The organism is Campylobacter sp. BCW_6871 (assembly GCF_001762325.1).
Taxonomy (GTDB): domain Bacteria; phylum Campylobacterota; class Campylobacteria; order Campylobacterales; family Campylobacteraceae; genus Campylobacter_D; species Campylobacter_D jejuni.
This window is the reverse complement of sequence record NZ_MJWQ01000048.1, coordinates 1-51,299: the sequence shown is the minus strand read 5'-3', so window position 1 is coordinate 51,299 and position 51,299 is coordinate 1. Positions and strand designations below refer to the sequence as shown.

Below are 51,299 nucleotides of genomic sequence, written 5' to 3'. Positions count from 1 at the left end.
TAAATCACTCATAAAATCAATTTCACACCAATTGCCATCAATTTCCACTGCTTTTGCATTATTGTATTTTTCAATTAAAACCTGCAAAAAACTTGTCATATACATATTTTCAAAATTTTTATTATCATATAAAATATCTCGGTCGAGCATTTCATAAAAAGCAATAACTTCAGAAAGAAATTGATAAGAAAATTTAAAAAGTCCTATATATTGAGCTTCTATCTCATCATAGACATTAGCTTTTTTTCCAAGTTCTATAATATAACCATTTGCCATCTTTAATGTTTCAGCATCTTCTAAAGGATTTGCAAAGCGTTTGCTCCAAAGCTTACGCCAAGACTTATCAACCACTATAGCAAGTTCTTCTTTGGCATTTATAAGCTTTTGCACGCAATCTTGAAAATAAACAATATCCGCATAAGAAATAATCAAATCTTGTTTTTCTTCGATGCATTTTAACATAAAATCTTTAGCGCAAAAAAAAGTATGAACCATATTGGTTTTATCATATTTTGAATTAATAAAAAAATGCTCAATATCATATTTATTAAGATAATTTTTTAGCACATCGTTTAAATATCCACCCACAACAGCTATTTCGTTTATACCTGCTGATTTTAAAGCTTCGATTTCATAATCTATTATTTTTTTATTTTTATACTCAACCATACACTTTGGTTGATCTTTTGTTAAAGGCATCAGCCTTGATCCAAAACCTGCTGCTAAGATAATTGCATTCATATTATTCCTTGATTAAACTAAACCACTCTTTTAAAATTTGAATATTATTAAGTCCATTTTCTCTTTCAATATGCCACATTATACCAAAAATATTTTCATATTTATGTTTAAAAGCTTCTATAGTATTATCTTTTGCTAAGCAAAGTTCTACAAGATCTTCACCTAATTTTTCAATAGCAAAATTATGAAAAGAATTGCTTATAAATTTTTCTTTTGAGAAAAATATTTTATGTTTGCCTATATGATTTTCACAAGGACTTATATGGCTGTTAAAATAATGAGCTATCATCTGAGCTCCTCTGCAAATTCCTAAAAGTGGTATTTTTTCTTTTAAACAAATTTCTATAACTTGCTTTTCGTATAAATCTCTCTTTTTAGATAAAACATTAGGACTATAAAAGCTTAAATCATTGCCACCGCTTAATATCACAGCTTTTACTAGATGTTTATAATGAGAAAAATCTATTTCATAGCTAAGAGGAAGAGGAGTAAAATTTTTAAATAAATCTTTATTAAATAATTTTCCCCAATCCAAAGCCAAACATTCTCTTTCTTCATGATAACTTTCGTTGCAAATAAGTCTTTGAGTAATACCTATAAACAAAATATTTGCTCACTTTCACATTCTATATTTATTTTTTTAGCTTTTAAATATTTTTCAAAATTTTCTTCTCCAACTCCTATAACAGCAGGCATTCCAAGTTCTGAGGCACGAATGGCCATATGTGAATTAGCACCCCCATAACATGTAATAAGTCCTGCTATATTTTTTGTAAATAAATAATCATATCCAGGATCTGCTGCATAAATTAAAACAATCTTTCCTTCTAAATCTTTATCATTTTCCTTCGCCGTAAATGCAGTAATGCTCTTTTGTGTAATAAAATTTGGAATAATACTATGATTATAAAAAGAAAAAATTTCATCGGCATTGCAAAGCAAAGAAGGAAGTTTTATAGCTTGTGTAAGTTCATATTCTTTTTTATTGCGATTAATTTCTTCTACAAACTGCTCTTTTGGATTTATAGAATAAAGACTAGAATAAAGATTTAAAATGCTTTTTATATCAAGATGAGCCAAATCTTCTTTTTCAATGCCATAATATTTGCCTAATTCTTCTATATAAACTATAGCTTTAGAAAGCAATCTAGTGAATTCAAATTTAACGAGCTCTCTACCCTCGATAGCCTGCTTTAAAAAATCAAAAAATTCACAAGCATTAATCTCTAATCCATGCTCTCTAAGTAAAGCATTTAAAGCTTTTGTCTTTTCTTTTGAAAAAACAAAAACTTTATCTTGTAAATAAACTTTACTATCTTTTTGATCCACATCAAAATAAAGTTCAAAATCTTCATCATATCTTGGAGATAAAATATTATAAGTTCCTGCTCTTAAGTGTCCAAAATCTTTCAAAAATTGATCTTTGTTGTGAAAATTAAGATGGTTTGTTTGTTTGCTTAAATTTTTACTCACTGTATTGAGTGAATTTAAAAAATCATCTTTTTCCTCTTTGGTTATAAAATCAATCTCAACTAAAGAATTTAAAAGTTGCATTGCTACAAATGCAGCCCTAGCCACCCCCGCAAAAGGCAAGGTTCCATAACGCTTGCATTCCTCAATAAGCCAATAAATTTTATCAATTAAAGAAAAATTAGAATTAATAATGCCATCATATCTTTCTTTTAGCTTGTATGCTTTTTGTATATCTTTTAAATAAAGCCCTGATCTAGAATTAATAATCTTATTTGTAAGTTCTAATAATGAAAATTCTAATCTTTTGATTTCATTTTCATTAAAACCATGATTTAAAAGTTCTTCTAATTTTTTAGAACTATTAAAATCATAGCAAGAATAAACAATATTAAATTCAATCTTATCGTGCAATTCATGATTTTTATTAAGCTTATCTAAGTAAAAATTGACAAGTTTTTGTGCGATATTTTCATCTAATTTTTTTGGTATAAAAGAATTAAAAGATAATCTTACATCCACATAAGGAATGCCTAAAAAAGAATGAATTAAAGGATGGGATCTTAAATCTCTATAGCCATAATTATCTCTTTGATACGCCCAGATATTATCCGTAATGATTTCTTTATATAAACTAAAAGCTAAACGCTTAGGCCTTAACCCTATGATTTCAGCTGGATTCCAATCAGGCATTATCCCAAAAATAGCTTTATCTCCCAAAACTCTAGATCTTGATTCTTTTAAAGACTCAAAACGTTTATAAAATCTATATAAAGCTTCTTTTGGTAAAGAATGAAATAAATTATTTTTTTCATGCATAACCAAAGGACGCACTTGCAAGCAAAAAAGTTCTTCCTTATCATCTTGAATAGCAAATGCAAATTCAACATCTAAAAAACAACAGTCATATAAAACTTCTAATTCTTTTATAAGTTCTATAATTTTTTGAAGTCTAATATCTTTAAATTCTAAATAATCTCTGTAATGATAGTAAGTTTTTGCACTCTTACTACTTCCATCTGTAATAGAGCTATTTGAACCATTTTCATCATATTGAAGACAAAAATAAGGGGAAAAATTATCCTTATCAACACTAAAACCAACTCCACAAAGAGTAATGTTTTCAAGCATAGGTTGAACTAAAATTTCATCGCTTTTTGATGGCATAGAATTGGCAACTTCATATAAAGCTTTTAATAACTCATCTTTAGAATCAGCTTTAATATTTGCCAAAGAAAGAAAAGCACCTGCATTGGAGTTTTTCATACTATCTTCACTTAAAGAAGAACTTCTTATAATGAGTCTATTAGCCTTTAAAGTTTGAATATTCCGTAAAACTTTATCTTCATTTGATATTAATTTTTCAAGCGAAGTTAAAACCAAAGGTAGAACTTTTGCTTTTTTTAATTTTGTTTGTAAATTTTTTAAATTTTGTGCTTTGGTTTTAAAATTTAACTCCGCCATATTTTTCCTTAGTTTTATATTTTTTTAGCACTCCAACAACGAGTGGTATATTTTATGCTAAATTCCTTAGGAAGTCTTTGTGAAATTTTATCACTAATTTTATTAAAAAGTTCATTTCCTTCATCAGTCTCCAAATCCCAATAAGGATTTTTAACACTTTTCCATGCATTAATATAATTTTCAATGCTTTGATGAAAATAAAAATCCTCTTCAATATAAACAATATTATCAAAAAGATCCTTTCGACTCTCTATAATTGGTCTTTGATCTTCTCTTCTTGTTCCCCTTGTATAATTTGGTACAAATTCTACAATAGTATCTTCAGCTATTTTTTGCACAGGATCGTTTAAATCCCTGTGATTCCACATACAAGAAAAATATCCCTCTGATTTTAATAAGCGATGTGCTTCCTCTAAGGCTTCATTTCTATCCATTACATTAAAACTGCTACCAAAAGTCACCCAATCAAATTCACTATTTTGGAGTGTTGAGTTTAAGCCTGTTGCTCTAACCCAGTCAATCTTCTCACCTTTAGTTCTTTCTATCCCGATCTCACGCATCGCATCATTTGGTTCTACAGATACTACCTTACATCCTCTTTCTAAAAGCATAATGCTTAAATTTCCAGTTCCTGCACCGATATCAGCCACTTTGATATCTTTTTTTCCAATAAGACTAATTAGCATATCTATAGTTTTTGGAGCATAATTTGGTCTATAGCTATAAAATTTAGCATGCTTGGTATAATCCCACACTTGTTCTACTAGTTTTTGCATTTTATTTCCTTTTTTCATTTTGACAAGCTTAATGAAAAAAAAGGAGGTATTTTATATGCTTTTCTAGCTGTCCATGCTCTTATTTTATAAGGAATCTCTATACTTTGCATATGAGAAATTTTAGCTTCTATCATCTCTAAAATTTCCTGCCATCTTTTTTCACCTGCTTGTGCTTGTATATCATTTACAGAATGCCAAGCTCCAAGATAACGCTCTTTATCCCAAAACTCTTTATAGTCACACTCCATAAAAAAGCAGTCTATGAAATCTCCTGTTGAAACAAGAATTTCTTCCCATTTTTTAACATTTTGTACCCCACTGCTTACACGAGCAAGCTCTGGAACAATATGTTTAATCTCCTTTTCGATCTCATCAAAAACCGAACCCTCTACAATGTGGCGAGGATTCCAAATCGCAGTGAAATACCCCCCCTGTCAATATACGATTAAATTCTGGGAGAGATTTTTTAGGATCTGTCCAATGAAAAGAACTAGCCATGATGACCCAATCAGCTTGATTATTGCTCATGCAGGTTTCTTCACCACTTCCTTTGTGCCAAGAAATATTTGATAAATTTTGTGTAAATTTTTGCCCTTCTTTACGCATATTATCATTTGGCTCCACAGCACTAATTTGGCATCCAAACATTTCTCCCAGCATCTTAGTAAGTTTTCCAGTTCCAGCTCCTACTTCAACAATATTTAAATCTTTTAAATTTTTATTTTTATCATTGATACAAGATACAAGTTTTTCAAGTAAAAATGGACTATAAGCAGGTCTATTATGATAATGCTTTGCAACCTCTGTAAAATCTCCTTGTTTCATATTGATTCCTTTCTCTAAATTAAAACATAATTATATCTTTTTTTATTAATTTACAAATCTTTTGTCGGCGGAAAAATAAAATTTCCATTTGGAAAAATAAAACTTCCATAAAAGTGGAAATTTTATTTTTCTACAAACCTTAAACTTAAAATATAACTTTATTAAAATAAAACTAACAAAAAATTCGTTTATGATGTTCATCTTCTTTAACAATGGTTTTCATATCCAAATAATGCTTTACTATATATTTTGGAATGTTAAAGTCGTAATCAGAGTGTGGCTTTAAATCAAAACGATTAAAAGGTTTGTAATTTTTATAATATTCCCTACTGTTAAAAAATCTAGGTTCTACTATGTCAAAACTTGATGTGTCTCCATAAAAATTTGGTGGATAATACATATCTATACTTTCATCATCTTTTAAAAAATAAGTATTATATAAAGCTTCACTCAACTCATCACCCCTATGCATTATTTGCATAGGAAAATAGCTTCCTTCTGGTATTTCATTTAAAAAGAAGTTGATATAGTAGCGATAAGCCTTTAAGCTTAATTTGCTTTTTATTTGAACGGGGTCCGAAAATTCGTGCAAATATCTCTTCCTAGATCGTATATATTTTTTAAAATATTCAGGAAGTTCACTTTGTCATTTTAAATATTTGAATATTTGCTCATAAACCTCTTTTAACAATCCAATATCATCACAATCTTTAACTGTATATGCCAATTTTTTTCATACTTGTTAAGCTTTAAAAAATCATTCCAAGTTACTGGAAAACATTTGTATAAAAATTCTTTTCTAGCAATCTCTTCATAATTAATTTGGCTAGTTTGAATTAATCCAGCTGTACAAGTTAATTCAACCTCAACATCTTTATTCTCTGGAGTTTTTATGGTAAAAATTTCGCGTGAGATTATTTGAAATTTATTAAGTTCCAAGTCCTTATTTTGCTCTTTTTCTTTTTTAAAATTTTCATCAATTTTCTGCATTTTTTACCTATGCTCTTCGTTGATTTTTTGCATTTCCTGCTTATATTCATTCCAAATTTCTTTTAGCGGCTTATTTGGTGTTCCTTTTATTTTTCTATATAAATAATTACATAAAAGATTATTAATATTAGCAACACAATATTCACTTTAATTCCTTTAAATTATATAATAAAACGCAAAACTTTGCCTTGTATAATCAGCTCAACTTGCGAGTCTTTTAAGTCCAAACTATAGCTTTTATAATCCTTATTTACACTAATAATATCTAAAACTTTACTTATTGGATCTAATTGCAAAAGTTTAACCATTAATTGGTTATCAAAATTTAAAATATACAATCCATCTCCTTGATACTTATGCGTTTCTTCAAAAACAACCCAGCTATCAGGTAAAAGCATTGGAACCATAGAATAACCATCAACTTTAATAGCTTTCACATTTTTAGGCGTTGTTTTAAAAAAGGCTTTACTAAGCTCAAGCATTTCACCTGTTTCATATCCTTCGAGCCCAATTAACTCATTGTCACCACTGGTAGAAGCGGAAACATTAAGTTTTGGTATTGAATAAAAATTAGCATCTCGCTGCAAGTTGTTAAAAAATATCAAAGGTAAATTTATGCTTTCTTATAATGATTGTGAGCTTATAAGAAAGCTTTATAAAGATTTTAATTTTAAGGAGTTGAAAGTAAGGTATTCTTTAAATAATAATGTTTTAAAAAGAAAAGAAAGCAAAGAGCTTTTGATTATGAATTTTTAAAAGCTAAGAGAGTAAAAATACTCTCTTTAATATTTAATTTTGTAAAAATATGGTAAAGTACCTTTAAAATTAAAAGTAATTTAAGGATTTATTATAGAAAACAATTACACCAATTCTGATATTATTACTATTGCAAGTTCTTATCTAACTTATGGAAGTTTAATTGTTGCTATTGCTACTTTCTTAACAGCTGTTATTACCATAGGGCTTACTATATATTATAACCGTGATAAACAAAGATTAATAAAAGAAACAACTGATGTATTTTTGAATAAAATTATAGAAGATGAGAAATTACGCAATGATTTTATAAATAAAATTCTAAAAAATAGTGAATTTATGGAAGAATTTGAAAGAATGGTCGATTTACATATAAATGATAAAATATCTATATTGACAGATATTGATCAAGAAAAATCACAAATAGGAGGTTTGGAATGACTTATAAAGAAATAAAAGATAAAACCCCTTATGAAATTTTAGATTTATTGGAAATGAAAGAACCACCATTCAATCCGTTTGAAATTGCTCAAAAATTAGGTATAAATGTAGTTAAAGATCTTGACCTTGATAAAATTGACACTGAAGGTCAAATTAGTGTAGATGAAAAAGGTGAACCTATTATTTGGATAAATCCGCTTAAAAATGAAAATAGACAGCGTTTTACATTGGCACATGAATTAGGGCATTTAGCTAATGATATTTTACCTAGCATAGAAAATCCTATTATTGATAGCTATGAAACCCTTTATAGAAGCAATACATATGGTGGAATAGAAACTAGAGCCAATCAATTTGCGGCAAGACTACTTATGCCTCTTCGACAAATAGAAGATTTTATAGCAGAATGCAGAAAAACAACACCTGATTTAAAGGCAGCAGAAGCAATATTACTTATTGCTTCAAAATTCGAAGTTTCAAAACAAGCTGTTTTTCACAGACTTAAAAATGTAGGTCTGATAAAACAAGATTATATATATCCTTTTTAGAGCAAAGAGGCTAAAAATTCTAAAGCTTCTTTGCTAAAATCTTTATTGCTTTCTTCTAGATACTCTTTATCTAAAATAGCACCGTATTTTAATAAAAGTAAAATCGCTCCAAAATTATTATGAGTTACTGCATAAAACATAGGCTCTTCACCCATGCATTCTTTAGTAACACTCATACCATTTTTAAGATATTCTAAAACAAGTTCATTGTTATAATTGCAAATTGCGTTTATAAATCTTTTGTTAACACCTTGTCTTATGTCTGCTGATACTCTATCCATCTTTATATCCTTTTGTATTGATGAGACAAGATTAGCTTGACTTAGCTTATTGTGTGCTGTTGCATCTTAGAAAGTTCTCCAATTACCACACCAATTAGCAAAAAATCTCCATTTTTATAAAATATATCTTTATACAAAGGATTTAAAGAGTGTAAAATCACTCCATCATCTTGTTTTAAAACTTGTTTTATAAAAAGTCCATCTCTAGTGTTAATCACACAAATGCTTTTATTCTTAAAGGTTTTATTTCTATCTATTACACAAATCTTCCATCTTTTATAAGTGGCTCCATGCTTTCTCCATAGCAGGTGATAAACTCACATTCTTTACTACCAATTGATCTTTGGGAGAGCTTCCGTAAAAGAAATAATTTATACTTATATTTCTTTCTTGTAAAAAATTGAGTATTTGTGGATAAGGAATGGGGTTTCTAAACTTCATTCTTTAGCTATATTTTTTGTTTTTAAATATCTTTTACCTTCACTAGCAAGTATGTCTTTTAATTTTTCGATTACTTCTTGCATTTGCATTTTAAATCCTTTAATTTTAATTTCAAAGAATTTAAACATAAAATTACAAAAAGTAATTAAAATATTTTATTTTGAAAAGTTGATTTTTTAAGTTAAAATTATAAGTTTATAAATAAAAATATACTTAATTTTGCATTAGAAATCAAAGTGAAAAAATAAGACTTTGATTTTACAAAGCAACTTTAAAAATTTGACTAAATAAAAAATTTAATATATAATTCTAATGAAATTTAATTACATATTAAAGGGATTTTAATGAAAATATTAAAAAATAAATACTTTATTATATTTCTATGTATAATTGGGTTTTTGATAGCAGTGTATTTATGTTTTGTATTTATTAGTGATTTAGAAAGCAGAATTAAAGCTATTATATCTATTGTTTCTGCTTATGTGGTTTCAGGCTCATTGGTGCTAAATGCTTATTCTATTTTTGAAAAAACAAGAGCAGATAAATTTAATTTAACAATGCAGTTATTATCCAAATGGGATGAAAAACATTTTATAGAGGCAAGAGATTATACAAGAGAGCAACAAAATATAAAATACGAAAAAGGAGATGAAGAAATATTAAAAAAATTAAAGATAAAAACAATCCAGAATTAGAAAGATCAATTATAATGATGATGAATTATTTTGAAATACTTCAAACTTTTTTTGAAAACAATAAGATAGATGAAAATATTATAATGGAACATTTTGCATATATGATAAAAAACATCATAGGGAGATATGATTGTTATTTAAATAGCGATGATTTCAAAAAAAATAATCCCTTGGGACTCAAAAAACTTATGGCATTGAAAAATAGATGCGATATCTATATACAAAAACATAATTCATATTAATTAAAAAATAATATAGTTATATTTACAAGTCTAAAACTAAATATATATAAAAGTTAATATATTTCTCTTTTAAAAAACATTATAATTGGCAAAAGTTATCATCAAAGTTAAAAAATAAAATCAAAAATAAAAATAATTTTTAAATAAATTAAAGTAATCTTAGTCTATTATAAGCTTACAAAAACCAACTAAATGTTTAGGTTTTATATGTAACTATTCTCCAAACCTTAAAGCTATAGATAGTTACATACTATTTTTATATAAAAAGTGGTTAAAGTATGATTATATAGTGTTTTATAGGGATAGTTACATGGTTAAAAAACATAAGAATACTTTAAGTAAAAATGCAACTATCTTATAGGGTTAAAAACATTTTTGGGATATAAAATTAAAATCAAAACTCGTGTTTATCTGCCTTTTAAACAGCATTTAATCACTTTTTTTGGGACAAAACGGATATTTTGGGATATTTGGGATTTTTTACACTTTAAATTAGGAAAGATAAAAAGTTATTTTTATGAGCTTTAAAATCCTATTATTTGGTGGTTTTGCTAAAATTATTTAGGGATAGTTACATGTTCTTTTTAAAATACCCCTTACATCTTTTCCCTGAATATTGTCATCTAACTCTTGACGCATTTTTCAAATTCTTTATAGTATGTCCAAGAGTTAATTATATTGGGAAATTTTTGCTTTAAATGATTTAGATCATTTTCAAAAATATTAAAAAAAGTGTGAATAAGTGATTTATTTTTTATAAAATAATCTATTACATCTTTTTCTTTCATCATTTTTGATTCTGTTTCATCTATGGTTATTTTAATTTGATATAAAAAATCATACAAATAATGTTTAATTGTTGAAAATAAAAGATTGTTTTGTTCTAATTGCTTAAAATCATTTTTATCAATATATACACCCATATCATTACATAGGTCGTTTTTTATAATTTCTTGTATTATGTCTATTTTTTCATGATTGATATGTTTTCTGTCTAAAATTATGGGAATGCTAGAAGTTCTATCAATATTGAAATTTTTATTATTTTTAGGAGTATTAAGATAAAAGGTGTTATTAATATCTTTAGAATTTGCATAAAGTGTAATAGGAAAAAGATAGCGAATATAACCTCTAAATTCTTTAATTTTAAATAAATCTAATTTATCTTTATGGGGGGGGGTAAAATTAAAATTTATAGCAAGTAAATTCATGGTATCGAAGGCCTTTGATTGGCGGATTTCTTCCATATCAAGATAGTATACATTGTCTTTGTTAAAATATTTTAATAAATAAGAGATGATAAAAACTCCTTGTTGTAGTTCATTTATATCGATTTTAATTTTATGATTTTGATGAGTAAGATAGTTGATGTAATAACGCCAATCATAAGTTAGATTAAATTCAGGGGGATAGTTTCTTAAAACTTTACTCCAATCTCTTCCCCAGTTATGCTTTAAAAGTCCTATTGGATCTCGAACTCCGCAAATAATCTTAGAATTAAAATCTAATAAAGATAGATATTTATCAAAATAAGGTAGATTAATTTCTGATATATTAATAGCATATTGAGCAATTGTATTATCATTTAGACACATGTAATTAATACAATATCTCTCTTTGCTATCAGGTGGTAAAACCCAGGAGGCAAAACAAGTTACATCGCAACATTGATTAAGGTATCTTAAAAATGCTGCTGCTCCAACGCCATGTGGAGAAATATAGATAAATTTATAGTGTTTAGGTAGGGGTAAATTTAAATCCCAAACTAATTCTGCGCAATGTCGACTAGAATCTATTTCTATAAAATTAGGATTGATTAAAGGTGGATAAGGATGTTTTGTTGATAAATATCTATCCCTAAATTCGTTAGAATTGAGCCAAGTGCAAATTGTTTCAATATTTTTCAAAACAAAGGTAAAAAAATTTTCATTATTCGAATTTTTTAAAGCTTGTAAAAGAATTTGAGCTAGGGTTGGAGTTAGGTTATTTTTTATATAGAGTAAAAGATTTTGCATATAACCTCTTTTAATTGTATTTAATTTATATATAATTCATAAATATTTAAATGTCATGAAATTTAAATATATTATCAAAAATAAACTTTAATTAAAGCAATAAAAAGTTAAAATTTGATATTAAAATTTTTCAAAGAGTGAAGTTATGGAGTATAAAAGATTTAAAACCAGACAAATCAAAGTAGGAAATGTTTTAATAGGCGGTGATGCACCCATTTCAGTTCAATCTATGCTTTTTACTAAAACAAGAGATATAGAAGGTTCTTTAGAACAAATCAATCGTCTTTATTTTGCAGGAGCAAACATAGTGCGTTTGGCGTGCTTGGATATGGCTGATGCAAGGGCTTTAAAAGAGATTAAAGCTAAAAGTCCTCTACCTTTAATCGTAGATATTCATTTTAATCATAATTTGGCTGTATATTGTGCTGAATTTATCGATGGCGTGCGTATAAATCCTGGCAATATAGGCTCTAAAGAAAATATTAAAGAAGTGGTAAAAGCATGTAAAGAACGGGGTATCCCTATACGCATCGGTGTAAATCACGGCTCCATAGAAAAACAATTTAGTGATAAATTTGGTTATGGTGTCGATGCCATGCTAGAAAGTGCGATGTATAATATCAAGCTTTTAGAGGATTTAGACTTTTTTGATATTAAAATTTCCATGAAGACTTCAGATGCTCAAAAAACTATAGAAGCTTATGAGAGATTAAGACCGCTTTGTGATTATCCTTTTCACTTAGGGGTAACTGAAGCAGGAACTAAATTTCATAGCACTGTAAAAAGTTCTATAGCTTTAGGAAATTTACTTCTTAAAGGTATAGGCGATACTATGCGTGTTTCTATGACGGGTGAGCTTGAAGAAGAAATTCGTGTAGCGAGAGCAATTTTGCAAGATAGCGGAGTACAAAAAAGCGGAGTAAATATTATTTCATGTCCAACTTGCGGTAGGATTCAAAGTGATTTGTTAAGTGCGATTAAAATCGTAGAGGAAAAAACCAAGCATATAAAAGAACCTTTAAACATCAGTGTCATGGGTTGTGTGGTAAATGCTTTAGGTGAAGCTAAGGGCGCTGATGTGGCTATAGCCTTTGGGAAAAATCAAGGACTTGTCATAAGACATGGTGAAGTTGTAGCTAAATTAAAAGAAAGTGAACTTGTAGATAGATTTTTAGCTGAAGTTGAAGATGAGGTTAAAAGTAGGGCTGTAAAAGAATAAAAGCCTAAAAGCAAGGTTTAACCTTGCTTTTAGAATGGCCATATCGCTTCTATAACTTTACTACCCCAAGGTTTTCTTGTGCTTCTATCCACTTCTCCTTCTGTTTTATATAGAATTTTAGCATCTGCTATATATTTACTATCTATAGTATTGTCTTGACCGATGTCATAAGGACGAATAACACCGCTTAATTGTATGATTTGCTTCTCTCCGTTGATTAAAAGCTCTCTTGAACCTTCGATAAAATAATTACCATTTGATAAAATTTTAATTACACGTGTTGAAATTGTAGTATTGAAACTTTCATTTCTGCTTTGTGAGCCTGTTCCTGTGTAGTTGTTTGAACTATTGGTTTGAAAGCCTATATTAGAATAAGCATTGACTTTATTAAGAGCATTAGCTACCACTCCTGAACTTCCTGTTAAAGCACCTCCGCCTAAATTTGAGGTATTAGTTCTACTTGTTGCTTTATTAGCTTGTGTGCTTTGAGTGGTACTTTCTTGTATAACAACTGTAACTAAATCATTTACATTCATAGCTTTTTTATCTGAAAATAAAGGATTATCCCCTTTGCCAAAAAGCGATCCTGGTGCACTTTCTACATTATTGCTTTGTTTTGGTGCAAGTTCTTCTACATAAGCAGGTGGTTTCATTGAAATTTGTGGATCAACCGTTGCAGAACAACCAAAAAATGCAAACGGTAACACATAAAATAAAACTTTTTTCATTTTCGTCCTTTAAAATATAAATTTTTTATTTTTCTTTTGTTAAAATTAGAAAAAGCAAAGAGTGTTCCACATTTATAAATTTAAGGAGAAAATGATGGCAAATCTTTATTTGATGAGATCTAGAAGTGATGAGTTAAATACTATTATTAGTACAAATTTGCTTAAAAATTATAGCAAAATTTACAAAAATATCGCAATTTATTGCCCTGTAATATACATACATCGCGTCCCTGTTTTGCAAGGTTGGTTGGAAGAATTTAATATCAATCAAACCGTAAAAAGCGCTTATGGTTTTACCTTTAGAGAGGCAATGGAGGAATTTAGCAAAGATCCTCATAATTTTTTTAATGTTATTTTAGAAGAATATGAAGAGTTAAAACGCAAATACGATTTTGTGCTTGTAAATAGCTTTTGCGAATTTGGAATACTTGATGGATTTGATCTTAGTATAAAATTGGCTAAAAATCTTAATACCCCTATCGCTGCTATTATTAACGATGAAGATAAACTTATAGCTCAAAAATATTTCGATCATGCCCTAGATGGTCGTAATTATGTTTTGATTAATGAAAAATTTAATTTTGAAGAAGTGCAAAAGCTTGAAGAGTATGATTTTATAACTCCGCATCGTTTTAAATATGAATTGATTAAACAAAGCGTAAAAAATAAAAAAACTGTTGTTTTGCCAGAAAGTAATGATGAGAGAATTTTAAAAGCTGCTGAAATTTTATTAAAAAGTAAAGTTGTTGATCTTATTTTATTGGGTGATGAGGAAAAAATCAAACAAGATGCTGCTAGATTAAGTCTTGATTTAAGTACTATACAAATTATGAATCCGCTCAATTCAGAATATAATCAAGAATTTACTTCCATTCTTTACGAGGCAAGAAAATCTAAAGGAATGAGTTTAGAAGAGGCTAAGATGCTAGTTCAGGATAAAACTTATTTTGGAACTTTGCTTATACATACTGGAAAAGCTGATGCTATGGTTAGTGGAGCATCAACTACTACAGCTGAAACGATTCGCCCTGCATTGCAGCTTATTAAAACCAAAGAAGGTATTAGTTCTGTTTCGGGAATTTTCTTTATGGGGCTTGAAGATCAAGTTTTAGCTTTTGCGGATTGTGCTGTAAATCCAAGTCCAACTGCTGAACAGCTTGCAACTAGTGCTTATGTAAGTGCTATGACTGCTAAGTCTTTTGGACTTGAACCAAAAATAGCTTTGCTTTCTTATTCTAGTGGTGATAGCGGTAAAGGAGAAAGCGTAGATCTTGTAAAAGAAGCATTAAAGATTGCTAAAGAAAAATACCCTGAGTTAAATATAGATGGTCCTATGCAGTTTGATTGTGCTTATGACCTAAAGACTGCAGCAAAGAAAATGCCAAATTCTAAGATAGCAGGCCATGTAAATGTATATATTTTTCCTGATCTTAATGCAGCAAATATTTGTTACAAAGCAGTTCAAAGAACCGCTAATGCTTTAGCAATCGGTCCTATTTTACAAGGTCTTAAAAAACCTGTTAATGATTTAAGTCGCGGATGTTTGGTGGATGATATTGTAGATACTGTTATTTTAAGTGCTATACAAGCTCAATAGAAAGGAATAATAAATGAAAATTTTAGTTTTAAATTCAGGTTCTTCATCGATTAAATTTAAATTTTTTGATAATAAAATCGTTAAAGCGAGTGGTTTAGTAGAGAAAATCGGAGAGCAAAATTCAAAAGTTATATTAAAAAATGTTTTAAATAATGAAAGTTTTGAAAGAGAATTAACGATAAATAATCACGAAGAAGGGCTTAGTATAGTCAATGAGCTTTTTAAAGAATCAGGAATTTTAGCGGATTTAAATGCTCTTGATGGCTGTGGTCATCGTATAGTTCATGGGGGAATAAATTTAAGTGAGCATTGTTTAGTAGATGACTATGTTCTTAAAGAAATAGATAGGGTTAGTATTTTTGCTCCTTTACATAATCCTGCCCATTTAGCAGGTATAAAAACAATGATTAAAGCTGCACCTAGTGTTGCAAATGTGGCTATTTTTGATACAGCTTTTCATCGTACTATGCCTGATTTTGCTTATATGTATGCTTTGCCTTATGATTTTTATGATAAGTATAATATTAGAAGATATGGTTTTCATGGGACTTCCCATGCTTATGTTAGTTCTAGAGCGGCAAAATTTCTTCAAAAAGATCAAGATGAATTAAATGTTATCTCTGCTCATCTTGGAAATGGTGCAAGTGTATGTGCTATAGAAAAAGGTAAAAGTGTGGATACTTCTATGGGATTTACTCCGCTTGAAGGACTTATTATGGGAACGCGTTGCGGGGATATAGATCCTGCTATTTTACCTTTTATAAGCCATATTAAAAGTTTAACTATAGAAGAAATAGATACACTGATGAATAAAAAAAGCGGAGTATATGGAATTTGCGGTTATAATGATTTTAGAGATATAGAACGAGAGATAGAACAAGGTAATGATAAAGCACGTTTGGCTCTTGATATGTTTTGCTATCGTCTTGTAAAATATATAGGATCCTACTTTGCTGTGTTGCCAAAAACCGATGCTATTATTTTTACAGGTGGTATAGGAGAAAATGATAGTTTGGTTCGACAAAAAGTATGTGAGAGATTAGCTCATCTTGGTATCGAGTTAAATTTTGAACTTAACAAACAAAGGATTTCGGGCGAAAGAATGATAAATCATGCCAATTCTAAAGTTAAAGTGCTTGTTATTCCTACAGATGAAGAATTAGAAATCGCTAGAATCACAGAAGAATTAATAAGCAATTGAAAGAGGTTTATATTTAGTAAAAATTAATTTTCTTTAGATAAAATTTTAATTAAAAAATAAAGCGTGGATTATGAAAAAATTTAAAGAATTTAGCCTTCGTTTTTTATTTAAAGTATCAGAACAACCTGTTTTAGTGAAGGATTTATTAGAGGCAAATGCACTTTTTAATGACGGTATGCTTGTAGATCCTTCTAAGCTAAATTTTAATTTCAAAATTCTAAATTCTTATATTTATTTTGGTGTTTTTTGTGCTGTGGTTTTGTTGCCATTGCTTTTAATTACTCATTATTTTTTAACAAAACTTGACTTTCATATAAGCATAGTGAGTGCTGTTATGGTTACTGCTTGTGTATTTATAGGATATGATATTTTTAAAGTTTATACTCGCAAAATAATCTCAAAAAAAATAATACAAAAAGCCTGGGCTTTGCATTTCCCTTATTTTGCTTATGAAAAATACTCTATAATGGCAGGTGAAATTTATAGGGAAGCCTTAAAAGAAGAAATTCCAAAAGCAAATTTAGAGCAGTATGTTTTAGATAAGATTATTCATTCTAAATAATCTAAAATTTGATTTTGGAATCGCATATTTTCAAGTCTTCTTTTTAAATCTTTATTTTCTTCGTTTAAAACGCTTTCTTCTGTTCTTAATGTAGCAATTTCTCTACTAAGATAATAAATTTGATTTCTAATATAAATTTGTGGAGCAAATAAAAATAACGCAAAACTAACAAGTAAAGCCGCAAAAAGAAGATGATTGAAATTTAGGTTTCTATCTTCTTTGGTGGCATTAGAGAAGCCTTCTAATAAAACATTTTTTGCCTTTTGAGCATCTTCATCATTTTGTTGTTTTTCTTGGGCTTGATTGGATGGTTTTGGAAGTTCTTGTTTATTTTCTTGTGGTGTTATCTTTTTTTGTAAATTTTCCAAACTTTGTTTAATATCGGGTTGTTTTTTAATATCAGGTCGTTTTTCTATAGTTTGGGAATTTTGTATTTTAGGCTCAGTTTTTTGAATTTTTTCTATAGATTTTATAGATTCTTTTTTTTCTTTTTTATCTTGGATAGGGTTTTGATCATTTTTTGTTTGAATTTTTGGTTTGGTTTGAATATTTTTTATCTTGTTTATTTTTTTTCTTCCAAACGAAAAAATCTTTTTAGTTTTTTTATTTTCTTCTTTTTTTCTTTCTTTCATTTTGGAAAAAATTTTTTTAGCAAGAGATTGCTTTTCTTCTAATTTAACATTGATCAGATCTTCTTTTAAATATATATTTGATTTTTTGGTATGTTTTGACTCATACTCTTCATCGAGTTCTTCTAAGAATTTATTAGGAGTCTTTTTTTTAAAACGACGTCTTAAAATATCATCGCTAGAAATTTCATTTCTTAAGTCATCATCAAGCGGTTTGCCTTGATTTATAGCACGAGAAAATTTCAGCATTTTTTGGCGTATGTTTTGGCGTTCTTTTATAAAATCATCTTCTAGCATTATTTATTGTCCAAATTATTAAAATAAAAAGCCCGCATTTTAGCACAACTAGAGCGAGAATTTTTTAAAAGTTCTTCCTTGCTTGCGCTTATAGCTTTTTTGGTTATTATTTGCCCTAGGCTATGGTTATTTCCACATTCGCAACGCATTATTTTTTCATCACAAATGCAGTTTTTTGACCATTTTTTGAAAAAATTTTTTACTATTCTATCTTCCAAAGAATGAAAACTAATGATTGCTAAAATGCAATTTTTTGGTTTTAAATTTTCTAAATGCCCAAGAAAATCTTTAAGCACTTTAAGTTCTTGATTTACTTCTATTCTAATGGCTTGAAATGCTAAAGTGGCTTTGGAAATTTTTCTATGATTTTGTTTGCCTTTTCCTATGATTTGATAAAGTTCCTTGGCGCTTTTGATTGGATTTTTACTTCTTTCTAGGCAAATTTTTTCAGCAATAAAATGTGCATCGTGCAATTCTCCATAATCTTTAAAAATAGAAGTTAATTGCTCTTTTGTATAAGTATTAATAATCTCATAAGCCGATATTTTGGAGTTTTGATTCATTCTCATATCTAAAAAGTCAGAATTTACACTAAAACCTCTTTCGTTATTATCAAGTTGAAATGAAGAAACTCCAATGTCTGCTAAAATACCTCTTAATTCTTCTTTATGTGAAATTTTTTCTAAAACTTCACTAAAATTACTTTGTATAAAAGTTATCCTATTGTGAAAATCTTTAAGACGTTTTTTAGAAAATTCTAAAGCTTGTTGATCTTGATCGCAAGCAATGATTTCAAGATCAGGATGATTTTTAAGCAAAGCTTCACTGTGTCCGCCAAATCCTAAAGTGCAGTCTAAAAAATAACCTGTTTTAAGATTTTTAAAAATCTCTTGAACTTCATTAAGTAAAACTGGCATATGAGGAATTTCCAAAATCAATCCTAATAAATTTTTATAAACTATAATTATAACTAAATTTCATTGTAAAAATCATAAAATTTAAAGAACAAATATTTTTTGGTAAAAATTTTATAATTAAACTCCACTTAAACACTTCTACGATACAATATCTAGTTTAAATTTAATCAAGGAATGATATGCTTACTTGGATGCAACATCACAAAAAATATCTTGTTGTTACTATATGGGTTAGTACTATAGCTTTTGTTGGCGCCGGCTTTTTAGGTTGGGGTGCTTATGATTTTAATCTCAATAGAAGTTCGAGTGTTGCAACTGTAGGAAATGAAAAGATAGGTTTTAGCGAATTTGATACTAGATATAGACAGATTTTAAGTTATTATAATCAAATTAGCAATGGTGCTTTAACTCCAGAAAATGCTGAGCAACTAGGCATTAAAAATATAGCCTTAAGCTCTCTTGTTGAAGATAAGCTTTTGTTAAATTTTGCTAAAGATTTGGGTATTGGCATAAACGAGAATGAAATTTTACAAAAACTTGCAAATACTAGAGAATTTCAAGATTCTACAGGGGATTTTAACAAAACAATTTATTATGAACTTTTAAATGCCAATAATTTAACTCCAAAAGATTATGAAACACAACTTGCAAATGAAGTAATTACCGATAAACTTAATCAAATTTTTAATATTCCTAGCAAAGATGAGGAATTAAAAATGTTAGCTTCTAGTTATTTTATGCAAGATGCTTTAAGTATTGCAAAAATTGATTATGACAAAAAAAATATTAAGATTAATGAAGAGGATTTAAAAAAGCTTTGGAATGAACATAAAGAAGATTATAAAACTAAAAAAATATATGAAATTTCAACTTATTTTTTGCCAGTTAGCAATGAGAAAATTGACGACAAAGAATTAGAAAAATTTTACAATCAAGATGAAAATAAACTAAAATATAAAGATTTTGCAGGTAAAGTGATGGATTTTCAGTCTGCTAAAAATGAAGTTGCTAAAGATTACGCCTTAATGCAACTAAAGAATGTGGCTAATGCTAAATTTTTAGATTTAAAAAATGGGAAAGATAATTTTCAAAAAGATCAAAATATTAGTGAATCTGATGTTTATTATCCAATTGATCTTTTGAATAAAGCTAAAAATGGAGATGTTTTACGACCAGCACCTTATAATAACGGATATATCATAGTTAAACTAAATAAAGTAGATCCTATAAGAAATAAAACTTTTGAAGAAGCTAGAGAAGAAGTTTTACCTATGTATTTAAGCGAACAAGCTAGAAAAAATTTAGAAGAAAAAGCCAAAAATAGTTTAGTAAATTTTAAAGGCGATGATATAGGCTTTTTAAGTCGAGATAGTTCTCGCGAGAGTGTAAAGCTTAGTGATAAGATATTAAATGATTCTGAATTTGCTTATTTTTTAATGAATGTATTTAATGCTGATCAAAATAGTTCTTATGTGGTCATTAACGACAATAAAGCAATATTATATAAAATAAATAAACAAAAATTAGATATGAACTCCGATAAATTTAAACAATACAAAACTATGCTTGAGCAAAATTTGCAAAATTTAAAAGCAAATGAGCTTAAGCAAGAACTTATTGATGAACTTAAAAAGATATATCCAATAAAAATTTATTATAAAGGGAATTGATTTTGAATATATTAGGAATTGACTTAGGCTCAACCCAGACTTGTGCCATTATTGCTCAAAAAGATGAAGATGGATTAAAAATTATTGGTTTTTCCAAGTCAAAAACCAACGGGGTTAAAAAAGGTGCCATTACCAATATAGAGCTTGCTTCTAAATCTATTGAAGAAGCTGTTAGAAGTGCTGAGATGATGAGCGGAGTTCATTATGATAAGGTTGTGGTGTCTATATCAGGTGCTTATACTAAAAGCGTTGATAGTGTAGGTGTTGTTAATATTCCAAATCATGAAATAGGCATTAAAGAAATCCATCGTGCTGTAAGTACAGCTAAGCATACTGCCAATCTACCAAGTGGTTATGAAATTATCCATGTTTTGCCTTATAATTTTAAGGTTAATGATCTTGAACATGTTGATGATCCTTTGGGAATGAGTGGCAATCGTTTAGAAGTTTCAACCCATATAGTGATTTCACAAGAATCTCATATTAAAAATCTTAAGAAAGCGGTTGAATTAGCTGATTTAAGAGTGGATAATATAGTTCTTTCAGGATATGCTTCAGCTATAGCTTGTTTAGATGATAGCGAAAAGGAATTAGGCGCTGTTTTGATTGATACGGGTGGAGCGATTTGTGATATGGTTGTTCATACTGGAAATTCAATTAGATACAATGATTGTTTGCAAATTGGCTCGATTAATATCACCCAAGATTTATCAATGGCATTGCATACACCTTTAAAAGAAGCAGAAAAAATCAAGCTTAATTATGCAGCTCTTTCGCAACAGCCTAACACCCTTATACAAATTCCTTCAATGGGCGATGAAAGAAAGGTTAATGAAGTTTCTTTGGATATTATTTCAAACGTAATTTATGCAAGAGCGGAAGAAACTTTGATGATTTTGGCAAAAATCTTAAGTGATAATCGTTATGCCAATGCTATAGGTGGTGGAGTTGTTTTAACAGGTGGAATGACTAAGTTAGCAGGTATTGATGAGCTAGCTCCTGCAACATTTGATAATCGCTCAGTTAGACTGGCTACTGCAAGAAAAGATTTGATTACTGGTTTTAGTGAAATTTTTAATGATCCTGAAAATACTTGTGCTATAGGACTTTGTTTATATGGAGCAGGGTATTTTACGCCTTATGAACTTGATTCTAATGAAAAATTAAGATATAAAGGGGAAATTGAAAATTTTAATCGTCAAATTAAACAAGATATTGTTTTGCAAAAAGATGCAGAAAGTGAAATAAAATCTGATTTTTTTGATGAAAATTTGCAAGAAAATGATACAATTGCAATACAAGAACAATTAGATTTTAAAGAGCCAAAAGAAAAAAAACCTAGCGTTTTTTCAAATATCTGGCATAAAATTATGAATCAATTTTAACAAGGAGAAATTTTTATGAGTGAATTTTTAGTAGAAGAAATGCAACATAATAAAGGTGCAAAAATTAAGGTTATAGGCTGCGGTGGCGGTGGCGGTAATATGATCAACCATATGGTTAAAATGGGATTAAATGATCTTGATTTAATTGCAGCAAATACTGATGCACAAGCTATTTCAATTTCATTAGCAAAAACTAAAATTCAACTTGGCGAGAAAAAAACTAAAGGTTTAGGCGCTGGTATGCTTCCTGAAGTAGGCGCAGAAAGTGCTAGAGAAAGTTTTGAAGAAATAAAAGCAAGTCTTAGTCAAAGTGATATTGTATTTATTGCTTCAGGTTTTGGTGGAGGTACTGGAACGGGTGCCACTCCAGTTATTGCACAAGCAGCTAAAGAGATTGGAGCTTTAACTGTTTCTGTTGTAACTATGCCTTTTGCATTCGAAGGAAAACAAAGAAAAAAACTTGCTGAAAGCGGTCTCCTTGAGCTTAAAAAAGAAAGTGATTCTATTCTTGTAATTCAAAATGAAAAATTATTGAGCATTATTGATAAAAAAGCAGGCATTAAAGATGCTTTTAGATTGGTTGATGATATTTTAGCTCGTGCTGTAAAAGGTATGGTGTCTATCTTGCTTGATAATGGAGATATTAATGTTGACTTTGCGGATGTAAGAACCATCATGAGTCATCGCGGACTCGCGCTTATGGGTGTTGGTAGTGCTAGTGGTGAAAATGCTATAGAAGAGGCCCTTTCAAACGCTATAGAATCTCCTTTGCTTGATGGAATGGATATTAAGGGTGCCAAGGGAGTTATTTTACATTTTAAAACAAGTTCTAATTGCTCTTTGTTTGAAATTTCGGCAGCAGCAAATAGTATACAAGAAATTGTTGATGAAAATGCTAAGATTATTTTTGGTTCTACCACAGATGATAGCATGGAAGATAGAGTTGAAGTAACTATTATTGCGACAGGATTTGAAGATAAAGATACAGTAGCTAAAAAATCTACCGAAGAAGCTCAAGCTTCTAGGAAAAATCCTTATTTAAGTCTTAAAAAGGTAAGCGGTGGTTACGATGAAGAGATAATGGCGCAAATTGAAACACCAACTTTCTTGCGTCGTCAAATGGATTAAAATTGATTTTTAAAGCAAGATTGAGTCAAATCTTGCTTTTTGTAGTTTAAATTTCTCTCCTAATAATCTTTCAAATATTTATTTTTCTTTGTTTTTAAAAGTTGGAACACTCTTTGCTTTTATAGCTATAAAATCTTAATTTTATAGGTGAAAATATGCAAAATGGATATTATCAAGCAACTGGTGGAATGGTAACTCAGTTTAATAAACTTGATGTGATTACTAATAATCTTGCCAATATTAATACAAGTGGATACAAAAGAGATGATGTGGTTATTGCAGATTTTAAAAGGATTTTTAAAGAAACTCAGGATGAGTTGCCTATAGAAAATCACACAAGAGATGCGTCTCGTTTTGTAAATACTACAATAGATGGAATCCCGCAAGTTTCTCAAGAATATACGGATTTTAGCCTAGGTTCTTTAAAGGCCACAAACAATCCTTTGGATTTGGCAATGACTAGAGAAGATGCTTTTTATTTGGTTCAAACCAAAGATGGAGAAGTAAGATTAACTAAAGATGGAAATTTTCAACTTGATGATGAGGGTTATTTGGTAAATAAGCAAGGATACAAGGTATTAAGTAGTGATTATTTTAATAATCCTCAGAATGCTGGCATACGCATTCCTAATGGTGCTGTTCAAATTAGCGTTGATAAAAACGGAAGCATTGAGGTTGATGGAGCTCAAAATGCAAGATTATTTGTAGCACAAGTAGATGATATAAGAGCTTTGCAAAAAGATGGGGATAATGTCTATAAAATAGATGATCTAACCCGCATTAGAGATTTGGAAAACTCCAATGCTATTCGCCAAGGTTTTTCTCAGGGATCAAATGTTAATCCAGTTACTGAAATGGTAGGACTGATTGAAGCAAACAGAATGGTAGAAATGTATCAAAAAGTTATGACAGCTCATATGGATGACTTAAATCAAGAAGCTATCAATAAGCTTGCAGCTGTTAAATAATTTAAAATAAAATAAAAAAAAGGATTAAAAATGATGAGATCACTTCATACTGCTGCTACGGGAATGGTAGCGCAGCAAACACAAATTGATGTTACTTCAAATAACATCGCCAATGTTAATACAGCAGGTTTTAAGAAAAGTCGCGCAGAATTTGCTGATCTTATGTATCAAGTTATGAAGTATGCAGGAACTTCAACTTCAGCTACTACTCTTTCTCCTTCGGGTATAGAAGTGGGTGTGGGTGTGCGTCCAACAGCGGTAACTAAAGTTTTTACTGAAGGAAATTTAAAATCAACAAGTACTGATGGTCTTGATATGGCTATTGCAGGTAATGGGTTTTTTCAAATACAACTTCCTGATGGCACTATAGGATATACTAGAAATGGGCAATTTACAAAAGATAATGAAGGCAATATTGTAAATTCAGATGGTTATAGACTTTTACCTGAAATGACAATACCTGAAGGCGCAACAGCAATTAATGTTGCTACAGATGGAACCGTTTCTGTAATGCTACCAGGGGAGCAACAAGAAACTCAAATTGGCCAAGTGGAGCTAGTTCAGTTTATAAATCCAGCGGGTCTTCATTCTATGGGTGATAATCTTTATCTTGAAACAGGAGCAAGTGGTGCACCTGTTGCGGGTATAGCAGGACAAGATGGACTTGGAACAATAAGACATGGATTTATAGAACTTAGTAATGTTCAGCTTGTTGAAGAAATGACAGATCTTATCACAGGACAAAGGGCTTATGAAGCGGGTTCTAAGGCAATTACAACAAGTGATGATATGCTAGGAATTGTAAATCAACTTAAGCGATAGTTGATATAAAATAAATATTTTTAATTCTTTTTTAGTTTAATGGCGTGTTAAACGCCATTAAATTTTTAGCAAGAGTAGCAAGTTTTAAATTCATAAGCAGTTGGACGAGCTTCTACTGGCCAAACTTGTGTTTCAAATTTTAAATGCTGATAGTCATCGATAAAAATATCGCTCATTACAGGTTTTAAATAAGAATTATGTCGGATTAAAGCTTCTAAACTTCCTCTTAGAGTATGTGGTAATTGCTCTATCCCTTTTTCACGTATTTCATCCAAAGTAAGATCAAATAAATTTTCATCCATAGGACCTACAGGAATGGTTTTATTTTTGATTCCATCAAGCCCTGCCATTAAAAGACTAGCAAAAGCTAAATAAGGATTAGCAGTACTATCAGGGAAGCGAATTTCTATACGAGCTGAATTTTTACCTATGCCATAAGGAACGCGACAACTTGCTGATCTGTTTTGACAAGAATAAGTTAAAATACAAGGAGCTTCAAAGCCAGGAACTATTCTTTTGTAAGAGTTGGAACTTGGATTTGTAAAAGCTGCGACACTTCTAGCATTTTTTAAAATTCCACCTATATAATTTATAGCAGTTTGACTAAGTCCACTGTATCCATCTTTATCGTAAAATAAATTTACCCCATCTTTCCATAAGCTCATATGAACATGCATACCATTGCCATTATCTCCGTATAAAGGTTTTGGCATAAAAGTGGCAGTTTTGCCATTTAAATGAGCTACCATTTTTACAACATATTTATAAATTTGAACATTGTCAGCTGCTTCTACAAGCGTGCCAAAATTTACTCCTATTTCAGCTTGTCCTTGTGCAACTTCATGATGATGAACAAAAGTTTTAAGACCTACTTTTTCAAGGGTTTGAACCATTTCAGAACGAATATCTACTAAAGAATCAATTGGCTGAACTGGAAAATATCCACCTTTGTTTCTTGGCCTGTGTCCAGTATTGTAGCTATCGGTAAATTCTCTATCATCATTCCACTCTCCTTCTTCGGTATCAACTTCATACTTAGAACAATGAGTAGTATCAACTATTTTTACACTATCAAAAACAAAGAATTCATTTTCTGGTCCAAAGTAAGCAGTATCAGCTATGCCACTATTTTTAAGGTATTCCATTGCTTTTTTTGCTATGCTTCTTGGACATTTTTCATACATTTGTCCTTTGTAAATATCATACACATCACAAAATACTATGATAGTAGGATCAGCTGTAAAAGGATCTAAAAAAGCACTTTGAGCATCAGGTTTTAAAATCATATCTGATTTTTCTATAGGTTGCCATCCATGGATTGAGCTTCCATCAAATGGAATGCCAGTTTGAAATGTTTCTTCATTGATTGCATGAAGATTATAGGTAATATGATGCCAAGTTCCTATCATATCTGTAAAACGAAAATCAACAAAAAGCACTTCATTTTGTTTGCAAAATTTGAAAAAATCATCTATATTATTAACAAATTTTCCCATATTTTTACTCCTTTATGTAATTAAATTTATAAAATTATATCATAAAATTTTTAATTAAGATTTAATTAATATATTTTTTTTAATAAATTTAAAAATTTAATTTAAAAAGATTAAAAAATAAAAATTTATATTTTTGTTTTAGATAAAATTGATTATAATTTTAAGCAATTATTGAAAATCTAGATTTAAAAAAGGGAAAAAAATGACTCAAGAAGAGCTTGATGCTTTGATGAATGGTGATGTTGATCTTGATTCAGAGACAGAAGCAGAGGTAAAAACCGAAGAATCGAATACCGAAGAAGATGCTTTGATGTTAGAAGATGTCAAAATAGCTGATTACAAACCTAATCCTAGTGTAGTATGGCCACCACCCCCACCAAATCAGGAACATAAAGTTGTACATCAGTTAGATGATGTTACAAAAGATAGCGAGCTTAAAGCAACGGAAATGATGGATAAGCTTGAAAGTATTAATAATTTTTTTGCGGATTCTGAAAGTTTACTCAAAGAAATAAATAAAGCAATAGAAAAAAATATTGATATTTTTTCCAAACTTAATGAAAAATTTCCTAATGTAGAAAGTTTCAGTGAAGCTTTAGAATTAAACAATCAAGCTAAAAAAAGTTCTAGGGAGATTGTCGGAAATCTTCAAAGCGGACAAGATGAAGTGATGATGGCAATGGATGCAATGCAGTATCAAGATATACATCGTCAAAAAATCGAACGTGTTATTAATGTAATGCGTGCTTTAAGCCGTTATATGAGTTCTTTATTTGAAGGTAAAATTGATGATAAAAAACGTGTAAGTTCTGCAGTGCATATTGAAGGTGATAGCACTACTGATGTTGTAAGTAATGATGATATAGAAGCTTTAATTGCAAGTTTAGGGCAAAAATGATCATTCCTGAAATAGTAGCTCCTGCAGGAAATTTCACAAAATTAAAAATTGCTTTAGCTTATGGTGCAGATGCGGTTTATGCGGGTGTGAATAATTTTTCTTTAAGATCACGTACTGCAAGAGAATTTAATTATGAAAGTTTTGAAGAAGCTATTAAATATACCCATGAGCGTGGTAAAAAAATTTATGTCACTTTAAATGGTTTTCATCTAAGCTCTCAAATTGAAGGCTTAAAAAGACATATATTAAAATTACGTGAGATGAAACCCGATGCTTTTATTGTAGCTTCTGTTGGAACTATGCGTCTTGTTAAAGAGCTTGCACCTGAAATTTCTTTACATGTTTCTACTCAGGCGAATATTTTAAATTATTTAGATGCTCAAGTTTATAAGGATATGGGCGCTAAAAGGGTTGTAATTGCGAGAGAATTAGGGCTTAAAGATGCTAAAGCTTTAAAAGAAAATTGCGATATTGAACTTGAAGCCTTTGTGCATGGTTCTATGTGTTTTGCTTATTCTGGGCGTTGTTTAATAAGCTCTGTGCAAAGTGGAAGAATGAGTAATCGTGGATCTTGTGCAAATGATTGCAGATTTAATTATGAGCTTTATGCTAAAAATCCAGAAAATGGTACTTTATTTCGTTTAGAAGAAGATGAAAATGGTACTCATGTTTTTAATTCCAAAGATTTAAATCTTTGTTCTTATATAGAAAAAATCATGCAAGAAAATTGTATCAGTGCTTTTAAGATAGAAGGACGCACCAAAAGCGAATATTATGTTGCGCTTACAACAAGAACTTATAAAATGGCTATACAGGATGTTTTAGAGGGTAAGTTTGAGTCAAACAAGTATGAAAAAGAGATTGCTACGCTTAAGAATCGTGGTTTTACAGATGGCTATCTTGTTTCGCGTCCTTTAGAAAAAACCGACACACAAAATCATAATACAAGCATAGAAGAAGGCTCTCATCAAGTGCATGCTATAAGCGAAGATGGAAGCTTTTTTAAATGCAAAGGAAAAATCGTTTTAAACACGCCTTATGAAATTTTAGCTCCTTTAGGCGATGTGATTCAAACTTGTGACAATGAACTAGGTAAAATTTATCAAAAAGAGGATAAATATTTTATAGAGTTTAAAAAACTCATTGCTAAAAACAATAAAGAATTTAGTGAAATTCATAGCGGTAATGAACATGAAATTCAATTACCAAGTAAAATCAGTGCATTAAGTTTTTTAAGAAAGGAAATATAGATGAATTTTGTTTCTATTTTAATGGGAAGCAAGAGTGATTATGAGACTATGAAAGAGGCTGCTAAAACTTTAGAAAGTTTTGGGGTAAAGTATGAACTTATTATCTCATCAGCTCATCGTAGCCCAAAAAGAACAAAAGAGTATATTACAAATGCTGAAGAAAAAGGTGCGAAAGTTTTTATAGCAGCAGCTGGAATGGCAGCGCATTTGGCTGGAGCTGTTGCAGCTTATACCACAAAACCTGTTTTAGGAGTGCCTATGCCAGGAAGTAATCTTGCAAGTATGGATTCTTTGTTTTCTACGGTGCAAATGCCTAGTGGAATTCCTGTAGGAACTTTAGCTATTGGTAAGGCTGGAGCAATCAATGCTGCTTATTTGGCTATGCAAATTTTAGCTATTTATGATGTTGATTTAGCACAAAAACTTAAAGAAGATCGTCTTGAAAAAGAAAAAAAACTTGTATCTGATTCAAAAGAAGTAGAAGTTTTATTATAAGGGATAAAAATGCAAACCTATCTTGAACTTGAAGAATTTTGTAAACTTGTGCATTTAAATGAAGATGTGGTTAAAGGTATGATGGCTAATGGGGCTTTAAATTTTAAAGAAGAAGAGGGTAAAATTTACATCGAAGCTCATCAAGGTACTTTTAGTGTGGTGCCTAGTGCTGCAAAATCTCAACCTGCAATGGTAAATTCAATGACTTTAGCAGGGGAAAGTTTTGTTGAAAAAACAATAGGAACTATTTTAAATTTACATGAAAAAGTTTTAGATGCTAAAGATGAAACACTTGAAGCATTAAAAAATGAGAATAAATTTTTAAAAGATGCTCTTTATTCTATGCAAGAACTTTATGATGAAGATAGAAAAACTATAGAAACCTTAAACAATGAGTTAAAACATGCGCGTGAAGAGATAGAATTTCTCAAACGTAAATATAAATTAATGTGGAGTAAAACTGCAGAAATTTTTGGAGCTAAGACAGAGCCTGATTTGGAAATGAATAAAAATTTAGAAAAACCTATTGAAAATATGGAACGATAAAGAGAGATACAATGACTTTTTCACAAATGATACTTAATTTACAAAATTATTGGCAAGAGCAAGGTTGTGCGATTATGCAACCTTATGATATGCCAGCAGGTGCAGGAACCTTTCATCCAGCAACTTTTTTAAGAAGTTTAGGAAAAAAACCTTGGGCAGCTGCTTATGTGGCTCCAAGTAGAAGGCCTACTGATGGACGTTATGGTGAAAATCCTAATCGCTTAGGTGCTTATTATCAATTTCAAGTTTTGATTAAACCTAGCCCTGATAATATTCAAGAATTATATCTTAAAAGTCTTGAAAATTTGGGTTTTGATTTAAAAAGTCATGATATTCGTTTTGTTGAAGATAATTGGGAGAGTCCAAGTTTGGGTGCTTGGGGTTTAGGCTGGGAAGTATGGCTTGATGGTATGGAGGTTACTCAATTTACTTATTTTCAGCAAGTTGGCGGTATAGCAGTAGATTTAGTAAGTGCTGAAATTACCTATGGCCTTGAAAGAATAGCCATGTATCTTCAAAATGTTGATAATGTTTATGATATAGTTTGGAGTGAATTTAATGGAGAAAAAATTAAATACGCAGATGTGCATAAGCAAAGTGAATATGAATTTAGTAAATACAATTTTGAAGTAAGTGATGTTAAAATCTTAAATGAGCAGTTTGAAAATTCTTACAAAGAATGTAAAAATATTTTAGAACAAGGACTAGCTTTACCTGCTTATGATTATTGTATGCTTGCTGCACATACTTTTAATCTTTTAGATGCAAGAGGAGCAATTTCTGTAGCACAAAGACAAGATTATATGTTAAAAATTCGTGAGCTTTCAAAAAATTGTGCTGAAATTTATAAGAAAAATTTAAATGAAGCTGAGTGAAATTTATAATTTTTTAGATCAATTAAGTCCCTTTAATATCCAAGAATCATGGGATAATAGTGGAATTTTGCTTGGAGATAGGGATAGTGAAATTTCAACTGTTTATTTAAGTTTAGATATTGATGAAAATATCATTAAAGAAGCGAGTGAAAATTCTTTAATTATCACACACCATCCTTTGATATTTAAAGGTTTAAAAAATTTGTATGATAAGGCTTATCCTAGGGCTTTTATTAAAGAAATGATTTGTAAAAATATTTCTTTAATCAGCATGCATACAAATTACGATTTAAGTCATTTAAATACTTATTTTGCGGAAGAAATTTTAGGTTTTAAAATTTCTTTTAAAGACGAATTTTTGATTTATGTAGAAAATTCTATGTCTTTTGAAGCTTTGTGTGACTGGGTGAAAAAAAAGTTAAATTTACAAATTTTACGTGTAAGTGATTGTGGTAAAAAAGACATTAAGCGTATTGCTATATGTACTGGAAGTGGCGGGGATTTAATTTCTAAAGTAGATGCGGATTGTTTTTTAAGTGGAGATTTTAAATATCATCAAGCTTTAGAGGCGCTTAGTAATCAAATCAGTCTTATTGATTTAGGTCATTTTGAAAGTGAGAGATATTTTTCTCAATGTTTAGCAAAAGACTTGAAAAATTTGCCGCTACAAGTTATAATAACAGTTTCAAAAAATCCATTTCAATATTTTTAAGGAAAATAAATGAATAAATATCTCGAACAATTAGTGCTTTTATCAAAAATAGATCAAGAAATTGATAGTTATGAACCAAAAATAGACAGTATTAATAAGACTTTAAAAGATGCTGAGTTAAAAATAGGAAAAATCAACACAGATTTAGAAAAAATCGATGAAGAAATTAAAGATATAGAAAATCAAAAAGTGCAAAATAATGCTCATATTTCCGAGTTTTCAGCAAAAATTAAAGAGCTTTCTAAAAAAAGTGGTGCAGTAAAAACAGAAAAAGAAGCTAATGCTTTAAAAATTGAAGAAGATATTGCAAAAGAGCAATTAGACGCTGCAAATGATGAAATTGTAAGACTAGATAAAATTTTAGAGAATAAAGAAACTTATAAAAAAGAACTTGAAGAAGAAAAAATCAAACAAGAGCAAAATATTAATGAGATTAGAGTAAGCATTAAATCTGAAATGGAAGTTCTTGAAAAAGATAGAATGAGTGTTTATGATAAAAAAACCAAACTTGTGGGCGAGATGAATCAAAAAGTTTTAAGTTTTTATGAGAAAATTCGCAAATGGGCGAAAAATACTGCTGTAGTTCCTGTTAAAAAACAAGCATGCTATGGATGTTTTATGAAAATTTACGATAAGACTTATCTGTCTATTGTAAAAGGTGAAGAGATTGTAACTTGTCCTCATTGTGGAAGAATTCTTTATAAAGAGCAAGAAGAGCAAAATTGATCTTTTTTTATTATTTTTTAACTTGGACGGCATTTTTATTTTGTGCCGTCTTTATTCTTTTGCTTTCTTTTTTAAAATCCAAATACAAAATTAGTTTAAAATCTCGATTTTTTCTTTATAAAAATTTACATCAAGAAAAAGCTGATGTACATTTTCATGCTTGTTCTTACGGGGAGGTAAGAAGTATTAAAGCTTTGGTTTTGAAATTTGATTCAAGAATAACTACTATTACTCAAACAGGTTTTGAATGTGCAAAAGAATTTTGTAAAAAGGTAAATTATCTTGCTTTTGAAAATTTTTTGCCTTTTTGGTTTAATCCTTGTAAGGTTTTGGTAATTTTTGAAGCAGAATATTGGCTTATGCTTGTTTTTATGGCACGTATTTATAAGGCTAAGATTATTTTGCTTAATGCGAGAATATCTGATAAATCTTATCATTCTTATCAAAAATTTTCTTTTTTTTATAAAAAAATTTTTTCTTATATTGATGAAGTTTTTGCTCAAAGTGAATTAGATAAAGTAAGACTTGAAAGTTTGGGAGCTAAAAATGTTAAAATTTTTAAAAATATTAAGGCAAATTTAGAAATTAAAAATAATAAAATTTATACCAAACCTAAGGAAAAACTTATCATTTTTGCTAGTACTCATAAAGATGAAGAAGAGCTTTTACTTGATCATTTTAAACTAGAAGAAAATGAAAAACTCATTATCGCCCCACGACACCCTGAGCGTTTTAAAGAAGTTGAAAATTTACTTTTAAACAAAGGTTTAGAATTTGAAAAATTTAGTTCTTTAAAAGATGAAAATAAGAAATTTTCTAAAAAAATTTTACTTTTAGATACTTTAGGGGAGCTTGTAAATTTTTATGCAATTTCTGATGTTGTTGTGCTTGGAGGTTCTTTCATAGAAGGTATAGGAGGACATAATCCTATAGAAGTGGCATATTTTGACAATGTATTAATCAGCGGGAAATTTATTCACAATCAAAAGGCTTTGTTTGAAGAAGTAGAAAATGTATATTTTTGTGAAAATTTAAAAGATTTAAATGATAAAATCCATTATTTAAATTTAAAAGCTAAAATTTCCAAAAAAGAAAATTTAGATCTTATCATGCAAACTATACAAAAGGGAATTGATGCAAGAAAAAGCTTATAAACTCTTAGCTTTGCAAGAAAAAATTTCAAATCGTGAAGCTAAAGATTTGATTGATAAGGGTTGTGTTTTTTCACATGGAAAAAAAGTTGTGGTTGCTAGAGCTTTGATGAACGATAAGGCAAGATTTAATGTGATAAAAACCAAAAATCCTCAAATTATTTTTGAAGATGATAAGATTATTGCTATTAATAAACCTTACGCTTATGTGAGTGAAGACTTGGAGAAAAAATTTAATGCCAAGCTTTTAAATCGTTTAGACAAAGAAACAAGCGGTGTGATTTTGCTTTGCAAAGATGAAGATTTTAGAAAGCTTTGTATAGAAGAATTTAAAAAACACAGAGTTTATAAAAGTTATATTGCGGTTTTAGATGGGGTTTTGGCTGAAGAGGTTGAAGTGAATGAGCCTATTTTTACCATAAAAGCAAAATGTGGAGCATTAAGTAAAGTTTCAAAAGATGGTTTAAGTGCCTTAAGTATCATTACTCCTATTATGTTGCAGTCAAAAAAAACCTTAGCAAAAATAGTCATTCAAACAGGTAGAACTCATCAAATCAGAGCGCATGCTAAATTTATAAAACATGGCGTTGTAGGTGATGAAAAATATGCTAAAATTTCAAGCGATAGAATGTATTTACATAGTTATGAAATTAAAATTTTTGATTATTATTTTAAGGCTGAGCTAGATAATAGTTTTGCAAAAGTTGGCTTTGAGATAAAAAATTTAGATTTTTAAAGCCATTTAAGAAAAAATTTTGTATAATGCAAGGTTTAATTAAAAATTTTATAGAAAGGTGATAAAGTGTTTGAGTTAGTTAGCGAATCTTTTAAATCAGCGATTAATAAATTACGTTTTGTTGATGATGAAAAAGCACTTAAGAACGCTTTAGAAACCTTAAAAAAAGCTCTTTTAAAAGCAGATGTTCACCATAAGGTAACTAAAGAGCTTTTGACTTCGATAGAAGAAGATGTAAAGCAAAACGGAATAGGTCAAAAACAATTTTTAAATGCCATTAAAGTAAATTTAGAAAATATTTTAAGTGTCAATAGCAAAAATCAAGGTTTTGTTTTTGCTTCTAAACCCCCAACAGTAGTTCTAATGGCAGGTTTGCAAGGGGGCGGTAAGACTACAAGCACTATCAAACTTGCAAATTATTTAAAATTACGCAATAAAAAAGTTTTAGTTGCAGCTTGTGATTTACAGCGTTTAGCGGCAGTGGAGCAGCTAAGACAACTTTGTGAAGCTAATGAAATTGAAATTTTCTTCATAGAAAATGAAAAAGATCCTATTAGGGTTGCTAAAGAGGCTTTAAAAAAGGCTGAAAGTTCTATGGTGGATGTTTTGCTTGTGGATACTGCTGGGCGTTTGGCTATAGATGAGACTTTGATGAATGAATTAAAAGCAGTTAAGGATGTTTTAAATCCTGATGAGATTTTCTATGTTGCTGATGCAATGAGTGGTCAAGATGGGGTTAAGACTGCGGCTAGTTTTAATGAAGTTTTAGGTATCAGCGGGGTAATTTTATCAAAATTTGATGCAGATACTAAAGGTGGAGTAGCCTTAGGTATAGCAAAACAAATCGGTATTCCTTTAAGATTTATTGGTGTAGGTGAAAAAGTAGCAGATTTAGAAGTTTTTATACCAGATCGCATAGTAAGTCGTATCATGGGCGAGGGTGATTTGGCTACTTTAGCTGAAAAAACTGCTGCAGTGATTGATGAAAAAGAAGCTAAAAAACTCAATCAAAAAATCAAAAAAGGTGAATTTAATTTTAATGATTTTCTTAACCAAATGGAAAGTATTAAAAAATTAGGAAGTATGAAGTCTTTAATCGGTATGATACCAGGGCTTGGCGGAATGGCAAATGCGGTAAAAGATATAGATTTGGATAATTCTAAAGAGATTATACATATTAAGGCAATGATTTCTTCAATGACTCCAAAAGAAAGAGAAAATCCTGATTTGTTAAATAATGCTAGAAAACGTCGTATAGCAGAGGGAGCAGGTCTTTCTCAGGTAGAAGTCAATCGTTTTTTAAAACAATTTAGTAATGCAGCAAAACTTGCAAAAAGATTTTCAGGCAAAAAAGGAATGGAGAATTTGACACAAATGATGAGCCAAGCTAGAAGACAATTTTAAATTTTATTTATAAATACTTTTTATAGTATCTATAAATAAAATTTTTAATTTTTAAGGAGTATAAATGACAGTTATTAGACTTACAAGAATGGGTAGAACTAAAAGACCATTTTATCGTATTGTGGTTACAGACAGTAGAAAACGTCGCGATGGTGGTTGGATAGAAAGTATTGGATATTATAATCCTATGGTAGAACCTGAGGTAATTAAAGTTGATGCAGAGCGTTTAGCTTATTGGAAAAGTGTTGGTGCAAAACTTAGCGATAAAGTTGCTTCTATCACTAGCAAATAATCATGGTAGAGAATTTTCTTAGGGAATACGCAAAATTAATTGCAGATTATCCTGAACAGATTAACACTCAAAAAATTGAATTAAGTGAAAATTTTTTTGAGATTGTTCTTTTTGCACATAAGGTTGATACAGGTAAGCTTATAGGTAAAAATGGAAAAATGATCAATGCTATAAAAACCGTAATCTCTGCTTATAAGAGCAAGGATGCAAGTTCTTATAGGGTAACGGTAAAAGCACTTGAGTGAAAAAGATTTTGTTCAAGTTGCAAAACTTGGTAAAACTGTGGGTCTTAAGGGTTATGTAAAATTGCATAACCTGAGCGACTTTTCTTCTCAATTTAAAAAAGATGCTACCTTTTTTATAAAAAATACCAAAGAAATATTAAAGATTAAGCATTATAATGCAAGCAATTCTACTGTTTTATTTGAGAATTATGAAGATATAGAAAAAGCTAAAGAATTAACCAATCTTATTCTTTTTCAGAGTATCGAGAAAAGCAGACAAACTTGTAAATTAAAAAAAGATGAGTTTTTTTATTTTGATATTTTAGAGTGTGAAGTTTTTGAAGAAGATAAAAGATTAGGTAAAGTTGTTGATATCTTGGAAACTGGAGCTTCTTATTTATTTGAAATTCAAAGTGATGAAAAATGGGTGAATAAAAAATATTCTAAAATATTTTTTATTCCGTATCTAGATAAATTTGTTAAAAATATAGATATAGAAAAACGACAGATTTTTTGCACGCAAGATGCTTTTTTAATTTTAGAAAATTCATGAAATTTAGTTTCGTTTCTTTATTCCCTAATCTTATGGAATTTTACTTTCAGGATTCTATACTTGCAAGAGCAAAAGAAAAAAAACTTTTCAAACTTAATTTTTATAACCCAAGAGATTTTTCTAAAAATTCTTATCATAAAGTCGATGATTATAAAATAGGTGGTGGAGCTGGACTTTTGATGCAAGCTGAACCTATGTATGAGGTGTTAAAAAGTATTCAAGAAAAAAAAGAAAATCCCTATTTTATTTTTTTAAATCCAAGTGGTAAAACTTTTAATCAAAAAGACGCCAAACGCTTAAGTAAAAAAGAACACATAGTTTTTGTATGTGGGCGCTATGAAGGTATAGATGAAAGAGTGCTTGAAATTTTTGGGAATGAAGTTTTTAGCATAGGGGATTTTATTTTAACAGGAGGAGAATTACCTGCGCTTGTAATGTGTGATGCGATTTTAAGAAATGTTAACGGGGTTTTAGGGAATATGGAAAGTTTGGAAGAAGAAAGCTTTGAAAATAATTTACTCGAAGCACCTGCTTTTTCAAAACCTTTTATTTTTGAGAAAAAAAATCAAAAATTTTATACTCCTTCAGAGTTTTTAAAGGGTAATCACGCTAGAATTGCAAGTTTAAAAACTACTTTGGCGTCTTGCAAAACGAAATTTTTTCGTCCAGATTTATTTTTAGAGCATGAACGCAAAAAATAAGGGATTTTTATGAAAAATAAATATATAGAACAATTTGAAGCAAAACAAATTGAAGGTAAAAATGTTCCAGATTTTCGTGCTGGTGATACTTTAAAGCTTGCAATTCGTATCAAAGAAGGAGATAAAACAAGAATCCAAAATTTTGAGGGTATTTGTATTGCTAGAAGAGGTAATGGCGTAAGCGAAACTTTTATCGTACGTAAAATGGGTGCTAATAATGTTGGCGTTGAGAGAATTTTCCCTATTTATAGTGAGAGTTTGGAAAGTATTATTGTTTTGCGTCGTGGTCGTGTACGCCGTGCAAGATTATTCTACTTAAGAGACAGACGCGGTAAAGCAGCACGTATTAAAGAGCTTAAAAAATAATTTATAATTATTTTTTATTATAAGTCTAACAATTAAATAATTATAATTAATTTATAATTTTTATTATTTGATTTTAATTATTAATAATGCTCTTATATAATATTCCTTGTAAATATTATATAAGGAGAGAAAATGTTTTCTATTAAAAAAACTTTATTAATATTAGCAAGCGTGCCAATGTTTTTGAGTGCTACTGAATATCAATTAAGCACTCATGTCTTGGATATTACTTCTGGACAACCCGCTCCTAAAGTAAAAGTTGAGCTTTATAAGTTGGAAGCAAATCAACAGTGGAAAAAAGTAAGTGAAGAATTTACCGAAGAAAATGGTAGAATAGGGGATTTATTACCATATGAAAAAGCTGAAAATAGGGCTTTTGGAATTTATAAGCTTAAATTTTTTACAAAAGACTATTACACATCACACAAAATAAATACTTTTTATCCTTTTGTAGAGGTAAGTTTTGAGCTTTCTAAAGATCAAAAACATTATCATGTTCCAATAACCCTTTCTCCTTTTGGTTATTCAACTTATAGAGGAAGCTGATCAATAAAACGAAAGAAAAAACCATGTGGACTAAGAATTCTTGGAAAAACTATCCCATAAAACAGCAACCTATCTATCCAGATCAAGAGGAAATGAATAGAGTTTTAGCAAGACTTGAGAAACTTCCTCCTTTGGTTTTTGCTGGAGAAGTGAGAAATCTTCAAAAGTCTTTAGCAAGAGTTTGTAAAAAAGAAGCTTTTTTACTTCAAGGTGGAGATTGTGCTGAAAGCTTTGAAAATTTTGGCGCTGTAAATATCCGTGATATGTTTAAAATTTTACTTCAAATGGCTATAGTGCTTACATTTGCCGGTGGATGTCCTGTTGTAAAAATTGGTCGTATTGCAGGGCAGTTTGCCAAGCCAAGAAGTAGTGATTTTGAAGAGTTAAATGGTATAAGTCTTCCTAGTTATCGTGGTGATATTATTAATGGTTTTGAATTTAGCGAACAAGCACGCATTCCTGATCCACGTAGAATGCTTGAAGCTTATTATCAAAGTGCAACAACGCTAAATTTGTTGCGCGGATTTGCTAAGGGTGGTTTAGCAGATTTGCATGAAGTACATCGTTGGAATTTGGGCTTTTTAAAAAAGAGTGAACTCCATAAGCAATATACTAATATCAGTGAAAAAATTTCACAAGCTTTAGCTTTTATGGAAGCTTGTGGGATTAATACAAGTAATACCCCAAGTCTAAGAGAAGTTAGTGTTTATACTTCACATGAAGCTTTACTTTTGCCTTATGAAGAAGCTTTAACTAGAGTGGATAGTTTAAGTGGAGAAATTTACGATTGTTCAGCTCACATGCTTTGGATAGGTGAAAGAACAAGGGCGCTTGATGAAGCCCATGTACATTTTTTAAGAGGAGTAAAAAATCCTTTAGGGGTTAAAATAGGACCTAGTGCAAGTGTTGATGATATCATAGCTTTAGCAAATGTTTTAAATCCAAATAATGAAGAAGGAAGATTAAATATTATTATCCGCATGGGTGCAGATAAAATTATCAATAATTTGCCAAAAATTTTCTCCAAACTTAAAAGTGAAGGTTTAAATTTAGTATACAGCATAGATCCTATGCATGGAAATACAGTAAAAGCAGGTAATTTTAAAACACGTGAGTTTGATAAAATCATGCAAGAAGTGGGATCTTTTTTTGAGATTGCAATAAGCGAAGGGATTTATCCAGGTGGAGTGCATCTTGAAATGACCGGAAAAGATGTAACAGAATGCACAGGTGGTGCAAGCAATGTTACTGCTCAAAGCTTAGAAGATCGTTATGAGACTCAATGCGATCCAAGGCTTAATGCGGATCAAGCATTAGAGCTTGCTTTTTTAATTGCAGATTTAGTAAAAAAGGCTAGAAAATGAAACTTTATGGTATTAAAAATTGTAATTCTGTAAAGAAAGCTATGGATGCTTTAACACAAAAAGGTGTTGTATTTGATTTTATGGATATTAAAAAGATTAATCAAGATATTTTATACACATGGTTAAAACAAAAATCTTTTGAAGATCTTATCAATACTGCTGGATTAACTTCTAAAAAACTTGGTTTAAACAAAGAAAAAGTTAAAAGTTTAAATGAAAAAGAACTTGAGAAAATTGTATTAGAAAATCCAAGCTGTATTAAGCGTCCTATTATCGAGTATGAGCAAAACATATATATTGGCAAGGAATATGAGAAAATATTATGATAGAGTGTTTGATTACACTCTATTTTTTATTAATTGATTAATTTCATTTTGATATGGAAATCTTTCACTTTCGCAATTAATAAGTTGTGTTTTAGAGAAGATAACTTTTCCGTCTACTTCAACGATAAAATCACCTCTGTCGCCAATTTCAAATTCTACTTCAACATCTTTGAAATCGCTTTGTAGTTCTTCTGCAACCCTTGCAGCTTGTGGGCGATAATTTCAAAGATTGCAATAAGCAATTTTTACTTTCATCATTTCATCCTTTGAAAAGTTTATTTTATTTAAGATTAAAATCTTAAATTTTTATTATAGTTTATTTTGGCTGAATTTTTGCCTTTTTTGTAAAATTTAAGTTGAAATTTAGGGTCAATTTCTTTCAAATTCAGCGAGAAAAATTTATAATTTTTATCAAAATTAAAATAAGCCTTAAAAAACTAAAGGAAGAAAATGAGTCAATTTACACACTTGCATTTACATACAGAATATTCTTTGCTTGATGGAGCTAATAAGCTTAAAGAATTAGCTTTGACTTTAAAAGAGCAGGGTGCTACAAGTGTTGCTATGACAGATCATGGAAATATGTTTGGGGCAATTGATTTTTATCAAACAATGAAAGCACAAGGTTTAAAACCTATCATTGGTATGGAAGCGTATTTACATAATCACGATGAATTAGATGATAAAAGTTCTCGTCAGCGTTTTCACCTTTGTTTGTATGCAAAAAATGAGATCGGATATCAAAATTTAATGTATTTAAGTTCTCAAAGTTATATTAAAGGTTTGTATTATTATCCGCGTATCAATAAAAAGCTTTTAGAAAAATATAGCGAAGGTCTTATTTGTTCTTCTGCTTGCTTGCAAGGTGAAGTAAATTGGCACTTAAATACTTATAGTGAAAGAAATGTGCGTTTTGGTGCAAAAGGCTATGAAGCAGCAAAAGAAGCAGCATTATGGTATAAAAAAGTTTTTAAAGATGATTTTTATTTTGAAATCATGCGTCATGGTATAGGTGATCAAAGAATGATAGATGATGATATTATCAGACTTTCTAAAGAATTAAATATAAAAATCATTGCTACAAATGATACGCATTATACTTTTAAAGAAAGAGCGGCTGCCCATGAGGTTTTTATGTGTATAGCTATGGGAAAAAAACTTAATGACCCTGATAGAATGCGTCATAGTGTGCATGAATTTTATGTTAAAAGCCCTGAGCAAATGAGTGAGCTTTTTGCAGATATTCCAGAAGCTATAGAAAATACACAAGAAATCGCGCAAAAATGTAATTTAGAGCTTAATCTTGGCAATCCCACTCCACCGAATTTCAAATTTACAAGAGAATATGCTAAAGATCATAATATTACCTTGCCTGAAGAAACAAAAGAATTTAGCTTTGATAATGATGACATAGTTTTTGAAGAGCTTTGTAAAAAGGGACTTGAAGAGAGATTAAAATTTATCGATGAAAGCAAGCATAAAGAATACAAACAAAGACTTGAGGTAGAAATTAATATCATTAAAAATATGAAATTTTCAGGTTATATGCTTATTGTTCATGATTTTATTAAAGTGGCTAAAGATAAAGGCATTCCAGTAGGTCCTGGAAGAGGATCAGCTGCAGGAAGTTTGGTTTCTTATTGTTTGAGGATTACGGATTTAGATCCTATTCCTTATAGTTTACTTTTTGAGCGTTTTTTAAATCCTGAGCGTGTGAGCATGCCTGATATTGATGTGGATTTTTGTCAAGACAGACGTGCTGAAGTGATTGATTATGTGATTGATAAATATGGAGCAGATAAGGTTGCACAGGTTATTACCTTTGGTAAGCTTTTAGCTAAAGGGGTGATTCGTGATGTGGCTAGAGTTTGTGATATGAGTATTCAAGATGCTGATGAGCTTGCTAAACTTGTGCCTGAAGAGCTTAAAATCACTCTTGATGCTGCTTATGAAAAAGAACCTAAAATCAAAGAATTTATTGATCGTCATCCTAAAGGTCCTGAAGTTTGGGAATATGCAAGAGCTTTAGAAGGATTAAATCGCAATGCGGGTATGCACGCAGCGGGTGTTGTAATTTCTAATGAAAGTTTATGGAAGAAAACTCCGCTTTTTAGACAAAGTAAAAATGATGAAAGACATTTGGTAACGCAGTATTCTAAAGATCATTTAGAAGATGTGGATTTGATAAAATTTGACTTTTTAGGTCTTAAAACCTTAACAGTAATCAATAATGCAATCAAGCTTATTAAAAAGCGTTATAATAAAGACATTATTTGGGAAACTATAGATGTAAATGATAGCAAAGTTTATAAAACCATACAAAGTGGAAATACTTTAGGGATTTTTCAAATCGAATCAGACGGTATGCAAAGCTTAAATGCACGCTTAAAACCAGAGCGTTTTGAAGATATCATTGCGGTTCTTGCGCTTTATCGTCCAGGCCCTATGGAATCAGGAATGCTTGATGATTTTATCGACAGAAAGCATGGTTTAAAAAGTATAGAATATCCTTTTGACAGTTTAGAAAAGGTTTTAGAGCCTACTTATGGGGTTATCGTTTATCAAGAACAGGTTATGCAAATTGTTCAAATTATAGGTGGCTTTTCTTTAGGAGGTGCTGATGTAGTGCGTCGTGCTATGGGTAAAAAAGATCCTGAAAAGATGAAAAAGCTTAAGACTGATTTTGCAGATGGAGCAGAAAAACAAGGATATGATAGAGCAAAAGCTGAGGATTTATGGGAGCTTATCGTAAAATTTGCAGGATATGGTTTTAATAAATCTCACTCTGCGGCTTATGCGTTGATTACTTTTCAAACAGCTTATTTAAAAACTTATTATCCTAGTGAATTTATGGCAGCGCTTTTAACAAGCGAAGAAAACAATGTGGATAAAATTGCTGTTTATATTGATGAGATGAAAAAAATGAATATTAAACTTTTACCTCCATCGATTAACAAAGCGATCCGTGAATTTAGTGCTTTAGAGCAAGATGGCAAGGATGCTATTATATACGGACTTGGGGCTATAAAAAGTGTGGGTATTCCTGCAGTTGAAAATTTACTTGAAGCAAGACAAGATGGAGAATTTAAGGATATTAATGATTTCTTAGGTAAGATAGATCCTACCAAAATAAACCGTAGAACATTAGAAAGTCTTATTAAGGCAGGGGCTTTTGATGAGTTTGGTTTTACTAGAAAAGCTTTGTTTGATAATATGGAAAATCTTAGCGAAGCATCGCGTAAAATGGCTGAAGTAAGAAAAAATGCTGCAAGTTCTCTTTTTGGTGAAGAGGAATTAACTTCAGGTGTTCAAGTAAATTTTACTCCCAAAAATGAAGAATTTGAAGTGATGGAAAAATTAGGATATGAAAAAGAAATTTTAGGAATTTATGTTTCAGGCCATCCTTTAGATCGATTTTATGAACAAATTAATGCCATAGATTATGTTAAAAGTTTAGATTTTGAAAGTTTAAAAAACAATGGAGAAATTTTAAGTATAGGTAAAATTGAAGATTTCAAATCCATGATGAGTAAAAATAATAAGCGTTATGGTAGAATTGAAATTTTGGATTATTATTCTTCGTTTGATGCTACTGTATTTGAAAGCAATGTAGAAGAAATAGAAAACATCATCAAAGATGAAAATTTAAAAAATAATGCCTATGGTTTTGTATTGGGATTTAAAGCTGAGGGAGGGGAGAAGCCTAGCTTTTTTTTAAAAGCAATTAAAGATTTACAAAGTCTTGAAGATGGCGAGATTAAAGCTATAAAAAAAATTGGAGCAAAAAAAGATTTCAAAAATAAAGAAGAAAATCATTTTACCGCAGAACCTAAGGAATTTGAAAAAAATATCATAGAGCTAGATTTGACAAGATTAAATAGAGAATTAATCTATGAAATTCATGAAATTGCTAGAAATGCACATAATCCTAATGAAAAAAATAATAAAAAACTTGTTTTAAAAGTTATTAGCGCGGGATCTTGCTTGCTTTATCATACAGATTTTATTATCTCTGATAGTATAGTAGAGGAAATTTCTAATAAATATGCTTAAGTAAGATTGTTCTTACTTAAGATTTTTAAATAAAATGCTTCCAAGTCTTACTAAGTTGGATCCGCATTTTATAGCAATTTCAAAATCATTACTCATCCCCATAGAGCAAATTTTAGCCCCATGTTTTTGAAGAATTTCATAAATTTTAAATGTAGTTTCAAAGCTTTTGATAATACTTTCTTTATCTTGGCTGTGTGATCCTATGCTCATTACGCCACAAAGATTTAGATTAGAGCATTCTTCTTGTATTTGTAAATATTCTTCTACAGCTTGATTTGGATCTAGACCGCTTTTGCTATTTTCATTTGCACTATTGATTTCTAATAAAGTATTTAATTTATAATCAAGTCTTTTGTCCATAGCTTTAGCTATTTTAATACCATTGCAAGAGTGCCATAATATAGGTTTTTGTTTGATTAAGAGATTAATTTTGTTGCTTTGTAGCATTCCTATAAAATGCCACTTTATGTCTAGTTTTTTTTCATCAAGATTTTCTTTTTTTTGTGCTAGAGCTTGGACTTGATTTTCTCCAAATTCTACTATACCTTGATCAAAAAGCTTTTCAATTATACTTGCATCGACATACTTGCTTGCGGCTACAAGACGAACGTTTTTGGTTTTTTCTAAAATTTGCTCTAAAGTCATTTTGATAAAGAAATAAGCCCTATTTAGGGCTTATATTATTGTAGTAAATTAGCAATTTTGCTTTGAAGCTGCATGTTGGATTGCGCAGCAATAAAAGCAGCAGCATTTTCTTTTAGATAATTGGCATTAAAATCATTAACATTTTTTGCCATATCATTATTTAGTAAATTATTTTCAGCTGCTTTTGAGTTGATGCTATTTTGAACACTTGCATTAATATTTGATGTGATGGCATTGATACCTGAGCCTATTTCACTTCTTAAACTTCCAAGTTGATCCATAAAATTTGTAATACTATCTTGATTATCTATGTTTAATCCACCTGTTGCTAATGGATTTAAATTTGTAGTTTCAGTTCCGCTACCTACTACAAAATTCATAGTTTGAAAGACATTTTTTCCATTATAAGTTGCATTATTAAAAGAATCATTGATGGATTCTTGTATGCGTGTTGCTTCTGTTCTTAGCATTCCTTTTTGAGAATCATTAAGTGCAGCATTGTTCATTTTTACTGAAAGTTCATTAAGTCTATCTGCGCTTTGAGAGATATTGGTAAGGCTAGCATCTGCAATTTGTAAAACCCCTATAGCATCATAAGCATTTGCGACACCTTGATCTATAGTACTTGATTGAGATCTTAAAGAATCAGCAATAGCTAAATTAGCACTATCAACTCCACTTATTGCGCGAACAGCTGCAATATTTTCTAAAGCTTTATCGCTAGCTTTTTGTGCATTATTTAAATAATAATTTTGTTGCATCATAGTTGCTTCAGAGATCATCATGGCCTACTCCTTCTCTTTCAGATTTATTTATATTTTATCATTTTTTTGCTATTTTAAAGCTTAAGAAATATAAAAAAACTTGCATTATCAAGATGATTTTAATCACCACTTCACTTGCATTATGGATACTGATAAATTCTTGAGTTTTTGTAGCGTTTTCTCCTAAGTTTTGGAGTTCAATTATGGTATTAGTAAAATAAAAAACAAATATTAAGCTTAAAATCAAAATAAGCAAACTCAGCATAAATTTTGAAAATTTTATTTGAAATTTTATTTCATCTTTTATAAGAGAATAAATTTCATATAAAAAATTAACCACTGAAACAAAAATCAGTAAATATCCCATTTTAATAAAAATTTGCGTCATCATTAAGCCACTTTGAAAATGGCTCAACACTCCTTCCCCTATAAGATTCTGAGGAAAAAAAATTGTTGGTGCAACAACTATTCCTAGTATGAGTTCAACCCCTATGATGGAGGCAAGTAAAAATAAATTAACAGCTTTCAAAAGTTTCTCCTTTTATTTTTTATCATAACGCATATTTGTAAATTTAGCTATAAAAGCACGATTATAACCTTGTTCATCTTTGAAAAAATCAACAATGAAATTATTTTGATATAAAATTTTTTCCAAAATTTTTTTTTGATCATAGCCAAATTCGCAAGCTAAAAATTTAACTTTTTTATCGAGGGAAAAATGTATGATTTCTTCTAAAATTTCATATCCTTTTTCTCCGCCAAATAAAGCTTCTTTGGGTTCTTTTTGTACCCAAATATCTATAGGATATGAATTTTTAATATAAGGTGGATTTGAAAAAATAAAATCATAATTTTCTTTAATTTGCTTAAAATTACAAAGTTTAAAGTCAATCAAGTGATCGACTTTGTGTAATTTGGCATTCTCTAAAGCTAATTCTAAGGCTTTAGGATTGATATCACAGGCTGTGATTTTTAACCCAAGTTCTTTGGCTAAAACAATGCTTAAAATTCCGCTTCCAAATCCTATTTCTAAAATCTTATTAAAAGTATTTTTTTTGCATAAATTTAAAATTTGAAAAAGTAAAATTTCACTATCATAACGAGGGATTAGAACGCCTTTTTTTATCTTAAATTCTAAGCCCCAAAAATCCACTTTTTCAAATATATATTCAAAAGGTTCTCCAGATTTAAAACGTCTTATAAGCTCAAAATAAGGTTTGTGATCTATTTCTATATCTTGGTTTAAAAATAACCAAGCTTTATCTTTTTTTAGATATTCACAGAGTATAAATACTGCTTCATTTTCATAACCTTTTAAGCTAGATTTAGCTTCTATAAGAGCATTTTTTATAGTCAAGAAAGAGCCTTGATTCTATCGCTAATACTTGGATGACTGAGATAAAAAAATGTATATATTTTACTTGTTTTGATAAAAGCTTTATTTTCTCTTGCTAGAGCTATCAACGCATTTTTCATATCTTCTTTGCTTGTAACTTTAGCTCCGTGTTGATCAGCTGCAAATTCATTTTTTCTACTTAAGGCATTAAGTATAGGAGAGATTAAAAAGCTAAAAATATTTGCAAAGATAAATAAAAGAGCAAATACACCGCCATTTACTCCTTCTAGATGACTTTCTAAGTAAACAAATTCAGGTAAATTTGCAAAAACAAAAAAAAGTAAAAACATAGTTATAGCACCGTTAAATAAAGCTTTGATAACATCCTTATGAACAAAATGTCCAAGCTCATGTCCTAAAACAGCTAAAAGTTCTCTTTCATTTAAAGCTTTTAATAATGTATCAAAAAGAACCACTCTTTTGCTTTTAAAAAGTCCACCAAAATAAGCATTTAAACGTTTATCTCTTTTGCTTGCATCAATAACATAAACCCCATTTGCATTAAACCCACATTGTTTCATTAAAGAGCTGATTTTTTTCAGCAAATTTTCATCGTTTAGTTTTTCCATTTTATTAAAAATAGGTGCTATCAAGGTAGGGTAAATAAGATTTATAATCACTATAATACAAAAGGCAAAAATAAAGGCCACAATCCACCAAAAAGTTCCAAAAAAATCATAGCAAAAAAGCAAAGCATAAAGGATTAAAAATCCAAATATTAAAGTTAAAATAAGACTTTTTACAGTGTCTTTGATAAAAAGTTTTACAGTCATATTTGAAAAACCATGGGCTTTATCTTTGATAAAACTTTCATAAATACTTAAAGGTAGATTTAAAATACTTGTGATTATTAAAAAAGATAATAAAAATAAAGTATTTTCAAAACGAGTGTTATTTGAGATAAGTAATTCTTTAAGATATAAAAATCCAAAACCTATCCATGCAATATTGATGATTAAATTATAAAAATTGGAAAATAGTTTAAATTTTTCATTTTCGATGGCAATGTCTGCTGCATTTTGATAGTCTTTTTCGCTTAAAATTTGAGCTTGTTTGTCTTTTTCTCTTTCTAAGAAACGAATTTGAGTATAGGAAATCCAAGATAAAAGTGCTGTGTAAAGACATAAAATTGCAATTAAAGTCATTATTTTTCCTTGATTAGTTTTTGCGAATTTTAGCTTAAAATAATGAAATAAAGTTAATAGCTTAAAATCTAAAATAATATTCTTTTCAACTAAGTTGATGTATATTTATAAAAAAGGATTAAAGAATGTTTTTTAAGAAAAAGATTTCACAAAAGCAAAAAGAAAAGCCTAAAATTCCAATCAATAATGTGATTTTAGATGACAGACTTTGTAAGTTTAAAAATAAAGTGCAAAAGATAAGCAAAGATGAAGCTTCGGCAAGTCTGCTTGCTAGACAATTAAGCAGACTTATCAGAGCTAATAAATTTTAATTTTGACATTTTTTCTTAGGGCGAAAAACCTTAATAACTTCATCATTTGCTTCTATATAAGCACCTTCTATTAAATCAATACAATAAGGTATAGCTGGAAAAACAGGCTCTAGACATTCTTTTATAGCTTTAGGATTTCCTGGTAAATTAATGATAAAAGATTTATTGCGAATTCCTGCGCTCTGTCTTGAAAGTATGGCTGTTGGGACATATTTTAAACTTTCTAAGCGCATAAGCTCTCCAAAACCTGGCATCATTTTATCACACACGGCTTCCGTGGCTTCTGGGGTTACATCACGAAGCGCTGGACCTGTACCTCCGCTTGTAACAATCAAATCGCATTTTTTTTCATCTGCTAGATAAAGTAATTTTTTAATGATCAAATCATAATCATCGGGGATTAATTCTTTATGATAAATAATATCATTTTTTATATATGAATTTAACACTCTTTCAATTTCAGCAGTAGCTTTATCTTCGTATATGCCACTACTTGCTCTATCGCTTAGGGTTAAAATTCCTATGTTTATCGTATCCATTGTTCCTCCTTAATAAATTTTTATAACCATCCTTTTTTCTTGAAAACAACCAAAGGTAAAATGATAGAAATTACCATCACGCCAAGCACTATGGGATAAGCATAGTGAAGTTCAAGTTCTGGCATGAATTTAAAATTCATACCATAAACAGTTCCTATTAAAGTAGGAGGCATCATGGCAACAGTTGCAACGGTAAAAATTTTAATGATTTTGTTTTGTTCTATGTTGATTTGGCTGGCTAAAATGGTTTGAATATTGTCTAAGATATTAAGTTGTGAAACACTAAATTCAACCAAAGAATTTAAGTCTTTTAAAACTATAGTGAGATTTTGTTTTATATCTTTATCGATTTTATCGCTTTTTAACAAAGAAGTCATAGCACGACGTTTATCAAATAAAGAATCTCTTACACGCATATTAAGCTCTTGTAAGCTTGAAATATCCTTTAGCATTTTATCATAACTATATTCATCTTTTTTTTCTAAAACACTTGTTCTTAAGCGTCTTGCTTCTTTATCTATCCATTCTAGTAAATCCGCATCTTTTTCAACGCGCACTTCAAACATTTTATCAATAATATCAAAACCATCTTCAAAATTCTTCGGACTAGCTAAAATCCTTGCTTGAATTTCTTCAAAAGTGCTAAATTCGTTATATCTTATAGTAAATAAGATATTTTTAGCTGTAGCAAAAGTAACAATTTCTGTGCGAAGTTTGATTAAATTCCTATCTTCTTCATCGCTTTTAAGATCTCTTACTAAAAAATGAGCATTGATGGTTATTGTCGCATTGTCTTCCCAATATTTTGCGCTAAGTTCTATTTCTTCTCTTTCTTCTTTTGTAGGAAACTCAAGATTAAATTCACTTGATATAAAAGCAATTTCTGCTGCACTTGGATGAAGTAAATCAATCCATAAAATATTTTGTGGTAGTTCTTGACTATCGAGATTAAAGTTGATTCTTTGAACTAAAGCATTTTGAGTTTTGATATAAACATAGAGCATAGTTATTCCTTATTTTTAACTTTAAAATTATACCTTGATTAGTTTAAAAATCAATTTTTTAATTTTTGGAAATCAAAAACCAAATTTTCCACCTAAAGCTCTTAAACTAAGCTTTAATTTAAAATATCTTTAATCAGTTTTTGCAAATTCCTTTTTGTTTCTTCTTGTTCTTTTATGATAAAACATTTTGCTTTTGGCCAAAAATAACTTTTAGGATTTTCAAATTTTCCCCAACGCCAATCAAATCTAGGATGTAAAAGAACTATAGTAGGAATATCCATAGCTAAGCTTAAATGCGCTATAGCACTATCAATACTAAGCATACAGTCAATATCATATAAATAATTTAGAGTATCATTCCAATTTTCTATAAGCTTGCTTCTATCTTCTATTACCTTAGGCAATTCTTCTTTTAATTGCATTTGAAAAGAAATGATTTCATAATCTAAGTCTTTTAATACATCAAATAAAAATTCAAATTTTACATTTCTTAATAAATCAGAATTTTCAGCATTAGGAGTAGCATAAAAAATACCAAGTTTTTTTCTTTTATTATGCGGTTTTTTCTGTGGCAATATAGGTGTTTTTAATCGTGAAATCTCATCAAGCTTAATATCAATAAAAAAAGGCAAAGAACAAATAGGAATAGCATAATCAAAATTTGTAGGTAGATTTTTTAAAACCTTTACATTTTTAAAAATATCATCATTTTGATTTAAAAATTTGATTTGATTTTTAAACATTTCATACATGGCACTTTGAGGAGCAAATAAAACCTTTGAAGCGATTTTGCAAAGTTTTTCTAAGCATCTTGCATACATTATAGTATCGCCAAAGCCTTGCTCGCAAAATACTAAAACTTCTTTATTTTTAAAAGCATCAACGCCAAATTTATTAAAAGCTTTTAAGCTTTCATTATAATGATAAGTAGAAAAAGTTTCATTATGAGCATAAAATAATCTGCTTTCATAATATTTCTTACCCTCTTCAAAATTATCATCCACTCCCATACGCATCAAAAGATAAGCCAAATCAAATTGATAGGTTGCATGAGAATCCAAGCTAAGACATTTTTTATAAGCATGATAAGCTTCTTGATAGTTTGAATTAAATTCTAAGACCTTAGCATAATTTTGCCAAAACTGTGCATGGTGTTGATTGGCTTCTTGTAGTGATTGAAAAAGTTCTAAAGAATCAGATATTCTAAAAAGCTTAAAAAGCAAGTATGCTTTTTGGGGTAAAATTTGATGAGTTAAAAAATCTTCTATTTTAGAAATAGTAAGATTTTCTTTGGTTTTACTATGAAGCCTATCTTCGAGTTTAATTAAATTAAGATTGGTTTGTTCAGCAATGATTCCTTTTTGTAGTTTATCAATCAAATCTTGCATAAAATGACACAAGTGCTCATGTGCATTTAATGCCTTGGTAAAATCATGTTTAAAATAAATTTCTGCATAATTTTTCCATAGATTAAGATTATACATATCTTTAGAAAGTAATTCTTTGAAAATTTGTTCAGATTCTTCTAGTTTATTACTCAGTTTATAAATAAAAGCCAATTCTAACTTAAGTTCATCTTCTAAATCATCTTTGCGAGTTAAAAGTGTTTGTAATAAATTCAAGGCTTCATCAAGTCTTAAATTTTCAATATAGCTTTTAGCAAGCATAAGACCATTAAAACTTGTAGGATTTAAAGAAAAAAGCTCTTGAGCATAATATAAAGCTTTTTGAAAAAGAGAAAGTTTATAAGAAGAAAGCATAGCAAATTCTAAAGCAAATTTTGGACTTTCTTTTAAAAATTGCTCACTCAAGTTTAAACATTTTTCATAATTAGCATTAAAATAATAATAATGAATTTTATCAAACATATTTTTCCTTGATAGTTACATTAAATCCAATATTATCTTATAAGTTGCATAAAAAGATAATTATATTTTTATAAAATTAAATAATAAAACAAAAATAAAAAAATA

At 29.5% G+C, this 51,299-nt stretch carries 54 protein-coding genes and 3 pseudogenes; 33 read left to right on the top strand and 24 right to left on the bottom strand.

The genetic code is table 11. The features are described from left to right. From AJ930_RS05445 to AJ930_RS05415, 8 genes and pseudogenes are all read right to left on the bottom strand, one after another. Positions 1–741, bottom strand: a 741-nt coding sequence (locus AJ930_RS05445) for a CTP:phosphoglutamine cytidylyltransferase (RefSeq protein ID WP_070274697.1), incomplete at its 3' end; no start/stop codon positions are given. Position 742: 1 nt separating this feature from the next. Further along, positions 743–1,345, bottom strand: a complete 603-nt coding sequence (locus tag AJ930_RS05440) for a gamma-glutamyl-CDP-amidate hydrolase (protein ID WP_070274696.1) — start codon at positions 1,343–1,345, stop codon at positions 743–745. Further along, positions 1,336–3,675, bottom strand: coding sequence for a PEP-utilizing enzyme (locus AJ930_RS05435; RefSeq protein WP_070274695.1), 2,340 nt, complete (start codon positions 3,673–3,675; stop codon positions 1,336–1,338). Before AJ930_RS05435 ends, AJ930_RS05440 begins: the two co-directional genes overlap by 10 nt. Before the next feature lie 14 nt (positions 3,676–3,689). Further along, entirely contained in the window at positions 3,690–4,451 is a 762-nt protein-coding gene (locus tag AJ930_RS05430) for a class I SAM-dependent methyltransferase (protein WP_002936407.1), read from the bottom strand. A 14-nt stretch (positions 4,452–4,465) separates the two neighbouring features. Further along, positions 4,466–5,276 (bottom strand): annotated as a pseudogene (locus tag AJ930_RS05425) (class I SAM-dependent methyltransferase). 172 nt (positions 5,277–5,448) lie between these two features. After that, entirely contained in the window at positions 5,449–5,868 is a 420-nt protein-coding gene (locus AJ930_RS10330) for a hypothetical protein (protein WP_186820862.1), read from the bottom strand. A gap of 92 nt (positions 5,869–5,960) precedes the next feature. After that, on the bottom strand, positions 5,961–6,266 hold the full coding sequence (locus AJ930_RS10325; RefSeq protein ID WP_070274973.1) for a hypothetical protein: 306 nt from the start codon (positions 6,264–6,266) through the stop codon (positions 5,961–5,963). Between the two features lie 161 nt (positions 6,267–6,427). Beyond that, positions 6,428–6,871 carry a S24 family peptidase gene (locus AJ930_RS05415; RefSeq protein ID WP_070274972.1) on the bottom strand — a complete coding sequence of 148 codons (444 nt, stop codon included), beginning with the start codon at positions 6,869–6,871 and terminating at the stop codon, positions 6,428–6,430. Between AJ930_RS05415 and AJ930_RS10020 the strand changes: the two are divergent. From AJ930_RS10020 to AJ930_RS05410, 3 genes and pseudogenes are all read left to right on the top strand, one after another. After that, a pseudogene (locus AJ930_RS10020) lies at positions 6,849–7,022 on the top strand (DNA adenine methylase); the annotation flags it as partial. The gene AJ930_RS05415 and the pseudogene AJ930_RS10020 sit on opposite strands and share 23 nt — an antisense overlap. Positions 7,023–7,289: 267 nt before the next feature. Next, positions 7,290–7,463, top strand: coding sequence for a hypothetical protein (locus tag AJ930_RS10320; RefSeq protein ID WP_002801716.1), 174 nt, complete (start codon positions 7,290–7,292; stop codon positions 7,461–7,463). Further along, positions 7,460–8,011, top strand: coding sequence for an ImmA/IrrE family metallo-endopeptidase (locus AJ930_RS05410; RefSeq protein ID WP_002801718.1), 552 nt, complete (start codon positions 7,460–7,462; stop codon positions 8,009–8,011). Before AJ930_RS10320 ends, AJ930_RS05410 begins: the two co-directional genes overlap by 4 nt. On the opposite strand, the gene AJ930_RS05405 is transcribed toward AJ930_RS05410, so the two are convergent. Further along, positions 8,008–8,292 (bottom strand): hypothetical protein, encoded by a 285-nt coding sequence (locus tag AJ930_RS05405; RefSeq protein ID WP_070274971.1) that lies wholly within the window; start codon positions 8,290–8,292, stop codon positions 8,008–8,010. The genes AJ930_RS05410 and AJ930_RS05405 overlap by 4 nt on opposite strands. 41 nt (positions 8,293–8,333) lie before the next feature. After that, a pseudogene (locus AJ930_RS10840) lies at positions 8,334–8,822 on the bottom strand (S24 family peptidase). A gap of 255 nt (positions 8,823–9,077) precedes the next feature. Here AJ930_RS10840 and AJ930_RS05395 point away from each other — a divergent pair. After that, a complete protein-coding gene (locus tag AJ930_RS05395; RefSeq protein ID WP_186820861.1) occupies positions 9,078–9,428 on the top strand; it encodes a hypothetical protein in 351 nt (116 codons plus the stop codon). A gap of 865 nt (positions 9,429–10,293) precedes the next feature. Here the strand turns inward: AJ930_RS05395 and AJ930_RS05385 are convergent. Next, positions 10,294–11,685: a DUF2972 domain-containing protein gene (locus tag AJ930_RS05385; protein ID WP_070274969.1), complete on the bottom strand. Its 1,392-nt coding sequence runs from the start codon at positions 11,683–11,685 to the stop codon at positions 10,294–10,296. A gap of 145 nt (positions 11,686–11,830) precedes the next feature. Here AJ930_RS05385 and ispG point away from each other — a divergent pair, with 145 nt between their 5' ends. Then, a complete protein-coding gene (ispG, locus tag AJ930_RS05380) occupies positions 11,831–12,904 on the top strand; it encodes a flavodoxin-dependent (E)-4-hydroxy-3-methylbut-2-enyl-diphosphate synthase (protein WP_002854766.1) in 1,074 nt (357 codons plus the stop codon). A 29-nt stretch (positions 12,905–12,933) separates the two neighbouring features. On the opposite strand, the gene flgH is transcribed toward ispG, so the two are convergent. Next, a complete protein-coding gene (gene flgH / locus AJ930_RS05375) occupies positions 12,934–13,632 on the bottom strand; it encodes a flagellar basal body L-ring protein FlgH (protein ID WP_002864738.1) in 699 nt (232 codons plus the stop codon). A 91-nt stretch (positions 13,633–13,723) separates the two neighbouring features. Between flgH and pta the strand changes: the two genes are divergently transcribed. The 3 genes from pta (at position 13,724) to AJ930_RS05360 (ending at position 16,992) form a co-directional block, all read left to right on the top strand. Then, complete coding sequence (pta, locus tag AJ930_RS05370; protein ID WP_083263160.1) at positions 13,724–15,229, top strand: phosphate acetyltransferase; 1,506 nt, start codon at positions 13,724–13,726, stop codon at positions 15,227–15,229. Between the two features lie 13 nt (positions 15,230–15,242). After that, positions 15,243–16,430, top strand: a complete 1,188-nt coding sequence (locus AJ930_RS05365) for an acetate kinase (protein WP_070274967.1) — start codon at positions 15,243–15,245, stop codon at positions 16,428–16,430. Between the two features lie 70 nt (positions 16,431–16,500). Beyond that, a complete protein-coding gene (locus AJ930_RS05360) occupies positions 16,501–16,992 on the top strand; it encodes a hypothetical protein (protein ID WP_070233204.1) in 492 nt (163 codons plus the stop codon). On the opposite strand, the gene AJ930_RS05355 is transcribed toward AJ930_RS05360, so the two are convergent. Both AJ930_RS05355 and rsmH read right to left on the bottom strand, forming a co-directional pair. Then, on the bottom strand, positions 16,980–17,918 hold the full coding sequence (locus AJ930_RS05355) for a hypothetical protein (RefSeq protein ID WP_070274966.1): 939 nt from the start codon (positions 17,916–17,918) through the stop codon (positions 16,980–16,982). The genes AJ930_RS05360 and AJ930_RS05355 overlap by 13 nt on opposite strands. Further along, a complete protein-coding gene (gene rsmH / locus AJ930_RS05350; protein ID WP_083263159.1) occupies positions 17,918–18,856 on the bottom strand; it encodes a 16S rRNA (cytosine(1402)-N(4))-methyltransferase RsmH in 939 nt (312 codons plus the stop codon). The genes AJ930_RS05355 and rsmH overlap by 1 nt, the downstream gene beginning before the upstream one ends. 158 nt (positions 18,857–19,014) lie before the next feature. Here rsmH and AJ930_RS05345 point away from each other — a divergent pair, with 158 nt between their 5' ends. The 5 genes from AJ930_RS05345 (at position 19,015) to flgG (ending at position 24,808) form a co-directional block, all read left to right on the top strand. Further along, a complete protein-coding gene (locus AJ930_RS05345; protein ID WP_070274964.1) occupies positions 19,015–20,505 on the top strand; it encodes a peptidylprolyl isomerase in 1,491 nt (496 codons plus the stop codon). Next, a complete protein-coding gene (gene ftsA / locus AJ930_RS05340; RefSeq protein WP_079860504.1) occupies positions 20,502–21,890 on the top strand; it encodes a cell division protein FtsA in 1,389 nt (462 codons plus the stop codon). Before AJ930_RS05345 ends, ftsA begins: the two co-directional genes overlap by 4 nt. Positions 21,891–21,905: 15 nt before the next feature. Beyond that, positions 21,906–23,018 carry a cell division protein FtsZ gene (gene ftsZ / locus AJ930_RS05335; RefSeq protein ID WP_002921956.1) on the top strand — a complete coding sequence of 371 codons (1,113 nt, stop codon included), beginning with the start codon at positions 21,906–21,908 and terminating at the stop codon, positions 23,016–23,018. A 155-nt stretch (positions 23,019–23,173) separates the two neighbouring features. Continuing rightward, positions 23,174–23,986, top strand: a complete 813-nt coding sequence (locus AJ930_RS05330) for a flagellar hook-basal body protein (RefSeq protein WP_002854829.1) — start codon at positions 23,174–23,176, stop codon at positions 23,984–23,986. Positions 23,987–24,016: 30 nt separating this feature from the next. Then, a complete protein-coding gene (flgG, locus tag AJ930_RS05325; RefSeq protein WP_002852142.1) occupies positions 24,017–24,808 on the top strand; it encodes a flagellar basal-body rod protein FlgG in 792 nt (263 codons plus the stop codon). 65 nt (positions 24,809–24,873) lie between these two features. On the opposite strand, the gene glnA is transcribed toward flgG, so the two are convergent. Continuing rightward, positions 24,874–26,304 carry a type I glutamate--ammonia ligase gene (gene glnA, locus AJ930_RS05320; RefSeq protein ID WP_070274962.1) on the bottom strand — a complete coding sequence of 477 codons (1,431 nt, stop codon included), beginning with the start codon at positions 26,302–26,304 and terminating at the stop codon, positions 24,874–24,876. Positions 26,305–26,506: 202 nt separating this feature from the next. Here glnA and AJ930_RS05315 point away from each other — a divergent pair, with 202 nt between their 5' ends. The 18 genes from AJ930_RS05315 (at position 26,507) to AJ930_RS05230 (ending at position 39,469) form a co-directional block, all read left to right on the top strand. Continuing rightward, positions 26,507–27,202, top strand: coding sequence for a chemotaxis protein (locus AJ930_RS05315; RefSeq protein WP_044794184.1), 696 nt, complete (start codon positions 26,507–26,509; stop codon positions 27,200–27,202). Next, entirely contained in the window at positions 27,199–28,452 is a 1,254-nt protein-coding gene (locus tag AJ930_RS05310) for a peptidase U32 family protein (protein ID WP_044780520.1), read from the top strand. The genes AJ930_RS05315 and AJ930_RS05310 overlap by 4 nt, the downstream gene beginning before the upstream one ends. After that, positions 28,453–28,947 carry a 5-(carboxyamino)imidazole ribonucleotide mutase gene (purE, locus tag AJ930_RS05305; RefSeq protein ID WP_070274961.1) on the top strand — a complete coding sequence of 165 codons (495 nt, stop codon included), beginning with the start codon at positions 28,453–28,455 and terminating at the stop codon, positions 28,945–28,947. A 9-nt stretch (positions 28,948–28,956) separates the two neighbouring features. Next, positions 28,957–29,493 carry a DUF3972 domain-containing protein gene (locus tag AJ930_RS05300; RefSeq protein WP_004305571.1) on the top strand — a complete coding sequence of 179 codons (537 nt, stop codon included), beginning with the start codon at positions 28,957–28,959 and terminating at the stop codon, positions 29,491–29,493. Between the two features lie 11 nt (positions 29,494–29,504). Continuing rightward, on the top strand, positions 29,505–30,368 hold the full coding sequence (gene glyQ, locus AJ930_RS05295) for a glycine--tRNA ligase subunit alpha (protein ID WP_002852069.1): 864 nt from the start codon (positions 29,505–29,507) through the stop codon (positions 30,366–30,368). After that, on the top strand, positions 30,355–31,080 hold the full coding sequence (locus AJ930_RS05290; RefSeq protein WP_002932958.1) for a Nif3-like dinuclear metal center hexameric protein: 726 nt from the start codon (positions 30,355–30,357) through the stop codon (positions 31,078–31,080). Before glyQ ends, AJ930_RS05290 begins: the two co-directional genes overlap by 14 nt. A gap of 9 nt (positions 31,081–31,089) precedes the next feature. Next, positions 31,090–31,806 carry a zinc ribbon domain-containing protein gene (locus AJ930_RS05285; RefSeq protein WP_070274960.1) on the top strand — a complete coding sequence of 239 codons (717 nt, stop codon included), beginning with the start codon at positions 31,090–31,092 and terminating at the stop codon, positions 31,804–31,806. Next, on the top strand, positions 31,803–32,960 hold the full coding sequence (gene waaA / locus AJ930_RS05280; RefSeq protein ID WP_004305574.1) for a lipid IV(A) 3-deoxy-D-manno-octulosonic acid transferase: 1,158 nt from the start codon (positions 31,803–31,805) through the stop codon (positions 32,958–32,960). The genes AJ930_RS05285 and waaA overlap by 4 nt, the downstream gene beginning before the upstream one ends. After that, positions 32,941–33,693, top strand: a complete 753-nt coding sequence (locus tag AJ930_RS05275) for an RluA family pseudouridine synthase (protein ID WP_053872572.1) — start codon at positions 32,941–32,943, stop codon at positions 33,691–33,693. The genes waaA and AJ930_RS05275 overlap by 20 nt, the downstream gene beginning before the upstream one ends. A 66-nt stretch (positions 33,694–33,759) precedes the next feature. Next, a complete protein-coding gene (gene ffh / locus AJ930_RS05270; RefSeq protein WP_070274959.1) occupies positions 33,760–35,097 on the top strand; it encodes a signal recognition particle protein in 1,338 nt (445 codons plus the stop codon). 64 nt (positions 35,098–35,161) lie between these two features. Next, positions 35,162–35,389, top strand: a complete 228-nt coding sequence (gene rpsP / locus AJ930_RS05265) for a 30S ribosomal protein S16 (RefSeq protein WP_002852274.1) — start codon at positions 35,162–35,164, stop codon at positions 35,387–35,389. A 2-nt stretch (positions 35,390–35,391) separates the two neighbouring features. Then, positions 35,392–35,634 carry a KH domain-containing protein gene (locus AJ930_RS05260; protein WP_002861392.1) on the top strand — a complete coding sequence of 81 codons (243 nt, stop codon included), beginning with the start codon at positions 35,392–35,394 and terminating at the stop codon, positions 35,632–35,634. After that, complete coding sequence (gene rimM / locus AJ930_RS05255; protein ID WP_053872574.1) at positions 35,627–36,166, top strand: ribosome maturation factor RimM; 540 nt, start codon at positions 35,627–35,629, stop codon at positions 36,164–36,166. The genes AJ930_RS05260 and rimM overlap by 8 nt, the downstream gene beginning before the upstream one ends. Then, positions 36,163–36,867, top strand: coding sequence for a tRNA (guanosine(37)-N1)-methyltransferase TrmD (gene trmD / locus AJ930_RS05250; protein WP_053872575.1), 705 nt, complete (start codon positions 36,163–36,165; stop codon positions 36,865–36,867). The genes rimM and trmD overlap by 4 nt, the downstream gene beginning before the upstream one ends. A gap of 9 nt (positions 36,868–36,876) precedes the next feature. Beyond that, positions 36,877–37,233: a 50S ribosomal protein L19 gene (gene rplS, locus AJ930_RS05245; protein WP_002861395.1), complete on the top strand. Its 357-nt coding sequence runs from the start codon at positions 36,877–36,879 to the stop codon at positions 37,231–37,233. 132 nt (positions 37,234–37,365) lie between these two features. Next, the gene (gene uraH / locus AJ930_RS05240) at positions 37,366–37,779 is read left to right on the top strand and encodes a hydroxyisourate hydrolase (RefSeq protein ID WP_002852246.1); all 414 of its coding nucleotides are present in this window, start codon (positions 37,366–37,368) and stop codon (positions 37,777–37,779) included. Positions 37,780–37,802: 23 nt separating this feature from the next. After that, on the top strand, positions 37,803–39,143 hold the full coding sequence (locus tag AJ930_RS05235; RefSeq protein WP_070274958.1) for a class II 3-deoxy-7-phosphoheptulonate synthase: 1,341 nt from the start codon (positions 37,803–37,805) through the stop codon (positions 39,141–39,143). Continuing rightward, positions 39,140–39,469 carry an ArsC/Spx/MgsR family protein gene (locus tag AJ930_RS05230; RefSeq protein ID WP_002861397.1) on the top strand — a complete coding sequence of 110 codons (330 nt, stop codon included), beginning with the start codon at positions 39,140–39,142 and terminating at the stop codon, positions 39,467–39,469. The genes AJ930_RS05235 and AJ930_RS05230 overlap by 4 nt, the downstream gene beginning before the upstream one ends. 12 nt (positions 39,470–39,481) lie before the next feature. On the opposite strand, the gene AJ930_RS10010 is transcribed toward AJ930_RS05230, so the two are convergent. Next, the gene (locus tag AJ930_RS10010) at positions 39,482–39,724 is read right to left on the bottom strand and encodes a SelT/SelW/SelH family (seleno)protein (RefSeq protein WP_257841545.1); all 243 of its coding nucleotides are present in this window, start codon (positions 39,722–39,724) and stop codon (positions 39,482–39,484) included. Between the two features lie 195 nt (positions 39,725–39,919). Here AJ930_RS10010 and dnaE point away from each other — a divergent pair, with 195 nt between their 5' ends. Continuing rightward, a complete protein-coding gene (gene dnaE, locus AJ930_RS05225; RefSeq protein ID WP_070274957.1) occupies positions 39,920–43,522 on the top strand; it encodes a DNA polymerase III subunit alpha in 3,603 nt (1,200 codons plus the stop codon). A 12-nt stretch (positions 43,523–43,534) separates the two neighbouring features. Here dnaE and AJ930_RS05220 read toward each other — a convergent pair whose 3' ends face one another. The 5 genes from AJ930_RS05220 to AJ930_RS05200 are packed head-to-tail and all read right to left on the bottom strand — an operon-like array spanning position 43,535 to position 47,472. Continuing rightward, complete coding sequence (locus AJ930_RS05220; RefSeq protein ID WP_002871301.1) at positions 43,535–44,167, bottom strand: YggS family pyridoxal phosphate-dependent enzyme; 633 nt, start codon at positions 44,165–44,167, stop codon at positions 43,535–43,537. Positions 44,168–44,202: 35 nt separating this feature from the next. Continuing rightward, a complete protein-coding gene (gene flaC / locus AJ930_RS05215; protein WP_002871300.1) occupies positions 44,203–44,952 on the bottom strand; it encodes a flagellin C in 750 nt (249 codons plus the stop codon). Positions 44,953–44,989: 37 nt separating this feature from the next. Next, positions 44,990–45,460 (bottom strand): DUF4149 domain-containing protein, encoded by a 471-nt coding sequence (locus AJ930_RS05210; RefSeq protein WP_002871299.1) that lies wholly within the window; start codon positions 45,458–45,460, stop codon positions 44,990–44,992. A 12-nt stretch (positions 45,461–45,472) separates the two neighbouring features. Then, positions 45,473–46,288 carry a HemK/PrmC family methyltransferase gene (locus AJ930_RS05205; RefSeq protein ID WP_004305586.1) on the bottom strand — a complete coding sequence of 272 codons (816 nt, stop codon included), beginning with the start codon at positions 46,286–46,288 and terminating at the stop codon, positions 45,473–45,475. Continuing rightward, positions 46,285–47,472, bottom strand: a complete 1,188-nt coding sequence (locus AJ930_RS05200) for a M48 family metallopeptidase (RefSeq protein WP_004305587.1) — start codon at positions 47,470–47,472, stop codon at positions 46,285–46,287. Before AJ930_RS05200 ends, AJ930_RS05205 begins: the two co-directional genes overlap by 4 nt. Positions 47,473–47,597: 125 nt before the next feature. On the opposite strand from AJ930_RS05200, the gene AJ930_RS05195 reads away from it, so the two are divergent. Then, positions 47,598–47,783 (top strand): hypothetical protein, encoded by a 186-nt coding sequence (locus tag AJ930_RS05195; RefSeq protein ID WP_044778932.1) that lies wholly within the window; start codon positions 47,598–47,600, stop codon positions 47,781–47,783. On the opposite strand, the gene mog is transcribed toward AJ930_RS05195, so the two are convergent. The 3 genes from mog to AJ930_RS05180 form a co-directional block, all read right to left on the bottom strand. Then, positions 47,780–48,322, bottom strand: coding sequence for a molybdopterin adenylyltransferase (gene mog, locus AJ930_RS05190; protein WP_002842823.1), 543 nt, complete (start codon positions 48,320–48,322; stop codon positions 47,780–47,782). The genes AJ930_RS05195 and mog overlap by 4 nt on opposite strands. Before the next feature lie 20 nt (positions 48,323–48,342). After that, positions 48,343–49,326: a magnesium/cobalt transporter CorA gene (corA, locus tag AJ930_RS05185; RefSeq protein ID WP_070274956.1), complete on the bottom strand. Its 984-nt coding sequence runs from the start codon at positions 49,324–49,326 to the stop codon at positions 48,343–48,345. A gap of 113 nt (positions 49,327–49,439) precedes the next feature. Continuing rightward, positions 49,440–51,194, bottom strand: a complete 1,755-nt coding sequence (locus AJ930_RS05180; RefSeq protein ID WP_070274850.1) for a hypothetical protein — start codon at positions 51,192–51,194, stop codon at positions 49,440–49,442. Between the last annotated feature and the right edge of the window lie 105 nt (positions 51,195–51,299).

Coding starts and splice junctions, on each gene's coding strand:
- AJ930_RS05410 (WP_002801718.1), top strand. CDS start 7,460: ATGACTTATAAAGAAATAAAAGATAAAACCCCTTATGAAATTTTAGAT.
- rplS (WP_002861395.1), top strand. CDS start 36,877: ATGAAAAATAAATATATAGAACAATTTGAAGCAAAACAAATTGAAGGT.
- glyQ (WP_002852069.1), top strand. CDS start 29,505: ATGACTTTTTCACAAATGATACTTAATTTACAAAATTATTGGCAAGAG.
- AJ930_RS05235 (WP_070274958.1), top strand. CDS start 37,803: ATGTGGACTAAGAATTCTTGGAAAAACTATCCCATAAAACAGCAACCT.
- flaC (WP_002871300.1), bottom strand. CDS start 44,952: ATGATGATCTCTGAAGCAACTATGATGCAACAAAATTATTATTTAAAT.
- uraH (WP_002852246.1), top strand. CDS start 37,366: ATGTTTTCTATTAAAAAAACTTTATTAATATTAGCAAGCGTGCCAATG.
- AJ930_RS05200 (WP_004305587.1), bottom strand. CDS start 47,472: ATGACTTTAATTGCAATTTTATGTCTTTACACAGCACTTTTATCTTGG.
- AJ930_RS05395 (WP_186820861.1), top strand. CDS start 9,078: ATGAAAATATTAAAAAATAAATACTTTATTATATTTCTATGTATAATT.
- AJ930_RS05290 (WP_002932958.1), top strand. CDS start 30,355: ATGAAGCTGAGTGAAATTTATAATTTTTTAGATCAATTAAGTCCCTTT.
- AJ930_RS05405 (WP_070274971.1), bottom strand. CDS start 8,292: ATGGATAGAGTATCAGCAGACATAAGACAAGGTGTTAACAAAAGATTT.
- ispG (WP_002854766.1), top strand. CDS start 11,831: ATGGAGTATAAAAGATTTAAAACCAGACAAATCAAAGTAGGAAATGTT.
- rpsP (WP_002852274.1), top strand. CDS start 35,162: ATGACAGTTATTAGACTTACAAGAATGGGTAGAACTAAAAGACCATTT.
- purE (WP_070274961.1), top strand. CDS start 28,453: ATGAATTTTGTTTCTATTTTAATGGGAAGCAAGAGTGATTATGAGACT.
- ftsZ (WP_002921956.1), top strand. CDS start 21,906: ATGAGTGAATTTTTAGTAGAAGAAATGCAACATAATAAAGGTGCAAAA.
- AJ930_RS05260 (WP_002861392.1), top strand. CDS start 35,392: ATGGTAGAGAATTTTCTTAGGGAATACGCAAAATTAATTGCAGATTAT.
- AJ930_RS05315 (WP_044794184.1), top strand. CDS start 26,507: ATGACTCAAGAAGAGCTTGATGCTTTGATGAATGGTGATGTTGATCTT.
- AJ930_RS05195 (WP_044778932.1), top strand. CDS start 47,598: ATGTTTTTTAAGAAAAAGATTTCACAAAAGCAAAAAGAAAAGCCTAAA.
- mog (WP_002842823.1), bottom strand. CDS start 48,322: ATGGATACGATAAACATAGGAATTTTAACCCTAAGCGATAGAGCAAGT.
- AJ930_RS05345 (WP_070274964.1), top strand. CDS start 19,015: ATGCTTACTTGGATGCAACATCACAAAAAATATCTTGTTGTTACTATA.
- AJ930_RS10325 (WP_070274973.1), bottom strand. CDS start 6,266: ATGCAGAAAATTGATGAAAATTTTAAAAAAGAAAAAGAGCAAAATAAG.
- flgG (WP_002852142.1), top strand. CDS start 24,017: ATGATGAGATCACTTCATACTGCTGCTACGGGAATGGTAGCGCAGCAA.
- AJ930_RS05435 (WP_070274695.1), bottom strand. CDS start 3,675: ATGGCGGAGTTAAATTTTAAAACCAAAGCACAAAATTTAAAAAATTTA.
- corA (WP_070274956.1), bottom strand. CDS start 49,326: ATGCTCTATGTTTATATCAAAACTCAAAATGCTTTAGTTCAAAGAATC.
- AJ930_RS05230 (WP_002861397.1), top strand. CDS start 39,140: ATGAAACTTTATGGTATTAAAAATTGTAATTCTGTAAAGAAAGCTATG.
- AJ930_RS05180 (WP_070274850.1), bottom strand. CDS start 51,194: ATGTTTGATAAAATTCATTATTATTATTTTAATGCTAATTATGAAAAA.
- AJ930_RS05220 (WP_002871301.1), bottom strand. CDS start 44,167: ATGACTTTAGAGCAAATTTTAGAAAAAACCAAAAACGTTCGTCTTGTA.
- glnA (WP_070274962.1), bottom strand. CDS start 26,304: ATGGGAAAATTTGTTAATAATATAGATGATTTTTTCAAATTTTGCAAA.
- dnaE (WP_070274957.1), top strand. CDS start 39,920: ATGAGTCAATTTACACACTTGCATTTACATACAGAATATTCTTTGCTT.
- pta (WP_083263160.1), top strand. CDS start 13,724: ATGATGGCAAATCTTTATTTGATGAGATCTAGAAGTGATGAGTTAAAT.
- flgH (WP_002864738.1), bottom strand. CDS start 13,632: ATGAAAAAAGTTTTATTTTATGTGTTACCGTTTGCATTTTTTGGTTGT.
- AJ930_RS05285 (WP_070274960.1), top strand. CDS start 31,090: ATGAATAAATATCTCGAACAATTAGTGCTTTTATCAAAAATAGATCAA.
- AJ930_RS05360 (WP_070233204.1), top strand. CDS start 16,501: ATGAAAAAATTTAAAGAATTTAGCCTTCGTTTTTTATTTAAAGTATCA.
- trmD (WP_053872575.1), top strand. CDS start 36,163: ATGAAATTTAGTTTCGTTTCTTTATTCCCTAATCTTATGGAATTTTAC.
- AJ930_RS05275 (WP_053872572.1), top strand. CDS start 32,941: ATGCAAGAAAAAGCTTATAAACTCTTAGCTTTGCAAGAAAAAATTTCA.
- AJ930_RS05365 (WP_070274967.1), top strand. CDS start 15,243: ATGAAAATTTTAGTTTTAAATTCAGGTTCTTCATCGATTAAATTTAAA.
- AJ930_RS05310 (WP_044780520.1), top strand. CDS start 27,199: ATGATCATTCCTGAAATAGTAGCTCCTGCAGGAAATTTCACAAAATTA.
- AJ930_RS05300 (WP_004305571.1), top strand. CDS start 28,957: ATGCAAACCTATCTTGAACTTGAAGAATTTTGTAAACTTGTGCATTTA.
- AJ930_RS05385 (WP_070274969.1), bottom strand. CDS start 11,685: ATGCAAAATCTTTTACTCTATATAAAAAATAACCTAACTCCAACCCTA.
- AJ930_RS05430 (WP_002936407.1), bottom strand. CDS start 4,451: ATGCAAAAACTAGTAGAACAAGTGTGGGATTATACCAAGCATGCTAAA.
- AJ930_RS05330 (WP_002854829.1), top strand. CDS start 23,174: ATGCAAAATGGATATTATCAAGCAACTGGTGGAATGGTAACTCAGTTT.
- AJ930_RS05355 (WP_070274966.1), bottom strand. CDS start 17,918: ATGCTAGAAGATGATTTTATAAAAGAACGCCAAAACATACGCCAAAAA.